The 57,671-nt window shown below is 67.8% G+C and carries 52 protein-coding genes (2 of these 52 cut by a window edge); 28 read left to right on the top strand and 24 right to left on the bottom strand.

Going from position 1 to position 57,671, the window contains the following annotated elements; all coding sequences use genetic code 11:
- Positions 1-38: the beginning of a hypothetical protein gene (locus tag NK1_RS13705; RefSeq protein WP_036507263.1), read on the bottom strand. The gene continues 160 nt to the left of window position 1, outside the view; only the first 38 of its 198 coding nucleotides appear in the window; it begins with the start codon at positions 36-38; its stop codon lies off the left edge, out of view.
- Positions 39-504: 466 nt separating this feature from the next.
- Here NK1_RS13705 and NK1_RS13700 point away from each other — a divergent pair, with 466 nt between their 5' ends.
- The 7 genes from NK1_RS13700 (at position 505) to NK1_RS13670 (ending at position 5,803) form a co-directional block, all read left to right on the top strand.
- Positions 505-708, top strand: coding sequence for a hypothetical protein (locus NK1_RS13700; protein ID WP_036507264.1), 204 nt, complete (start codon positions 505-507; stop codon positions 706-708).
- Positions 705-956: a hypothetical protein gene (locus NK1_RS13695; protein WP_063008894.1), complete on the top strand. Its 252-nt coding sequence runs from the start codon at positions 705-707 to the stop codon at positions 954-956. The genes NK1_RS13700 and NK1_RS13695 overlap by 4 nt, the downstream gene beginning before the upstream one ends.
- 161 nt (positions 957-1,117) lie before the next feature.
- Positions 1,118-1,978: a DUF4190 domain-containing protein gene (locus NK1_RS13690; protein WP_063008893.1), complete on the top strand. Its 861-nt coding sequence runs from the start codon at positions 1,118-1,120 to the stop codon at positions 1,976-1,978.
- A gap of 55 nt (positions 1,979-2,033) precedes the next feature.
- The gene (gene fabG, locus NK1_RS13685) at positions 2,034-2,786 is read left to right on the top strand and encodes a 3-oxoacyl-ACP reductase FabG (RefSeq protein WP_063008892.1); all 753 of its coding nucleotides are present in this window, start codon (positions 2,034-2,036) and stop codon (positions 2,784-2,786) included.
- 44 nt (positions 2,787-2,830) lie between these two features.
- Positions 2,831-3,697, top strand: coding sequence for a carbohydrate ABC transporter permease (locus tag NK1_RS13680; RefSeq protein WP_063008891.1), 867 nt, complete (start codon positions 2,831-2,833; stop codon positions 3,695-3,697).
- Positions 3,687-4,526, top strand: coding sequence for a carbohydrate ABC transporter permease (locus tag NK1_RS13675; RefSeq protein ID WP_063008890.1), 840 nt, complete (start codon positions 3,687-3,689; stop codon positions 4,524-4,526). Before NK1_RS13680 ends, NK1_RS13675 begins: the two co-directional genes overlap by 11 nt.
- The gene (locus NK1_RS13670; protein ID WP_063008889.1) at positions 4,523-5,803 is read left to right on the top strand and encodes an ABC transporter substrate-binding protein; all 1,281 of its coding nucleotides are present in this window, start codon (positions 4,523-4,525) and stop codon (positions 5,801-5,803) included. The genes NK1_RS13675 and NK1_RS13670 overlap by 4 nt, the downstream gene beginning before the upstream one ends.
- Before the next feature lie 5 nt (positions 5,804-5,808).
- Here NK1_RS13670 and NK1_RS13665 read toward each other — a convergent pair whose 3' ends face one another.
- The 3 genes from NK1_RS13665 to NK1_RS13655 form a co-directional block, all read right to left on the bottom strand.
- Complete coding sequence (locus NK1_RS13665; protein ID WP_245660478.1) at positions 5,809-6,810, bottom strand: DNA-3-methyladenine glycosylase family protein; 1,002 nt, start codon at positions 6,808-6,810, stop codon at positions 5,809-5,811.
- Positions 6,811-7,235: 425 nt separating this feature from the next.
- On the bottom strand, positions 7,236-10,007 hold the full coding sequence (locus NK1_RS13660) for an FAD-binding and (Fe-S)-binding domain-containing protein (RefSeq protein ID WP_063008944.1): 2,772 nt from the start codon (positions 10,005-10,007) through the stop codon (positions 7,236-7,238).
- Between the two features lie 94 nt (positions 10,008-10,101).
- On the bottom strand, positions 10,102-11,019 hold the full coding sequence (locus NK1_RS13655) for an NADP-dependent oxidoreductase (RefSeq protein ID WP_245660477.1): 918 nt from the start codon (positions 11,017-11,019) through the stop codon (positions 10,102-10,104).
- A gap of 170 nt (positions 11,020-11,189) precedes the next feature.
- Between NK1_RS13655 and NK1_RS13650 the strand changes: the two genes are divergently transcribed.
- Complete coding sequence (locus tag NK1_RS13650; protein ID WP_063008943.1) at positions 11,190-13,070, top strand: ABC transporter ATP-binding protein; 1,881 nt, start codon at positions 11,190-11,192, stop codon at positions 13,068-13,070.
- 49 nt (positions 13,071-13,119) lie between these two features.
- Here NK1_RS13650 and NK1_RS13645 read toward each other — a convergent pair whose 3' ends face one another.
- The 6 genes from NK1_RS13645 to NK1_RS13620 form a co-directional block, all read right to left on the bottom strand.
- Positions 13,120-14,379 carry a Cmx/CmrA family chloramphenicol efflux MFS transporter gene (locus NK1_RS13645; RefSeq protein ID WP_063008887.1) on the bottom strand — a complete coding sequence of 420 codons (1,260 nt, stop codon included), beginning with the start codon at positions 14,377-14,379 and terminating at the stop codon, positions 13,120-13,122.
- A 100-nt stretch (positions 14,380-14,479) separates the two neighbouring features.
- The gene (locus tag NK1_RS13640) at positions 14,480-15,052 is read right to left on the bottom strand and encodes a TetR/AcrR family transcriptional regulator (RefSeq protein ID WP_063008886.1); all 573 of its coding nucleotides are present in this window, start codon (positions 15,050-15,052) and stop codon (positions 14,480-14,482) included.
- Positions 15,053-15,139: 87 nt separating this feature from the next.
- A complete protein-coding gene (locus NK1_RS13635) occupies positions 15,140-16,135 on the bottom strand; it encodes an oxidoreductase (RefSeq protein ID WP_063008942.1) in 996 nt (331 codons plus the stop codon).
- A 76-nt stretch (positions 16,136-16,211) separates the two neighbouring features.
- Positions 16,212-18,254, bottom strand: a complete 2,043-nt coding sequence (locus NK1_RS13630; protein ID WP_245660476.1) for a hypothetical protein — start codon at positions 18,252-18,254, stop codon at positions 16,212-16,214.
- Positions 18,255-18,382: 128 nt separating this feature from the next.
- Positions 18,383-19,168: an enoyl-CoA hydratase/isomerase family protein gene (locus tag NK1_RS13625; RefSeq protein ID WP_063008885.1), complete on the bottom strand. Its 786-nt coding sequence runs from the start codon at positions 19,166-19,168 to the stop codon at positions 18,383-18,385.
- Positions 19,169-19,300: 132 nt separating this feature from the next.
- Positions 19,301-20,458: a DNA polymerase IV gene (locus NK1_RS13620; protein WP_063008884.1), complete on the bottom strand. Its 1,158-nt coding sequence runs from the start codon at positions 20,456-20,458 to the stop codon at positions 19,301-19,303.
- A gap of 90 nt (positions 20,459-20,548) precedes the next feature.
- Here NK1_RS13620 and NK1_RS13615 point away from each other — a divergent pair, with 90 nt between their 5' ends.
- The 3 genes from NK1_RS13615 (at position 20,549) to NK1_RS13605 (ending at position 22,469) form a co-directional block, all read left to right on the top strand.
- On the top strand, positions 20,549-21,103 hold the full coding sequence (locus NK1_RS13615; protein WP_063008883.1) for a TetR/AcrR family transcriptional regulator: 555 nt from the start codon (positions 20,549-20,551) through the stop codon (positions 21,101-21,103).
- Positions 21,104-21,294: 191 nt separating this feature from the next.
- A complete protein-coding gene (locus NK1_RS13610; protein ID WP_063008940.1) occupies positions 21,295-21,705 on the top strand; it encodes a PaaI family thioesterase in 411 nt (136 codons plus the stop codon).
- 146 nt (positions 21,706-21,851) lie between these two features.
- Positions 21,852-22,469, top strand: coding sequence for a DUF1707 SHOCT-like domain-containing protein (locus tag NK1_RS13605; protein WP_063008882.1), 618 nt, complete (start codon positions 21,852-21,854; stop codon positions 22,467-22,469).
- Positions 22,470-22,563: 94 nt separating this feature from the next.
- Here the strand turns inward: NK1_RS13605 and lon are convergent, their stop codons facing one another.
- Positions 22,564-24,948: an endopeptidase La gene (gene lon / locus NK1_RS13600; protein ID WP_063008939.1), complete on the bottom strand. Its 2,385-nt coding sequence runs from the start codon at positions 24,946-24,948 to the stop codon at positions 22,564-22,566.
- Positions 24,949-25,223: 275 nt separating this feature from the next.
- Between lon and NK1_RS13595 the strand changes: the two genes are divergently transcribed.
- From NK1_RS13595 to NK1_RS13585, 3 genes are all read left to right on the top strand, one after another.
- A complete protein-coding gene (locus NK1_RS13595; RefSeq protein WP_167354259.1) occupies positions 25,224-26,513 on the top strand; it encodes a hypothetical protein in 1,290 nt (429 codons plus the stop codon).
- Positions 26,510-27,418, top strand: a complete 909-nt coding sequence (locus tag NK1_RS13590) for a hypothetical protein (protein ID WP_063008880.1) — start codon at positions 26,510-26,512, stop codon at positions 27,416-27,418. The genes NK1_RS13595 and NK1_RS13590 overlap by 4 nt, the downstream gene beginning before the upstream one ends.
- A 75-nt stretch (positions 27,419-27,493) precedes the next feature.
- Positions 27,494-28,228, top strand: coding sequence for a TetR/AcrR family transcriptional regulator (locus NK1_RS13585; RefSeq protein WP_063008879.1), 735 nt, complete (start codon positions 27,494-27,496; stop codon positions 28,226-28,228).
- A 24-nt stretch (positions 28,229-28,252) separates the two neighbouring features.
- Here NK1_RS13585 and NK1_RS13580 read toward each other — a convergent pair whose 3' ends face one another.
- Positions 28,253-29,302, bottom strand: coding sequence for an AurF N-oxygenase family protein (locus NK1_RS13580; RefSeq protein ID WP_063008878.1), 1,050 nt, complete (start codon positions 29,300-29,302; stop codon positions 28,253-28,255).
- Between the two features lie 316 nt (positions 29,303-29,618).
- Between NK1_RS13580 and NK1_RS13575 the strand changes: the two genes are divergently transcribed.
- The 6 genes from NK1_RS13575 (at position 29,619) to NK1_RS13550 (ending at position 35,502) form a co-directional block, all read left to right on the top strand.
- Entirely contained in the window at positions 29,619-30,623 is a 1,005-nt protein-coding gene (locus NK1_RS13575; RefSeq protein WP_063008877.1) for a zinc-binding dehydrogenase, read from the top strand.
- Between the two features lie 125 nt (positions 30,624-30,748).
- Entirely contained in the window at positions 30,749-32,104 is a 1,356-nt protein-coding gene (locus tag NK1_RS13570) for a DUF445 domain-containing protein (protein ID WP_063008876.1), read from the top strand.
- Positions 32,105-32,160: 56 nt separating this feature from the next.
- Positions 32,161-32,952, top strand: coding sequence for a TIGR03084 family metal-binding protein (locus tag NK1_RS13565; RefSeq protein WP_063008875.1), 792 nt, complete (start codon positions 32,161-32,163; stop codon positions 32,950-32,952).
- A 388-nt stretch (positions 32,953-33,340) separates the two neighbouring features.
- Positions 33,341-34,111, top strand: coding sequence for a hypothetical protein (locus tag NK1_RS13560; protein ID WP_063008874.1), 771 nt, complete (start codon positions 33,341-33,343; stop codon positions 34,109-34,111).
- Positions 34,112-34,352: 241 nt separating this feature from the next.
- A complete protein-coding gene (locus NK1_RS13555; protein ID WP_063008873.1) occupies positions 34,353-34,868 on the top strand; it encodes an SRPBCC family protein in 516 nt (171 codons plus the stop codon).
- Between the two features lie 10 nt (positions 34,869-34,878).
- Entirely contained in the window at positions 34,879-35,502 is a 624-nt protein-coding gene (locus NK1_RS13550) for a ribonuclease H family protein (protein WP_063008872.1), read from the top strand.
- Positions 35,503-35,584: 82 nt separating this feature from the next.
- Here the strand turns inward: NK1_RS13550 and NK1_RS13545 are convergent, their stop codons facing one another.
- From NK1_RS13545 to NK1_RS13505, 9 genes are all read right to left on the bottom strand, one after another.
- Positions 35,585-36,475 carry a hypothetical protein gene (locus tag NK1_RS13545; RefSeq protein WP_063008871.1) on the bottom strand — a complete coding sequence of 297 codons (891 nt, stop codon included), beginning with the start codon at positions 36,473-36,475 and terminating at the stop codon, positions 35,585-35,587.
- Between the two features lie 61 nt (positions 36,476-36,536).
- On the bottom strand, positions 36,537-37,706 hold the full coding sequence (locus NK1_RS13540) for an MlaD family protein (protein ID WP_063008870.1): 1,170 nt from the start codon (positions 37,704-37,706) through the stop codon (positions 36,537-36,539).
- Positions 37,703-38,797 (bottom strand): MCE family protein, encoded by a 1,095-nt coding sequence (locus NK1_RS13535; protein WP_063008869.1) that lies wholly within the window; start codon positions 38,795-38,797, stop codon positions 37,703-37,705. The genes NK1_RS13540 and NK1_RS13535 overlap by 4 nt, the downstream gene beginning before the upstream one ends.
- Entirely contained in the window at positions 38,794-39,906 is a 1,113-nt protein-coding gene (locus tag NK1_RS13530) for an MCE family protein (RefSeq protein ID WP_245660475.1), read from the bottom strand. Before NK1_RS13530 ends, NK1_RS13535 begins: the two co-directional genes overlap by 4 nt.
- Entirely contained in the window at positions 39,903-40,910 is a 1,008-nt protein-coding gene (locus NK1_RS13525) for an MCE family protein (protein ID WP_063008868.1), read from the bottom strand. The genes NK1_RS13530 and NK1_RS13525 overlap by 4 nt, the downstream gene beginning before the upstream one ends.
- Positions 40,907-41,938, bottom strand: coding sequence for an MCE family protein (locus tag NK1_RS13520; protein WP_063008867.1), 1,032 nt, complete (start codon positions 41,936-41,938; stop codon positions 40,907-40,909). The genes NK1_RS13525 and NK1_RS13520 overlap by 4 nt, the downstream gene beginning before the upstream one ends.
- Positions 41,938-43,440: an MlaD family protein gene (locus NK1_RS13515; RefSeq protein WP_063008866.1), complete on the bottom strand. Its 1,503-nt coding sequence runs from the start codon at positions 43,438-43,440 to the stop codon at positions 41,938-41,940. Before NK1_RS13515 ends, NK1_RS13520 begins: the two co-directional genes overlap by 1 nt.
- 82 nt (positions 43,441-43,522) lie before the next feature.
- Complete coding sequence (locus tag NK1_RS13510) at positions 43,523-44,386, bottom strand: ABC transporter permease (protein WP_030514081.1); 864 nt, start codon at positions 44,384-44,386, stop codon at positions 43,523-43,525.
- 4 nt (positions 44,387-44,390) lie between these two features.
- Positions 44,391-45,209 carry an MlaE family ABC transporter permease gene (locus NK1_RS13505; protein WP_030514080.1) on the bottom strand — a complete coding sequence of 273 codons (819 nt, stop codon included), beginning with the start codon at positions 45,207-45,209 and terminating at the stop codon, positions 44,391-44,393.
- Between the two features lie 541 nt (positions 45,210-45,750).
- Between NK1_RS13505 and NK1_RS13500 the strand changes: the two genes are divergently transcribed.
- From NK1_RS13500 to NK1_RS13465, 8 genes are all read left to right on the top strand, one after another.
- Positions 45,751-46,422 (top strand): chymotrypsin family serine protease, encoded by a 672-nt coding sequence (locus NK1_RS13500; RefSeq protein WP_063008865.1) that lies wholly within the window; start codon positions 45,751-45,753, stop codon positions 46,420-46,422.
- Between the two features lie 162 nt (positions 46,423-46,584).
- Entirely contained in the window at positions 46,585-47,106 is a 522-nt protein-coding gene (locus NK1_RS13495; protein ID WP_063008864.1) for a DUF6764 family protein, read from the top strand.
- A 163-nt stretch (positions 47,107-47,269) separates the two neighbouring features.
- A complete protein-coding gene (locus NK1_RS13490) occupies positions 47,270-48,436 on the top strand; it encodes a serine hydrolase domain-containing protein (RefSeq protein ID WP_063008937.1) in 1,167 nt (388 codons plus the stop codon).
- 51 nt (positions 48,437-48,487) lie between these two features.
- Positions 48,488-49,891, top strand: coding sequence for a cytochrome P450 (locus NK1_RS13485; RefSeq protein WP_084460888.1), 1,404 nt, complete (start codon positions 48,488-48,490; stop codon positions 49,889-49,891).
- Between the two features lie 351 nt (positions 49,892-50,242).
- The gene (locus tag NK1_RS13480; protein ID WP_063008935.1) at positions 50,243-51,142 is read left to right on the top strand and encodes a L,D-transpeptidase; all 900 of its coding nucleotides are present in this window, start codon (positions 50,243-50,245) and stop codon (positions 51,140-51,142) included.
- Between the two features lie 223 nt (positions 51,143-51,365).
- Positions 51,366-52,283, top strand: a complete 918-nt coding sequence (locus NK1_RS13475; protein WP_036507390.1) for a carbohydrate ABC transporter permease — start codon at positions 51,366-51,368, stop codon at positions 52,281-52,283.
- On the top strand, positions 52,280-53,152 hold the full coding sequence (locus NK1_RS13470) for a carbohydrate ABC transporter permease (RefSeq protein ID WP_063008863.1): 873 nt from the start codon (positions 52,280-52,282) through the stop codon (positions 53,150-53,152). The genes NK1_RS13475 and NK1_RS13470 overlap by 4 nt, the downstream gene beginning before the upstream one ends.
- A gap of 19 nt (positions 53,153-53,171) precedes the next feature.
- On the top strand, positions 53,172-54,491 hold the full coding sequence (locus NK1_RS13465; protein WP_063008862.1) for an ABC transporter substrate-binding protein: 1,320 nt from the start codon (positions 53,172-53,174) through the stop codon (positions 54,489-54,491).
- On the opposite strand, the gene NK1_RS13460 is transcribed toward NK1_RS13465, so the two are convergent.
- The 3 genes in view from NK1_RS13460 to NK1_RS13450 are tightly spaced (at most 10 nt apart) and all read right to left on the bottom strand, a layout consistent with a single transcriptional unit that may run on beyond the window.
- On the bottom strand, positions 54,492-56,522 hold the full coding sequence (locus NK1_RS13460) for a M13 family metallopeptidase (RefSeq protein WP_084460864.1): 2,031 nt from the start codon (positions 56,520-56,522) through the stop codon (positions 54,492-54,494).
- The gene (locus NK1_RS13455) at positions 56,523-56,912 is read right to left on the bottom strand and encodes a DUF397 domain-containing protein (protein WP_063008861.1); all 390 of its coding nucleotides are present in this window, start codon (positions 56,910-56,912) and stop codon (positions 56,523-56,525) included.
- A 10-nt stretch (positions 56,913-56,922) separates the two neighbouring features.
- Positions 56,923-57,671: the 3' portion of a DUF5753 domain-containing protein gene (locus NK1_RS13450; RefSeq protein ID WP_063008860.1), read on the bottom strand. It continues 100 nt past the right edge of the window; only the last 749 of its 849 coding nucleotides appear in the window; its start codon lies off the right edge, out of view — the gene reads right to left on this strand; it ends in the stop codon at positions 56,923-56,925.

Raw genomic sequence — 57,671 nt, 5'->3', positions numbered from 1 at the left:
CGGTACCGAGGTGGGGTATTTCTCAGCCCGCGATCCATGTAGTTTTGATTACCCGATCACGTCCGGGGTAAACATACATTCGTTGCGGAACGGGTGCGGTTTCGTGATCTGCGGGCAAATATTCGGGGCGCGGATCGGGGTTACGACGCGGCGGCATGCCCGACGTGTTCGCAGGTAGCGAGGCATGAGCGGATACGAAAAGTCCTGTTCTCCCAATATGTTTCGGTGCTGACGATTCGCTGGGAATCGGACGGGATCGGCGATTCCGCCCCGCGCAGCGCCGATCTGATGGATGCTGGGAGTGTGCTCGCAGCGGGGCCCCGGAGTCGGCTCGCCGGGCACAGTCGGGTATCGCATGCAGGAACGAGGAGTCATGGCTGTTCATGTCATCGGGTCGTCGTTGATGACCAGCGAACTTTCGTCCGCTTCGACCGGCCGCGCCGCGACCGGACCACAGGATCCACCAGCTCCACCGCGCCGCCGGTTCGCGGCGGGGGTGTCCGAATGCAACTGACGAATCTGCACATGCCGGTCGCCGGGCTGCTGCGCTGCGGCGCCGATCCGGGCATCATGACCGTCGAACAAGCCCATGCCGCAATGCAACTGCACCTCGACTGCACCGTCGATACGTGCGTGGTCAGGCGGCGGGCGCGGGCGGTGCTGGTCGAACAGGGCCGCTGCGTCCTCGACGATCGGGCCATCCCGTGACCGCGTTCGCCGGGGGCGGCGCCCGGCATGCCGCCCACCGGCCCGCACGGCACCGGGTCGGCGGCGGATACCGCGCGGCCGGCCGGTTACCGGAGACCCGGCCGCTGCCCGTCGGTGGCGCCCACCGCCCACGCCATGCCCGCCGCAGCGGACCGGATCTGTACGACCGCATCGTTCTCGCGATTGCCGGTTGGCTGCTGGCGATCCGGATCGCCTTCGTCGGCGAGCATGTGATCGACGAGGTCTAGTGGCGCGCGCCGGACGCTCGGGGATGACGTCCGGCGCCTCCGGCCGCGCCGCCGCCCGGCCCTGAAGAGACGGGGGTTGCGGGTCGCGCCGATCCACCTATTCTTCTCGGTAACGGGCGGGGTCCGCGTGTCCAGGTTCCTGCACGACCGAGAGGAACCACATGGCCCGCAACCAGTACGCGGACGAACGCTGGCCCGAGGTCCCCGAGGAGGAGTACTGGGCCGACGAGCCGGTCCCCGCGGACGACCGCTGGGATCCGCCACCGCCGCGACGGGCCGCCAATCCCCGAGTCGCCGAACCGTCCGACGACCGGTGGGAAACCACACCGAACCGGCGCCGGCCGGCGGCCGAAGCCGAGGACGATCGCTGGGACAGCGCACCCAATCGCCGCCGCACCGGCCGGCTGCGGGTCGAGGTGCCGCCGATCGTCAATCCGTACGCGATCGTGGCACTCGTGGCCGCGCTGCTCGGATTGTTCCCGGTGGCAATAGTATTCGGGCTGATCGCCTTCAGCCATCCGCGCGGGCGGGTGATGGCGATGTCGGCCCTGTTGCTCGGCCTGGCCGAGGTATTGGTTCTGGCTGCGGCGCTGGTGCTTTCGGGCGTCACCCTGCCGCACACCACGCTGGGCACGGTTCCCGCCGCACTCAGCACCGACACCGTCACCTCGAATACCGCCGCCTCCCGGACCGTCGCACCGACGACCGTGGTGACACCGCCGCCCACCCCACCGGCCACCACGGCCGCACCCGCCGGGCCCGTCTCGGCGGCCAAGGGAGAGGTGTGCACGCAGGCCCAGGCCGGTTTGATCGGGTCCGCGACCGACGGCACCACCCTGCTGTGCCTGCACGGCAGCAGCGGCTATCGCTGGACCGGGCCGTACTCGGTGTCGACGGCGGTATACGAGGGCGGCGCGAAATGCGACATCGGTCTGGACAAGACGGCCCGCACCCCGGACGGGCACGCGCTGGTCTGCGAAGGACAGGGACGCAGCAGTATCTGGTCGCTGTGGGTGGAATAGCGGCGCGTACCGTTCTCTCACAGCGAATGTTCCGAGAGGTACAGGAGGACCGCCAATGGCTGAACGCGTTGCCGTCGTCACCGGCGCGGCACGAGGCATCGGGGCCGCGATCGCGACCCGGCTGGCTCAGGACGGACTGAAGGTGGGCGTACTCGACCTGGACGCGGCGCACTGCGCCGATACGGTCCAGGCGATCACCGACGCCGGCGGCCGGGCCGTCGCGCTGGGCGCCGACGTCTCGAACGAGGATTCGGTCGCCGCCGCGATGACGCAACTGGCCGACGAGCTCGGACCGCCGACCGTCCTGGTCAACAACGCCGGCATCCTGCGTGACAACCTGCTGTTCAAGATGAGCGTCGACGACTGGGACGCGGTGATGAACGTCCACCTGCGCGGCGCCTTCCTCATGAGCCGGGCGGTGCAGAAGTACATGGTCGACGCCAAGTGGGGTCGCATCGTGAACATGTCGAGCAGTTCGGCGCAGGGCAACCGCGGCCAGGTCAACTACTCCGCGGCCAAGGCCGGTCTGCAGGGCTTCACCAAGACCCTCGCGCTGGAACTCGGCAAGTTCGGTGTCACGGCCAATGCCATCGCGCCCGGCTTCATCGTCACCGACATGACCGCCGCGACCGCCGAGCGGGTGGGCGTGCCGTTCGAGGACTTCCAGAAGGCGGCCGCCGCCCAGATTCCGGTGCAGCGCGTGGGCCGGCCCGAGGATATCGCGCACACCGCGTCGTTCCTGGTCAGCGAGGGCGCCGGCTTCGTCTCCGGACAGGTCGTCTACGTCGCCGGCGGTCCGCTGGACTGAGCTCGCCCGTGGCCGGTACGGCGTGCCCGGTAGCGTCACCTGCTGTGAACCGACGAGCGGTTCGTCGTGCCGTGACGAGTTGGGTGCTGCTGGCGCCGAGCCTGTTCGGGATCGGAGTCTTTCTGATCCTGCCGATCGTGCTGGTCGGCTGGCTCAGCCTGCACAGCTGGAATCTGCTCGGGCCCATGGAATTCGTGGGCCTGCGCAACTGGCGCTCGGTGCTGTCCGATGCCGCATTCGGCCGTTCGCTCCTGGTGACGGGTGCGCTCACCCTGCTCGTGGTGCCGCTGCAGACCGTCCTCGGATTCGCGGTGGCCGCGCTGCTGGTGCGCCGGCGTGCCGGTGGCGCGTTCCGGGTGCTGTTCGCACTGCCCTGGATGTGCGCGCCGGTGGCGGTCGGCGTGATCTGGCGCTGGTTGTTCGCGCCCACCGACGGTGCGCTCAACGCCCTGCTGGGCCGGCGCGTCGAATGGCTGGCCGATCCGGCGCTGGCGCTGCCTTCGGTTGCGGCGGTGAGCATCTGGTCGAACGTGGGCTATGTGGCCCTGTTCTTCGTCGCGGGTCTGCGGGCGATACCGCCGGAGATCCACGAGGCGGGGGCGCTGGACGGGGCCACCGGCTGGCGGCGGATTCGCTGGCTGACGCTGCCGCTGCTGCGCCCCACCCTGTTCTTCGTGCTGGTCACCGGGACTCTCACCGCGTTCCAGACCTTCGACACCGTCTACGCGCTGACCAAGGGCGGTCCGGGCGATCGCACGAATGTGGTCGCGATGCAGATCTTCTCGGAAGCGTTCGCCGCGGCGCGGCCCGGGCGGGCGGCGGTCATGGCGATCGTGGTGTGCGTGATCATGCTGGCGATCACGGGGCTCCAGCACCGCTACTTCCGTACCAGGACCAGCTATGAATTCTGATGTCCGGCACCGGCGTTCGGCAGCGGTACGATCGGTCGCCGCCTACCTTCTGCTGCTCGCGGGCGCGCTGTGCACGGTGGCGCCGCTGGTGCTGGGTGCGTTCACGGCCGTGAAGACGCCGGGACAGTTCGCCACGGAATCGCCGCTCGCACTCCCGGATCCGACGACGTGGGACAACTTCCGCGCCGCGTTCGAGCAGGGATTCGGCCGCGCGGTGCTGGTGACGGCGTTGATGACCGCGTTCATCACCATCGGGCAGCTGGTCACCTCGATCGCCGCCGCATACGCGTTCGGCTGCACCGAGTTTCGCGGGCGCGATCTGCTGTTCTGGATCTATCTGGCGACCATGATGGTGCCGCCGATCGTCACGTTGATTCCGCTGTATCTGATGTTCGCGCACCTGGGATGGCTGAACACCTTCTGGGCGCTGGTGTTGCCGTTCGTCTTCGGCTCGCCGTACGCGATCTTCCTGCTGCGCCAGTACTTCCGGGGCATACCGCGCGAGTTGATCGGGGCGGCGCGGCTGGACGGCGCGAACACCCTCGATGTGATCGTGCACGTCGTGGTGCCGATGAGCCGTCCCGTTCTGGCGACACTCGCGGTGATCACCGTGGTGACCCAGTGGAACAGCTTCCTGTGGCCGCTGGTCGCCGGCTCGGGCCGCTGGCAGGTGCTGACGGTGGCGACCGCCGATCTGCAGACCCGCTACAACGAGCAGTGGACGCTGGTGATGGCGGCGACGACTTTGGCGATCGTGCCGCTGCTGGTGCTGTTCGTGGTGTTCCAGCGGCAAGTGCTGCGTTCCGTCGCATGGACGGGACTGAAATGAGAGCCGTGAAGACCTCGACGCTGCACGTGCTCGCCGTCGCGCTCGGGGTGGTCCTGCTGGTGACCGCGGCGCTGTGGCTGGGCCACGACGACGAGGGCGGCGCGGCTCGCACGGTGATCCGGTTGCGGATCTGGGATGCGAGTTTCGTACCGGCCTATCGCGCCGCACTCGACGAATTCCAGCGCGCCGAGCCGGATGTCGAGGTCCGGATCACAGTGGTGCCGTGGGCGTCCTATCAGCAGAAATTGCGGCTCGACGTGGCGGGCGGCACGGTGGACGACCTGTTCTGGACGAATCTGTACACCGATTACGCCGATGCCGGGCGGCTGGCCGATATCGGCGCGATGCTGGGCCCCGAGGCGGTGCGACAGTGGGATCCGGGCGCGGTGGAGCAGTACACGCGCCACGGAAAGCTCTGGGCGGTCCCGCAATTCGTGGACGGCGGTACGGCGGTCTACTACAACCGCGACCTGCTGACCGCGGCCGGAATCGACCCCGCGGAGCTCGCACGCGCGACCTGGAATCCACACGGACCGGATTCCTTCGAACCGCTGTTGCGCCGGATCACCGCTGCCGCGCCGTGGGCTTACAACGCCACCAACGACTTCCAGTCGCTGTCGCTGCCGTATCTCGGATCGGCGGGCGGGCGATTCCAGGACGGGGATCGGTACGTCTTCGACAGTCCACAGGGTGTGGATGCCTTCGGATATCTCGTCGGACTGGTTCGGGCAGGGCTCACCCCGCCGGCGGCCGATACCCGCAGCGGCAGTGATTTCGCGAAGAACGCCTTCCTGCAGGGCAAGCTGGCGTTGTTCCAATCCGGGAGTTTCACTCTGGCGCAGATCGCGCAGCAGGCGCGCTTCGGCTGGGGGATCGCGATGATTCCGGCCGGGCCCGCGGGGCGGGTGAGCACCGACAATGCGATCGGCATCGCCGCGGGCGCCCACAGCGCCCATCCCGATGCGGTGCGGCGCGTGCTGACCTGGCTCGGCAGCGCCGCCGGCAACCGCTATCTCGCGGCCGGTGGGCAGACCATTCCGGCGGTGACGGCGGATCAGCATCTGTACCGGGACTATTGGGCGGCGCGAGGGATCGACGTGTCCCCGTTCTTCGACGTGCTCGAGGGGCCGCGGATCGCGTCGGGCGGCGGGCCGGGATTCGCGGCCGCGCTGCAGGCAATCGACCCGATCTTCGACGAGATGTTCCTCGGCCGCATCCCGGTGCCCGAGGCATTGCATCGCGCCCAGACCGCCGCGCAGGCGACGGCGCAGCGCTGATCCGCTCAGATCCGGCTGTGGTCGACCAGCGGGGTACGCGGGCCGAACGCCGGCTTGCGCGCCTGACCGGATATCTCGAGCAGCCGGATCGCCCGATAGCGGTGCGGGCGTAGCGGTTCGAGATACTCGACCATGCCCTCGTCGTCGAGCGGGCGGCCCAGCAGACTCCAGCCGACGATCGCGGCCAGATGGAAATCACCGACCGACAGCGCGTCGGCGTCACCGAGGGCCCGTTGCGCGATCTCCGCGGCCGTCCACACCCCGATCCCCGGCACCGCGCGCAGCCGCTCGGCGGCCTGCTCCGGCGCCATCGTCGCGGCGGCTTCCAGCTTCTCCGCCATCCGCGCGGCGGTGACGATCGTGCGCGAACGCTGCGGATCGACATTGGCGCGGTGATAGACCCAGGACGGGATATAGCGCCAGGTCTGCGCCGACGGCGGCACCCGCATCGGCGCGGGCGTCGGCCCGGGCGCCGGTTCGCCGTACTGCCACACCAGCTTTCGATACGACCCGCGAGCGGTGACGGTGTGCACCCGCTGCTCGAGCACGGCCGGCACCAGGGCTTCGAAGACCAATCCGGTGCGAAGCATGTGCAGGCCGGGATGACGCCGGTGCGCCTCGGCAATGCGGGGATGTTCGGGCGCGAAGTCGCCGAGCTCCTCGTCGGCACACAGCATGCGGGGCAGCTGGTCGAGGAATTCCGCCGCGCCCGGGCCCCAGGCTCGCGCCGCGACCACATCGGTGTCGGCCTGGACGAGGCGGTAGGTCACCGGTCCGCTCGCCATGCGCGAGGCTCGCCAGTGGGCGCCGTCGGGTGTGACGCGATGGCACGGGTCCCCCTGTCCCCGGCGCAGGGGGGCGAGGGTTTCCGCGAGGGCTATCGGCCGGGAGGTGGTGAGGGTGCGGGAGTGGCCGCGTTCGGTGGCACCGAGATTCGCCGGCGAGGCGTTCGTGTGCGGGGAGCGGTGCCGGGGAGCGGTCACCCCGGATCGGGGGTCCTCGATCATCGGCCTGCCGCGTCCTCGCACCGACCCATTGTGCGCCGCCCGCGGGGACCGCCGAGCGGGGACCCGCCGGAAAAGCCGGGTGGCGCCGGTCGGAACGATATCTCGAGGAAACTCTCAGGTGAGAACATGGCGGAGGTCACGGATTCGCGCCACCATGTAACGATACGATCACGCACGCCGATTTCGCTGAGGAATGATGTCAACAGCAATCATTCGGCAATGTCACAACGGAGGTGTCCATGCTTACCAACATCCTGAATTGGCTGCTCAGCGCGTGGGGTGGAGTATCCGCCGGTAGCTCGGGCTACCAGGTTCCTCCGGGCACCCTGCCGTTCGGCAGCTGATCGACGTCACCGCCCTCGCCCGCCGCGTCGATGCGGCGGGCGTGCGCGGTTCGTCTCCGCCGCGACCTCCGGACATCTGAATCATCGATCGTTCAGATATTGCGCGAGATGACGGCCCGGCCGGCCGGCCAACTGTTCGGCTTGGGTTCGACAGGAGAATCCGTCGGCCAGCAGCGGGGTCACCGCGTCGGCCGCACGGAGCGCCGGAAGTAATCCGCCCTCCGCGACCGCGACCGAAATCTCGTAATGCCCGGATTGCATTCCGAAGTTTCCAGCAAGTCCGCAGCATCCGCTGATTTCGGTGATCTTGGCACCCGTCCGCCGCAATAACCGCCGGTCGGCGTCGAAACCGGTGACGGCGTGCTGATGACAGTGCGGCTGCACCACCACGGTGTCGCCCGAGCGGTCCGGCGGCTGCCAATCCGGTTGCTCCGTCAGGAATTCCGCCAACGTGCGCACCGCGCGGGCGGTGGGGACCGAGCGCGGATCGTCCGGGAGCAACTGCGGCAGATCCGATCGCAGCGCGGCCGTGCACGACGGCTCCAGGCCGATCACGAGGCCGCCGGCCCGAACGTGCTCCTCCACCGCGTCGAGCCCCGCCCGCAACCGCTTGCGTGCCCCGTCGAGCTGCCCCGTGCTGATCCAGGTGAGGCCACAGCACACCCGGCGATCCGGAATGCGGACGCGATATCCGGCCGACTCCACGAGTTCGACGGCCGCCCAGCCGATATCCGGGGCGAAGGCATCGGTGAAGCTGTCGATCCACAGCATCGCCACCGGACCGTCCGGATGCCGGTCCCGTCCGTGGTGTGCCCACTGCGCGCGGAACGAGCGCGGCGCCAGTCTCGGCGCCGGACGCCGCGGATCCATACCGGCCAGGCGCATACCCGTTCGCCGTAGCCATCGAATACCGGTGAGCGCGTTCACCGTTCGCGGTATCTTCGTGCCCACCGCCAGCCACCGCGGCAACCGGCCGAGCACATAGTGGTCGATCGGCCGCGGCCGCCCCTTGTACGCGCGGTGCAGCGTCTCGGATTTGTAGGTCGCCATATCGACACCGGCCGGACAGTCGGACGAGCAGGCCCGGCAGGACAGGCACAGATCCAGCGACTGCGCGACCGCCTCGTCACGCCAGTCCAGGGCGCCGCGCACGACCTCCTGCAGGACCCGCGCGCGGCCCCGGGTGCTGTCCTTCTCATCGGCGGTGGCGAGGTAGGACGGGCACATGAAACCACCGGTCGAGCGGGTGTCGGCGCGACATTTTCCGACGCCGACGCAGCGGTGCACGGCCGCGCCGATATCACCGTCGGCGGGAAATGGGAAACCGCCCGCCGCCGGAACCGGCCGCAGCCCGGGCAGACGCAGGTGGGTGTCGACCGGTTCGGGCCGGACCAGAACCGCCGGGTTCAGCATCGCGTCCGGATCGAAAAGTGCTTTGAATTCGGCGAATACGCGCAGGGCGTCCGGCGAGTACATACGCGACAGCAGTTCCGAGCGGGCACGGCCGTCTCCGTGTTCACCGGAGGCCGAACCGCCGTAACGGACGACGAGATCGGTGGCGTCGAACAGGAAGTCGCGAAACCGTTGCGGCGCACGGGCGATCGGAAGGTCGAGCCGGACGTGGATGCAACCGTCGCCGATATGGCCGTAGAGCAGGCCGTCGACGCGGTGATCACGCATCAGCCGATCGAAATCACGGAGGTAGTCACCGAGCCGTTCGGGCGGAACGGCGGCGTCCTCCCAGCCCGGCCAGGCCGGTTCGCCCTCGGGTGTGCGCCCGGCGAGGCCGGCGCCGTCGGCGCGAATCCGCCACAGCCGGTCGGCCGTCCCAGCGTCGGTGACGATCCGGGTGTCGAGAGCGGCACAGGCGGCGGTCACCGCGGCCGCGCTCTCGTACGCCGAATCCTCGTTATCCCCGGCGAATTCGACGAACAACCAGGCTCCGCCGACGGGGAGTTCCGGTACCGCCCGCCCGTGCGCGCGCACGACATCGACCAGCCGCGCGTCCAGGCCCTCGACCGCGATCGGACGGCCCGCCATCACCGCCTTCACATCGTCGGCGGCGGCGGGCATATCGGGATAACCGAGAACCGCGACCACGGTCGCGTTCGGCAGCGGGACCAGATCCACGGTCGCGTCGAGAACCAGGCCGCATGTGCCCTCGGACCCGACGAACGCCTTGGCGATCGACGCACCGCGTTCCGGGGTCAGATACTGCAGGCCGTATCCCGAGGCCTGCCGATCGAAGCGGCCCACCTCGGTGCGCAGGGTCGCCAGATTGCGGCGCGTGAACTCCGCCAGTCCGGGCACCACCGAGAGATCGGCGGCCAATGCGCGCTCGGCGCCGGTGCCATCGAGGATGCGCAGCTCACGCACGGTATCGGAGGTGCGGCCCCAGGACACCGCGCGCGGGCCGCAGGCATTGTTGCCGATCATGCCGCCGAGGGTGCAGCGGTTCTGCGTCGACGGGTCCGGCCCCAGTCGCAGGCCGTGGCGTCCGGCGACCTGCTGCAGGCCGGACAGCACGACACCCGGCTGCACCCGGGCACGACGGCTGTCGGCGTCGATGGACAGCACGGCGTTCATGTACCGGCTGAAGTCGAGCACCAGTCCGGGCCCGATCGCATTGCCCGCCACGGATGTTCCGCCACCGCGCGCGGTGATCGGCTTACCTTCCTCGCGGGCGAATCGCACGGCCGCGGCCACATCCTCGTCCCCGCGCGGGTAGACCACCGCCGCCGGGAGGACGCGATAGTTCGAGGCGTCCGAGGAGTACTCCGCGCGGCGGCGGGCGTCGTCGTCGACCTCGCCGTCGATCCGGTCGCGCAGGGCCCGCACCCAGGAGTCGGTCATATCGCCAGCGTAGAACGCGCGCACCCGTCCGCTCACCGCCCGGGATCGCCACGCACGGCGAGACCCGTACGACCGCCGCGTGCCGCCGAGCCCGTTACGGGAGCAGGACTATCTTGCCGAGTCCGTGACCGGTTTCGCTGTCGCGCTGAGCGGCGGCGGCCTCGGACAGCGGGTAGGTACGCGCAGCCCCGGGGAGGCGGAATTCGCCCGCGGCGACCGCCTGGGCGACGCGTGCCACGATGTCGAGGGCGGGGCCGCCGGTTCGAGCGAAGAAGGTGATGCCCTTGTCGGCGGCGGCGCCATCGGCGATGGTGATGATCCGATCGGTACCGCCACGCAATTCGATTGCGGCGTCGAGGAATCCGTGACCGGCGCAGTCGTAGACGGCGTCGACCCCGTGCGGCGCCAGCTCGCGCACGCGCTCGGCGACGCCGGGACCGTAGGTGGTCGGGATCGCCCCCAGCGTGCGCACGATCTCCTGGTTGGCGGCCGAGGCGGTGCCGACGACCGTAGCGCCGCGAGCCCGGGCCAGCTGCACCACGAACGCGCCGACCGCGCCGGAGGCGCCGTTCACCAGCAACGTCTCGCCCGACTTCACGGCCAGTTCGTCCAGGCCGGTACCCGCCGTATTGGCGGCGACCGGGATGGCGGCGGCCTCGGCGAACGACAGCTCGGCCGGTTTGGCGACGATCTGGTTGGCCAGCGCGTACTCCGCGTAGCCACCGCCCTGAGCCCAGCCCAGCACCTCGTCACCGGGCCGGAACCGGGCCTCGGGTCCGGCGGCGTCGACCACGCCGGCGATCTCGAATCCGGCACGGCGGGGGAATCCGGGCGGACCGGGCATCAGACCGGCGCGCATCTTCCAATCGGCCGGATTGACCCCGGCCGCCCGGATCGCCACCCGCACCCGATCTCCGGCGGGGTCCGGAATCGGCACCTCCACCTGCGCCAACACCTCCGGCCCGCCCACTCGCTCGTACTGGATCGCTCGCATGCTGTGGTTCGACGACATGACCTCGACCTTAGGAGGCCGGCGACCGGCAGCCGGGCGCAGCGCCGCAGCGCACGTCACCCGGCGCGTTTCGCTCGTGGCGAACCGGGACTACTTGCTCTCAACCTTTGTTGAGGTCTTAATGTCGGTGGCCCGGGGTTGAATGAACCCGGCAGCGGAAGGAGATGCGGATGAGCATCGAATCGGTCGCGTGGAGTCAGCTGTACCGGCAGGCGCACGCACCCCAGCAGCGGCGCGGTCTGCGCCGGGAGACGGCCGCGCGCATTCTGCGATTCGCGCGCCCGCATCGGGCTCAGCTCATCGGCTTCCTGATCTTCAGCATCGCGTCCGCGTTGCTCACGGTGGCCAATCCGGTGCTGGCGGGGCGCGTGGTCAACGACATCGTCGGCCATGCCGCACCGCGCTCGGTCCTCACCCTCGCGGCGGTGATCGCGCTGGTCGCCGTGCTCGACGCGGGCCTGGGCATCGTGATCCGGTGGTTGTCCGCACGGATCGGGGAGGGGCTCATTCTCGACCTGCGCACCGCGGTATTCGATCACGTGCAGAAGATGCCCATCGCGTTCTTCACCCGTACCCGCACGGGAGCGCTGGTCAGCCGGCTCAACAACGACGTGATCGGTGCGCAGCGCGCCTTCAGCACGACCTTGTCCGGCGTGGTCACCAATATCGTGACGCTGCTGTTGACCGTGGCGGTGATGGTGCGGCTGTCCTGGCAGATCACACTGCTGGCCCTGATCCTGCTGCCGCTGTTCATGTTTCCCGCCCGCAAGATGGGCACCCGGATCGCGAGCATTCAGCGTGAGGCCGCCCAGCTCAACGCCTCGATGAGCACGCAGATGACCGAGCGGTTCTCGGCACCCGGCGCCACCCTGGTGAAACTGTTCGGACGCCCGGATCAGGAATCCACCGAATTCGCGGTGCGCGCCGGGCGGGTGCGCGATATCGGCGTGCGGACCGCGATGCTGCAGACGGTGTTCGTCACCGCGTTGACGCTGGTGTCCGCGCTGGCCGTGGCATTGGTCTACGGCCTCGGCGGCTGGTACGCACTGCGCGGACAGCTCGACGCCGGCGCCGTGGTCGCGCTGTCGCTGCTGCTGACCCGGCTGTACACCCCGCTGACGGCACTGGCCAGTGCGCGGGTGGACATCATGTCGGCGCTGGTGAGCTTCGAGCGGGTCTTCGAAATTCTCGATCTGAAGCCGCTGATCCAGGATGCGCCGGATGCGGTGGCGGTTCCGGCGGGCCCGGTCTCCGTGGAATTCGACCGGGTGCGTTTCGCCTACCCGTCGGCCGACAAAGTCTCCCTCGCTTCCCTGGAGGATGTGTCGACGCTCGACCATCGCGGCGGCAGCGAGGTGCTGCACGAGATTTCGCTGCGCGCCGAGCCGGGGCGGATGATCGCCCTGGTCGGATCCTCCGGTGCGGGCAAATCGACCATCGCCCAACTGGTTTCGCGGCTCTACGATGTGGACGGCGGCGCGGTCCGGCTGGGCGGCGTCGACGTACGGGACCTGAGCACCCGGTCGATCCAGGACACGGTCGGACTCGTCACCCAGGACGGCCACCTGTTCCACGACAGCATCCGCGCCAATCTGCTGCTGGCCCGGCCCGAGGCGAGCGAGGCGGAGCTGTGGGACGCGCTGGAGCGGGCCCGGTTGCGCACGGTGATCGACGGGCTGCCCGACGGTCTGGACACCGTGGTCGGCGAACGCGGATATCGGTTGTCCGGCGGTGAACGGCAGCGATTGACCATCGCCCGGCTGCTGCTCAAACAGCCGCGGGTCGTCATACTCGACGAGGCCACCGCATCGTTGGACTCCACCTCCGAGGCCGCCGTGCAGGAGGCCCTCACCGAGGCACTGGAGGGACGGACCGCCTTGGTCATCGCGCACCGGCTCTCGACCATCCGGAACGCGGACGAGATCCTGGTGATCGAGGATGGAAGCATCGTCGAGCGGGGCAGTCATGCGCAGTTGCTCGCCGAAGAGGGCCGGTACGCGGAGCTCTACCGCACCCAATTCGCCGACGATACGGAAGTCGCTGCGGCATAAGGTGTTCGGCGCGGAGATGCGGTTCGCACCTCCGCGCCGGAAACCTTTCCTACAATCCCGCCGGGACGACAGCCGCACTGTCGTCGGCAGCCGCGGATCTCCGGGATGTGCCGGCAGTCGACGGTCCCGCGATTTCCGCCGTATCGGAGCGATCCGCCGTACCCGAACGCGGCTTACCCGCGGTCCGGCTCAGCCCGACCAGGCCCAACGCGAGCACGCCCAGTCCCGCGCCGATCCAGCCCACCACCGAGTAGTCCGCGCCCGCGCCGATGGCCAGTCCGCCCAGCCAGGGGCCGAGGGTGATGCCGATGTTGAACGACATCACATTGCCCGCCGCGCCGAGCGTTCCGGCGGCCGGGGCGAGGGCGAAGACCCGGCTGTTCAATACCGGGTTGGTCCCGAAACCGAAGGCGCCCAACAGGAACGACACCACGACGACCGCCGCCCCATAGTGCGCGGTCAGCGCGAGTACCACCGAGGCGAGCACCAGACCCGAGATTCCGACGGTGAGGCTGCGCAGCGGATGTGCGTCCGCGGTGCGTCCGCCGATCGCGATGCCGGCGAACGAGCCGAGGCCGTAGACGCCCAGCACCACCGGCACCCAATTCTCGCCGATCCCGGTCGTCTCGGTGAGCAGGGCGCCGAGGTAGCCGAAGGTGACCAGCAGCGCGGCGGTGGCCGTCACGGTGGTGCCGTACAGCAGTGCGACCGGACGGGTGGCCAAGGCGCGCAATTCCTTTCGCACCGGCGGCGCCTGCTCGCCGCGCTGTTCGGGCACCGCGATCGCCACCGCGACCATCACCAGCGCGCATCCGGCCGCCACCACCCAGAACGCCGCCCGCCAGCCCAGATGCTGACCGATGAAGGTGCCGGCGGGGAGGCCGAGAATGGTCGCGATGGTCAGGCCGCCCGCGACGACGCTCATCGCCCGCCCGCGCGCTGTCGGCGGTACCAATCCGACCGCGGTCGCCGCGGCTGCCGACCAGAATCCCGCGTAGACGAAGGCGCCGACGACACGGGTGCCGACGAGAACGCCGTAGTCGGAGGTCAGCGCCGCGACGACGTGGGAGGCGACGAAGACGGCGAGGAAGGCGAGCAGGGCGGTGCGCCGCGACCAGCGCGCCGTGACGACGGCCAGAATCGGCGCGCCCACCAGCATGCCGACGGCGAAGGCCGAAATCAGCAGTCCGGCTTGCGGAACGGTGACGCCGAGATCGGAGGCCATTCCCGTGAGCAGGCCGGACAACATCATCTCCGAGGTGCCCTGCGCGAATATCGCCAGGCCCAATATGTATACCGCCGAAGGCATGTCGGTTCCCTCTCATTTTGGATCATTCAGTTCAAAACAAAGGCATACGTAGCCGCGACTCACCGCCGGGAAGAGGTGACGGACCGTCCCGGCCGATCGATCAGAGGCAGCGCAGCGCGACCTTTGCGATACCGGCCAATGTGTTTCGGGAGGCGCCGCCGCGCGCCGCGACCCGCATACCGCCGATGGTGGCGACGACGAATTGGGCCAGATCGGACGGATCGGCTCGCTCGTCGACCTCACCCGACGCCTGCCCGGCGCGAATTACGCCGACCAGCGCGGACATCCGACGATCCAGATCGGCACGCAGCATGGCGGCGACCTCGGGATCGCGGGGACCCCTCTCGACCGTCGTGTTCACGACCAGACATCCCAGCGGATCGCCCTCGGGCGCATCCACCACACGCCGCAGCAGCGCCTCGATCTTGTCGCGCACCGAACCGGGACCGTCGAGCAGTTCGAACGTATCCGCGTTCTTGAACTCCATGTACCGCCGCAGCGCCCGCTCGAACAGGTCGTGCTTGCTGGTGAAGGTGTTGTAGATACTCGAGCGGCCCAGACCCGTGGCGGCACAGAGGTCCTGGGTGGACGTGCCCTCGTAACCAGCGCTCCAGAAAGCGCGCATGGCCGCGTCCACCGCCCCCGGTTCGTCGAACTGCTTGGGTCGTGCCATGCGGTCAGGCTAACACATTTTGGATAGATCAGTTCAAAACCGTAAGGGAGCGAATGGCGGGCGTTCGATCCGGCGCCCGCCGCTCGATCAGAATTCGCCGGCTACCGCCAGAACGGTGCGGCCGGAGTGGTGCCCGCCGCGGATGGCGTGCAGCACCGCCTCGGCCTCGGTGATCGGCGCGATGTTCTCGAGCGTCGACAGATGCCGGGGCTTCAGGTCCTTGCCGAGCCGGGCCCACAGCGCGCGCCGCTGGTCGATCGGGAAGTTCACCGAATCGATGCCGAGCAGGCCGACTCCACGCAGGATGAAAGGCATGACGGTGGTGGGCAGTTCGGTCCCGCCGGTCAGACCGCTGACTGCCACCGACCCGCCGTAGCGGACGGTGCTGAGGATGTGGGCGAGCGATTTACCACCGACGCTGTCCACCGCGCCGGCCCACTGCGCCTTACCCAGCGGGCGAGGCTTCGCGTCCGGATCCTCGGGCAGGCGGCCGATCACCGCGGCCGCACCGAGGGTGGACAGCAGCTCGCCCGCATCGGTCTTTCCGGTGGAGGCGGTGACCTCGTAGCCGAGGCCGGACAGGATGTCCACCGCGACACTGCCGACGCCGCCGGTCGCACCGGTCACCAGCACCGGCCCGTCGCCCGGGGCCAGTCCGCGGTCGAGCAGCGCCTGCACGCTCATGGCCGCGGTGAATCCGGCCGTGCCGAGGGCCGCTGCCTCGCGCGGGCTCAGGCCCTCCAGCTTGACCACCCATTCGGCGGGTACGCGCGCGTATTCGGCGAAGCCGCCGTTGTGCGCGACGCCGATCTCGTAACCGTGCGCGATCACGAGATCGCCCACCGTGAAGGCGGCGTCCTCGGAGGCCACGACCTCGCCGGTCAGGTCGATACCGGGAATGATCGGGTACTTGCGCACCACGCCGCCGCGCGGAGTGATGGCCAGCCCGTCCTTGAAGTTCGCACTCGAATAGTGCACCTTGATCGTCACCGTGCCCGGCCCGAGGAAGTCCTCGCCCACCTCCTCGCGGGCCAGTACCACGCCGTCGTCGGTCTCGTGCGCAACCATCGCCTGGAACTGCATGCGTCCGAGCATAGGAGGGCGGACGCCTCGCGGCTACGACCGACTTGCCGCCGCACCCCGTTCGGCCCGTCGGCGATCACTGTCCGAATGCGGCGACCCCTACCGGACCGACGCCGACACACACATCCAAACCTGGTGTGCGAGAACCGATTCGCAACACCTCACCACTGCCGACCACATGGACGAACACCGTGTGGACACCCGCACGCACCGGCGCCACCACCGCCTCGCCGTGTTCCATCGCCACGGTGAGGCGTCCGTCCCGATCCGCGAAATAGTTGATCTGCGCGGTCCACCCGTGCTCGAGCATGGGCCCGTCCAGCCACAGCGCCACCGGGTCGGAGCCGTCGATGCGGTATCCGCAGCCGGGTTCGGGACCGGCGAGGATGCGGCGATTCCACCAGACCGAGGCATCGACGAATTCACCGTCGTCGTTGATCATCCGCAGGTGCGGTGTGGAAGTGCCGAAAGCACCGTCCGGGGCGATCGGGCCCAGCACCTGGGCGGCGAGATTCTGCGGATAGGTCATCGGCGTCAGCACACCCCACGGCACCTCCTGCTCCAGCAGCGGTGCGCCGTCATGATCCGCGAAGGCCGCACGGGCATTCGTGAGATACGTGCGCGTGGGGGAGATTTCCCACGAGCGCGCGAACGAGACGGTCGTGTAGACGCTGCTCACTACGAAGGCCGCTGTCAGCACGATCGCGACTGCTCGCGAAGCCCGCACCGGAGCAGGTGATCTCGGTCCGATCGCGTCCGTGTGCCGGCTCGTCGTTCGCGGCCGCGCAGCCAGCAGCAGAGCGGTTGCCGCTGCCAGCACCACCGCCACGTCGGCCAGATAGCGCAGCGACTGCATGAGTTCGGCGGCGGTATTGGGGCCACCGCGGATCAGGACGATCGGAAGCGCAACGGCCAGAACGTATCCCGCGACCAGGATCCACACCGGTAGCACGCGGCGGCGCAGTCGCAGTGTCACCAGGACCATCACGGCGAGGATCAGCCAGGCGGGCACCACGGTCCATCCCGGCGGCGTGGCCCACGGTGTCGACGGCAGCCAGCGCGCCCACACCCACGGCCCGCCGACCAGGGTCGGGACGATCCCCAGGGAGGTGGCGCTGTGCAGAAGTCGCCGCGCCCCGGCCAGGCTGGTGTCGACCGCGATGTGGTCGGCGACGGTGAGATAGGCCGCGCCCCAGCCCGCCAGGATCAACGCCGAACCGGCCCACAGCGCCGCGCCCGCGCGCGCCACGTCGCGAATCGATGCCCACCCGCTCGGGCCGCCGACGATGTAGCGCTCCAGCACCGCGACAGCGAACGCGACGAACGGCACCACCACCGCTTTTTCGAAGAACAACAGCCCTACGAGCAGCACCAGCACACCGGAGACCGCATAGCAGCCTCGGCCGGTGCGCACCAGCAGCACCGCATCCGCGATCACCCATGCCAGCGCGAACTGCAGCGGCAGGGCGTTCAGCGATGCCGACCACCAGGCGAATGCCGGAAGGGTCAGCGGACAGAACAGATAACCGATCAAGGGAATCAGCACGGCCCAGCGGATCGCACCGGCTCGCCGTGGAACGAGTACCAGCAGCATGCGCAACACCGCGACCGAGGCCGCGAGCTGCAGCAGCAGCATGGTCACCACCGGCCCTGCCCATTGCAGCGGCGCGATCCGGGTCACCACCCACGCGGTGGCGAAGGCCAGCGGCATGAAGTGGCCGTCGTGGTCGTAGAGCAGCAGGTCGGCGGACCAGAGCGGATAGCGGTCGGCGCGGCCCACCAGGATGAGATCGTCCCAGTAGAAATAGCCGCGCCCGGCCACCCAGCCGCGCAGCCCGATCTGCGCGAGGATCAGCAGTACCGCCACCAGCAGTACGGGACGACGGGTCACCGCGCGCAGACCGGCGAAACCCGCAGTACGGCCCGGTCCCGAGAATCCGCCGGATCGGCCGCGCGGCACCGCGCGGGTCGATCCGAGGCGGTCTGCGGCCGAGGAGCCGCGCGGGGCGAGCTCCGTCGTGCTGTCGATCCGAGTGGCGGACGACGCGATCTCCGCGACGGCGCCGGTAGGAGCGCTGTCGTGACCGATCCTGTCCTCGCGCCCGCGACCTCCGCGCACCTCGCCTCGCCGACCAGACGACCACATCGGGACCGGCGCCCACCCACGTGCGAAGCCGGGCGCCGAGAACATGGCACCCCACCCTAGTGGCCCGCGGCCGGGCTCGCTCGTGGCGACGGCTCAGTCCCTCACTCGAAGACCGGGGCGCGCTTGCCGAGGAATGCCGCGATGCCCTCGGTGCCGTCGGGCGAATCGGCGCAGGCGGAGATGAACGCCGCCTCGCGCGCGGTCTGCTCCTCGAGCGTGTGCGAGGAGCTCACCAGCAGGAGTTTCTTGACGCTGGCATTCGAATGCCGGGGCCCCGCCGCGAATTCCGCGACCAGTTCGTCCACGGCGGCGGCGAGTTCGGCGTCCGGCACCACGCGATGCACGAGATTCCAGTCCAGCGCCTCGGCCGCCGTCAGGGTGCGGTTGGTGAGCATCAGTTCCTGCGTGCGGCGCAGGCCGATCAGGCGGGGCAGATAGTAGGAGGCGCCGCCGTCGGGACTCAGCCCGGCGCGGGTATAGGCCATGGTGAACGCCGCCGATTCGCCCGCGAGTACCAGATCACCGGCCATCGCCAGGCTGAATCCGGCACCCGCGGCGACCCCGTTGACCGCCACGACCAGCAGGGCATCCATCCGGGCGAACGACGAGAGCGCCTCGTGCAGATCGTCGGCCAGGCCCTTCACGTAGTGGCCGGCGCCACCTTCCTGGGCAGCCATGGCCTTGAGGTCGCCGCCGGCGGAGAAGAACCTGCCCGCACCGGTCAGCACGACCACCTTCAGCGCGGGATCGTCCACACACTGTCCCGCGATATCGGCCAGTTCCCGGCCGAGGACGTGGTCGATACCGTTCGCGGCCTTGGGCCGGTTCAGGGTGATCCGGGCGATGGGGCCGGTGCGCTCGAAAGTGATCGTCTCGTACTCGCTCATGGGCTGCCTTTCGGTCGAGTCTGCGGGCCCAGCATGACAAACGGCCGCACCGCGTGCGACGCCGCCACTACCGAGACATATCCGGCAGCCGGGCACGGAAACGCCGGGGCTCGGGCCGTTGCGCGACTGCGGCTATCGCGGGACGAGTTCGAGTCGCACCCCGAGCAGCCGGACCGGCCGATCGAGTTCGAACCGGTCGATGATCTCGAGTGCGACCGCGGTGATCGTCTCGGCGTCGATCGTCGGTTCGGGCAGCTTCTTCTGTTTGGTGCGGGTGTAGAAGGTATTCGTACGCACCGTGACGCCCACCCGGGTGCCGATCCGACCGGCCGCGGCCATCTCCTCCGCGACCTCGCGAGCCAGCCGCGCCACCTGGGCGCGAATCTCCTCTCGATCGGTCAGATCGTGCGGGAATGTCTCGGACTTGCTGCGCCCCACCGGAATTCGCGGCTCGGTCACCACATCGGTATCGCCGGCGCCGTGGCCGAGCACCCAGAGATACGGGCCGGTGGCCGGGCCGAATTCGGCGGCCAGGACATTCCGGTCGGCGGCCGCGAGCTGGGCGACGGTGTCGATGCCCAGAGCCGACATCCGCTGCGCGATGCGAGTGCCGATACCCCACAGCGCGCTGGTCGGGCGGTGCGCCATGAGCTCGTTCCAGTTCTCGGCGGTGAGCCGGAAGATTCCCGCACCGGGCTCGGACCGCGGCGCCACCGCTGCCTCGCGTTCCGAATGCTCCTGTTCCGCAACCTCGTTCGCACTCGCGCCCCCGGCCCCGGCGTCCGTGCTGTTCGTGGCCTTCGCGTCCGTACCTTTGCCGACGCTCTTCGCGAATCCGGTCGCCAGTTTCGCGCGCAATTTGTTGTCGCCGATACCTATCGAACACGTGAGGTTCAATTTCGCTATCGCACTGCGGATCTCGCGTGCGAGCGATTCGGGATCGTCGGTGTCTGCGGCGAGGAAGGCCTCGTCCCAGCCCAGCACCTCGACCCGCACCGGGAACCGCCGCAGCACCTCCATGACCTCGTCGGACGCCTCCTCGTAGGTGGTCATGTCGAGAGGCAGGAACACCCCGTCCGGACATTTGCGGACGGCGGTGCGCAGCGGCATTCCCGCCCGCACGCCGAAGGCCCGCGCCGGATACGACGCGCAGGTGACCACCTTGCGCGGTTCGTTCGGATCACCGTTGCCGCCGACGATCACCGGCTGCCCGCGCAGCTCGGGATGGCGGCGGAACTCCACCGCCGCCTGGAATTGGTCGAGGTCGACATGCAACAGCCACCTGGCCACGAGACCGTTCTTACCGCACGGCACCGACAGCCGGAGGGACTTCGCAGGTAGCGCCTTGCGCCGATGCCGAAACAGAACTAAATTCTGGTTATGAAGATTCGAGATCGGTTGCTGCTGGCGGCCGAGCGGCAGTTCGCCGAGCAGGGGACGCTCGACGCGACGCTGAGCCGGATCAGGGCCGACGCGGGAGCGAGCGTCGGCGCGCTGTACCACCACTTCCCGGACAAGGCCGATCTGTACCGGCAGGTCTGGGCCAATGCGCTGGCCGACTACCAGCGTCATTTCTGGGCGAGCATCGCCGACAGCACCGATGCCGAGAGCGGAGTCACCGCCGGCGTCACCGAGCATCTGCGCTGGGTCACCGAAAACCGGTACCGCGCGACAATTCTCATGTCGCCGCGGCCGCCCGGAGTGCGCGACAGCGACAGCAACCGGGAATTCCTCACCTCCGTCGCGCGCTGGTGGCGCACCCATGCCCGCTACGGCACGGTCCGCGACCTGGAATTCGACCTGCTGTACGCGCTGTGGCTGGGTCCGGCGCAGGAGTACTCGCGGCAGTGGGTGAGCGGCAGCCTCCGCACCGCGCCGACCGATGTCGCCGCGGAATTGGCCGTGGCGGCGTGGAAGTCGTTGCGTAACAACTGAAAACTTCGACAGCAGAGGATATGACCATGCAATCTGCGGCACAGGCAGACAGCCCCACCGACGGTGCGCACGGCGGGAACGGGGGCGAGGCGATCATGACGACCGGAGCCGCGACCGATGCGGGCCGAGGCGGCCCCCGTGGAGACGCCGGCCCCTCGACGGAAAGGCTCACGTTCGAGCAGGCTCGCGCGGTGCTGGCGGCGCAACCCTTCGCCCGGCACGTCGGCACCGAGATCACCGAATTCGAGGGAGGGACGGCCACTTTGGTGATCGACGTGGGTCCCGAGCACGCTCAGCAGTTCGGTTTCGTACACGGCGGGGTGATGGCCTATCTGGCCGACAACGCGCTCACCTTCGCCGCCGGTTCCGCGCTGGGCCCGAATGTCCTGACCGGCGGCTTCACCGTCACCTACCTGCGGCCCGCGCGGGGTAGGCGGCTTCGCGCGCACGCGACGGTCACCGACGCCACCCGCCGTCAAGCCGTCACCCGCTGCGAGATCTATTGCGACAGCGATGGTTCCAGCACCATATGTGCCGTCGCGCAGGGCACGGTGCGCGTGGTCGAGCGCACCCTGCCCATGAATGGATCGCATGGACTGTAGGCGGAGACTGCTGCGGGCGCAGCGGCGAACGCCATGGTCGGCGTGCCCGCACACCGGCGTGCCAAGCACATGTCGGCAGCGCTGACGATATCGGGCGCGTCCGGTCGCACGTAGGATTTCGGCATCACCACCACGAGGATGTGCCGATGACCGAATCTCCGGACCACCGCCCGGACATCGCCCAACGCCGCTCGGAGCCCGCGGTACGGATCACCGATCATGAACGGGCGCAGGCGGAGCGGCTGCTGCAGCTGGCGCTGCGGGACGGTTCGCTCGATCTCGCCGAGCTGGACCGGCGCTTGGCCGCTGCCTACGCCGCGACCACCCACGACGAGCTCGCCGCCGTGACCGCCGATCTGCCGGTGGCCGCGGCACGCGAACCGCTGGTCCTGACCACGGTCAGCGGGTCGCTGCGCAAGGACGGTCGGTGGATCGTGCCGGCCGAGATCACCGCCACCGCGGCCTCCGGATCGGTGCGATTGGATTTCACCGAGGCGATCTGCCCGCACGCGGTGGTGCAGCTGCATATCGGAATCGCTTCGGGCAGTGTCCGATTGACGGTTCCACGCGGCTGGCAGGTGGATGTCGACCGGGTGGCGTTCGTCAGCGGCAGCGCGAAGAATCGGGTGAACGAACCCCCGCTCCCCGGATGTCCGACCCTGCGCGTGGACGGTTCGATCACGTCCGGATCCCTCCGCGCCGAGTACCCGAAACCACCCCGCCGCTCCTTCTGGGCTTGGTTGCTGCGCCGCCCTCGCCGGTGACCGAGCACGGCGAGCGGCACACCGAAACACGGCGAGGGGCCGTTCACCCCGAAAGGTGAACGGCCCCTCGACTCGTAACAGCCGGTCGTCCGGATCAGGCGCTCGCGGCGAAGGCCTGGTAGGCCGGTTCGGTGACCGGTTCGATGGCGTAGGCCAGGATGTCGGCCACGTCGGCGACGGGGCGGACGTCCAGGGCGGCCAGCACCTCGGCGGGGACCTCGTCCAGGTCCGGCTCGTTGCGGGCCGGGATGAACACGGTCTTCAGGCCGGCACGCTGGGCGGCGAGCAGCTTCTGCTTCACACCGCCGATCGGCAGCACCCGTCCGTTCAGCGTGACCTCACCGGTCATGCCGACATCGCCGCGCACCTGGCGGCCCAGGGCCAGCGACACCAGAGCGGTGACCATGGTGACACCCGCGGACGGACCGTCCTTGGGCACCGCACCGGCCGGGAAGTGGATGTGGATGTTGCGATCCAGCACCCCCGCAGCGCTCCGGCGAGCCGAAGGCGGCAGCGGAGCGTAACCACGTAGGCCCTCGGGAGCTGCGGCATCGGATGGAGCCTCGATGCCGATCTCTTCCAGGTGCGATCGCACATAGGTCAGTGCGATCTGCGCGGATTCCTTCATGACGTCACCCAGCTGACCGGTCAGGGTCAGCGAGCGCTCGCCCTCGGCGGCATTGGCCTCGATGTAGAGGACGTCGCCACCCGCGCCGGTGACCGCCAAGCCGGTCGCCACGCCGGGGACCGAGGTGCGTTCCACCGAATCCGGGGTGAAGCGCGGACGGCCCAGGTAATCCTTCAGATCGCCGAGACCGATCACCAGCTGCTCGGAAGCCGCTGTGGCGCCATCCGTTTCACCACCGAGCTCGTCCTGCGACAGCCGAGTCGCCGCTTTGCGCAACGCCTTCGCGAGCAGTCGCTCCAACTGGCGCACACCGGCTTCCCGGGTGTAGTTGGCCGCGATCTCCCGCAGGGCCTCGTCGGTGAACGACACCTCCTCGGCGGTCAGCGCATTCCGTTCCAGCTGCCGCGGCACCAGGAAGTCGCGGGCGATGGCCACCTTGTCGTCCTCGGTGTACCCGTCGACGGTGATCAGTTCCATGCGGTCCAGCAGCGGGCCGGGAATGGTCTCCATGACGTTCGCGGTCGCGATGAACAGCACATCGGACAGATCCAGGTCCAGATCCAGGTAGTGGTCGCGGAAGGTGTGGTTCTGCGCCGGATCCAGCACCTCGAGCAGCGCGGCCGCCGGATCACCCCGGAAGTCGGAGCCGACCTTGTCGATCTCGTCCAGCAGGACGACGGGATTCATCGAACCCGCCTCCTTGATGGCACGCACGATCCGGCCCGGCAGAGCGCCGACGTAGGTTCGCCGGTGACCGCGGATCTCGGCCTCGTCGCGCACACCGCCCAGGGCGACACGCACGAACTTGCGGCCCAGGGCCCGCGCCACGCTCTCACCGAGCGAGGTCTTACCGACACCGGGAGGTCCGGCCAGCACCATCACGGCACCGGAGCCACGACCGCCGACGACCTCCAGGCCACGTGCGGCCCGGCGGGCGCGCACGGCCAGGTATTCGACCATGCGGTCCTTGACCTCTTCCAGACCGTGGTGGTCGGCGTCGAGCACCGCACGAGCCGCCGAAACATCGGTGCTGTCGGTGGTTTTCACCGCCCACGGCAGATCCAGGACGGTATCCAGCCAGGTGCGGATCCAGCCCGATTCCGGACTTTGATCGCTGCTGCGCTCGAGCCGGTCGACCTCGCGCAGCGCGGCCTCGCGGACGTTGCCGGGCAGTTCGGCGGTCTCCACCCGGGTGCGGTAGTCGTCCGCGCCGTCGGGCTCACCGTCGCCCAGTTCCTTGCGAATCGCGTTGAGCTGCTGGCGCAGCAGGAATTCCCGCTGCGACTTCTCGACGCCCTCGCGCACATCCTCACTGATCTTCTCGGTGACCTCGACCTCGGCGATGTGGTCCTTGGTCCACCCGATCAGCCGGGTCAGCCGCTCGGCGACATCGGGAGTGTCGAGCAGTTCACGCTTCTGCTCATCGGTCAGATACGGCGCGTAGCCGGCGGTATCGGCCAGGGCCGAGGGGTCGGTCAGCCGGTTGACCACATCGATGACCTGCCAGGCCTCACGGCGCTGCAGGACCGAGACGACCAGCTGCTTGTATTCGGCGGCCAGTTCCTTCGTGTGCGCATCGGGTGCGGGGGTGTCGACCGGTTCGGCCTCCACCCACAGCGCGGCGCCCGGACCGGTGACTCCGTGCCCGATCCTCGCCCGCTGCTCGGCCTTCAGCACCGCGGCGGCGGCGCCACCGCGCATCCGGCCGACCTGTTCGATGGTCGCGATCACCCCGTAGGCGGCGTAGCCCTCGTCCAGACGCGGTGCGAGCAGCACGGAGTCCGATTTCGCGGCCCGTGCGGCGTCGATGGCGGCCTGTGCGGATTCGTCGAGCTCGATGGGGACGACCATGCCCGGCAACACGACCGGATCGGTCAGAAACAGCACCGGCAGACGCTGTGGAGTACTCACAGATTCAGCCCCTTCCAAAGCATGCCCCGGATCCTGTGTTTCTTCGCCTCCAGGGTTGAGCGTTACCTACTCAACTACACGGTGTGCCGAGTTGTTCCGACCCCTTGTTCACCGGCAGCGAACGAGGTATGACCGGCGCCGACGCGATTGGTAAGAGAGTGATGCGAGAACTGTCTCACTGTGTTAAACAGATCACCTACGGCAAGGAGGCGGTTGTGGAGCGTCCGTATCGGCTCGTGATCTGGGGGCCCGGCGATATGGGTGGGCGGGCGCTGCGCACCGCGCTCGAATCGCCGAACTTCGAGGTCGTCGGGGTCAAGGTCTTCAGTCCGCACAAACACGGCCGGGATATCGGCGAACTGGCGGGCCTGGCACCGGTGGGCGTAGCCGCGACGACGTCGAAGGACGAGATCCTGGCCTTGGACGCCGATTGCGTGGTCCATACGCCGACCACGCCGGCGCTGATCCAGGGCGCCGACGCGGATGTCGTCGATCTGCTGGAATCCGGCAAGAACGTGGTCTCCGCGGCGAGTTATCACAATCCGTCGATGCCGACGTGGCTGTCCGCCTCGCGAAGTCCGCTGTCGGTCCTGCGCACGGTGGCGGATATGAAGGTCACCGGTGATGCGTTCGGCGCCCGGCTGCGGCCCGCGGTGAAGGCCTTGCGGACCGGGATGCGCGCGGTGGATTCGGCGCCCGCGCGGCCGCTGCGCCCGATCCTCGAACGGCTCGCCGGACCGATCGTCGATCGCGCACTGCCCCGGCGGGCGCTGGGCAGCCGGTTGCAGGCGGCGTGCGAGGCCGGCGGAGTGTCGTTGCACGGCACGGGTTTACATCCGGGCCTGATGGTCGAGCAGTTGCTGCTGCGGCTGGCCGGACTGCTGGACGAGATCACCGAGGTGCGATTCCTCGAAGTCGGTGACCTCTCGGCCGCGCCCGACGGGATGTGGGGCGGTCTGGAAAGTCTCGGCTTCGGGATGCCGCTGAGCGCGGTGGACACCGACCACGCGATCGGGTTGATGCAGCACTTCTACTTCGACGGTGTGCTCGGCAATGTGGCGCATGCGCTGTTCGGCGCGGGTCCGGACGAGGTGCGCGTCGAACGCCATATCTATCCCGTGCCCGCGCGGGTACGAGTGCGAGCCGGCGGCACCGTGATCGAACCCGGCAGCGTCGGCGCGATCCACATGACCTATCGCGGATACCTCGGCGACCGCCTGTTCATGACGAATGCCGAATGCTGGCATGTCGGCGCCGGCAATGCGCATCTGGGGCCGGACCATCCGCGCAGCCTGTCCGGCGGCCATGTGATCACCCTCGACGGCAGTCCGGCCCGGATCGAGATGCGCAACGAGATGGACGACGAGGCCTACAGCGCCGACTGGTCCGCGGTCACCGACATCTCGGTGCGCGCGATGTTGAGCGTCATCCCCGAATTATGTTCCGCGCCACCGGGAGTGGTGATGCCCGACCTGGATTCGCGCTATCGGCTGGAGACCGCATGAGCACCCCGATCATTCCCGTCGCCGTGCTGGGCACCGGGCCGGTCTCCGACCTGCTCGCCGCCCGCATCGATGCGCGGCCCGATCTGCGCTTGGCCGGGCGGATCAGGGCGGCACAGCCCGCACCGACCGAAACCGAGTGTGTGGTCCACGTGCCGACCCTGGACGAAATCGGCGGGAACATTACCGACGATGTGCTGCGACTACTGGCGGACGGCCTCGATGTCGTCTCGGCTCTTCCGGTCGCAGGGCTCGCCGAGATTCGGGACGCCGCCCGCGGCGGAAACTCGACATTCCATGCGACGGGCGGCTTCCCGGCCCAGCTCGCTGCCCGGATCACCCGCTCGCTGGCCGAGGTCACCCGCGATATCCGCCGCGTCGAACTCGAGGAGGAGCTCGCCCTTCCCGAGTGCGGCGTCCATCCCTGGAACAGCCTGGAGGACATCGGCATCGGCACGGCCACCGCCGCGCGGGCAGAGGCGGCAGCGGCGGCCGTCGGCGAATATTACGAAGCCGGCCTGCGAGTACTCGAGCAAGCGATCTTCGGTGCCACGTTCGAATCGGACGCCACGCTGTCGATCGACGTCGTCACCACCGACAGCGGCATCGTCGACACGGTGATCATCGAACGCGAACTCGGCCCGCGACTGAGCTACCGGTCGACCTGGACCGCCCGCACGAAAGACACAGCGCCCCTGCGCTATCGCCTGACCACGGTGACCGATACCGCCCGCGGCACGGCGACGGTCGACTTCCACGACACCGCCGGAATCCATCCCGCGGACCACCTGACCGCGGTGGCGGTTCTCGACGCGATCCGCCCGATCCACGCCGGCGCACCCGGCATCGCCCACCGCGATCTGTCGATCACCCATCTGAAACCCGACCCCCGGCTGACGGTGCACTGATCACCCCTCACCGCGCCCGGCCTGGACTCGAGCGAAGCCCATTCGCGCGGGAACCGGTGATTTAAACTCGACCGCGTGGCGATTCCCTCCCCGTCCGAACCGGCCCCGATCGGGGGCCGGCAGGCGCGGTGGCAAACGCACAACGACCGTCGGCGGGGGCGGATCGTCGAGGCGCTGATCGAACTGCTGGAGGAGTCCGGCGGCGGCGAGATCTCGATGCAACAGATCGCGAAGCGGTCCGGATTGGCGAAATCCGTGGTGTATCGCCAATTTTCGGGGCGCGACGAACTGGATCGGCGGGCCCGGAGTGTGATCGCCGAGCAGTTCATCGATACCGTCGACGCGGCGCTGGACATCTGGGACGGATCGATTCATCGGATCCTGCATCGCACGGTCGCCGCGGTCGCGGACTGGCTCACCGAGCATGCGCGGCTGTACGACTTCGCGCGCAGCGGGCCGGCGATGGGCGACCCCGACGATGTGGACGCGCTCAGCAGCATCAAGGCCACCATCGCGGCGCGGACCCGGCTGCTCGTGTCGAGCCTGGCGGGGGTGATCGGTGTGGTCGACGAGGCCACGGCCGACACGATGACCTTCGCCATCGTGTCGATGACCGAGGCGACCGTCGGCCGCTGGGCCCGCGATCCGGACCCACTGCTGAGCCGTGAACAGCTGATCTCCGAGGTCGCCGGCTACGCCTGGAGCGTGCTCGACGGCGCGGCCCGCGCCCACGGGTTGACCCTGGACCCCGAACTGCCGCTGATCGAACTCATCAACGCACTGGCCGAGGGAGTCAACGACATCCCGTGATCCGGCGCGCCGAGTTTCGGCCGGTCAGGCCGCCAACCAGCCGACGAGAGAACCGACCACGGGTAGCCGCTCCGCCACGGCGGTCGCCGTATTCCGCCGGTCGGGCTCACCGCGATACCGCGACGTATCGCCGTCGACGTGCAGCAATGTCCACAACTTGCGCGTCACCGGATTCATCAAGCCCAGTTCGTCGGCGAGTTTGCGCATATCGCCGAAGTAGCCGGACAGGATCCGGCGCGAGTTCGGGGACCGCCAGAAGGCGTCCTCGATCACCTCGCGCGGAATGTCGAATTCCTTCGCGAACGAGCGCGGGGGCGCCATGATCTCACCGGCCAGCCAGCGCATCGTGATCGGAAACGCCAACGCGCACATCGTCTTACCGAACGGACCCATCCGCTCGATATGCGCCTTCAGGAACTCACCGGCGAAGGAGATGTGCCGGGCCTCCTCGGCGATGTGGATCTGCATGGTACGCAGCACCGCCGGGGGCATCGACTCGCCCTCCCGGATGATCGCCTTCTGATAGTGGTCGATCGGCTCCTCACCACCGAGGATGCCGATGAACAGGATGGCGTGCGCGTAGCCGCCGGCCACGCCGATGAAGGGCGACAACGCGCGGAACAGCGGCCGCATCCCGGGGACGTCCACGCCGATCCGGTTGATCAGTTCCTGGAACATCTGGATGTGGTTGCACTCTTCGGTCATCTCGTGCAGGCAGTAGCGAAACTCCGGAGATCCGTTGGGGAGCTTCATGATGTACTGCATCATGCCGCGGATGAGGATGCTCTCGAAGGCGGCACCGACCTTGATCACGTTGGCCGTGCGCCACTTTCCGATCTCGATCCTGCGCTCCAGCGGCAACGACCGGTACCAGTCGGTTCCGCCGAGCGGGTCGAGCTCCGGCGACAGCACCCATCTCGGATCGTCGGGATCGATCGCCAATTCCGGTGAATCCCAATCGATATCGAGATAGGGATCGAAATTGCGATGGACCGATCCCTCGGACAGGATCGCCAGCATCTCCCGGTAGTCCGGGCCGAATAGGTCGGTACGAATGGATTTCGACAGCGTCATCGATGTCTCCTCTGCTCCGCGGGACACCCGCACCCGGTCGGCCCGGCGAGCGGGCTTCGCAGTGTGGCTCATCGGGCCTCCTAGCTCCCGGCCCCCGAGGCTCGGCCCCGGCGGCGGTCGACACCCAGCAGGTGTGATCCTTCGAGGATATATGGGACTCGTAGTCCCACACAATCCCCGGAGCCCGGCGATTCGGACGGCGACCGCGACCGCCCCCTCCCGCAACTCCGGCCGAAACCGCGATGTCGATGCGATACTCGACCGGGTTCGCCGGGCCCGCGGGTCCGCCCGCCCGATCCACGAGGAGTAGCCCGACATGCTGGCCGCACGCCTTCACCTGGGACCGCAACGCCGACTGGAACTCGACGATGTGCCGACTCCGGAACCGGGTCCCGACCACGTCCTGATCAAGGTCGAAGCGGCGGGTGTCTGCCTGTCCGATGTCCATCTGATCGACGGGACGCTGACCCCGGTGATGCTCGCCGGTGACGTGGTGACGCTCGGCCACGAGGTCGCGGGCACTGTCCACACTCTCGGACCGGGTGTGACCAGCGCGAAGGTGGGGGACCGGGTGCTGCTGCAGGCGGGTGAACTGCGCGGCGGCGCGGTGTTCACCCGTGGTGTCGACTACGACGGCGGGTGGGCGGAGTACACCCTGGCCCGGGTCGACACCCTGGTTCCCATACCCGACGATCTGCCCTTCGAGCAGGCCTGCTTCATCCCGGACGCCGTCTCCACGCCGTGGGCCGCGATCACGGCGACCGCCCAGGTGCGGCCCGCCGAGCCGGTCGGCGTCTGGGGCGTGGGCGGTCTCGGCGCGCACGGCGTGCAACTGCTGCGCATGGTCGGCGCGGCGCCCATCGTCGCGGTGGATCCGCTGCCCGCGGCGCGGGAACGGGCGCTCGGTTTCGGCGCGGATCTGGCATTCGATCCGGCCGATCCCGAACTGCGGCCGCGGATCTTCGCCGCGACCGGCGGCGCCGGTTTGGCGGCCGCCTTCGATTTCGCGGGAGTGGCGGCGGTGCGCGAACAGGCCGTCACCTGCCTGGGGCCGGGTGGGCGGCTGGTGCTGGTCGGCCTGACCGACAAGCCGATCACGATCACCGGTGGTATCGGCTTCAGCTTCTTCCAGCAGGAATTGCGCGGACATTACGGATCGCAGCCCGAACATGTGACCGAACTGGTGGCGCTGCGGCGGCTGCATCGTCTCGATCTCACCCGCTCGGTCAGCGCGGTGCTGCCGCTCTCGGAAGCCCCGGCCGCGGTGCGGGCGCTGGAAACCAAAGAGGGCAATCCGATTCGACTCGTCCTGCACCCCTGAACGGGGTGCGTTTGCCCCGCCGACCAGGGCAAGTGCCGCCCCGCCGCATTGACACCGTCTGGCCCCGGTGAGAATGTGGGGGCCCAGTCAACTCGCAAGTCCGCACGGCGCAAGGGGGATCCACGATGGCGGTAGTCGCCGGCGGTGTGTTCATCGACTGGGAACAACTGACCGGACAGTCCAAATTCGTCGTGGACCTGATCACCTTCCCGATCTTCAGCGCGGTGGCCGGCTGGCTCACCAACTGGACCGGCGTGCTGATGTTGTTCTGGCCGTTGCAATTTCGCGGCGTCCGGATTCCGGGCCTGAAGGTGCTGTATCCCTATTTCCCGCGCCGGGTGCAGGTGCTGCCGACGTTCTCCGGCGACGGTGAGCGACTCGGCTTCCAGGGCTTCATTCCCGCCCGTGCGGAGAAGATGGCCAGCATCTGCGTGGATATGGCGATCATGCGAATCGGCAGCCCGCGCGATTTCATCCACGAACTGGACCTGGAAGGGATCGCCGACTATATCGCCGACCGCGCGCACGAACAGTTGCAGCAGATCGTCGACGATGTGATGTACCGGGAGAATCCGGAACTGTGGCGGGCCGTGCCGCGTCCGGCGAAACAGATTCTCTATCAGCGCATCGACCGTGAACTGCCAAAACTGTGCCGGCGCGGTTTCGAGCAGCTCGGCGACAATGTCGACCAGCTCATCGATATCAAGAGTTTCGTCATCCGCTATCTGCAGGCCAATCCGGAGATCCTCAAGGATCTGACCACCACCATCGCCGCGCCGGAGCTGCGGTTCATGGTGCGGATCGGGTTGCTCGGCGCCCCGTTCGGTGTCCTGCTGGCGCTGTACATGCATGTCCATCACGACATTCCGGTGATCGGGTGGATCCCGGGATGGCTGGTGGTCCTGGCCGCGGCCGCAACCATCGGCGTGCTGGTGAACATGATCGCCATCAAGATGGTGTTCGAACCCGGTGATCCGCAGCCGCGCTACAAATACCTCTGGCGGCAGGCGCTGCTGGCCAAGCGGCAACCGCAGGCCGCCGACGACCTCGCGCAGATCCTGGCCTATCAGGTGCTGACCCTGCCGAATCTGGCGGCGGAACTGCTGGACGGTCCCAACGGGGACAAGACCCGCCAGTTGGTGGAACATCTGATCGCCGACGAGATCCGCACCCAGCTGGGACCCACGCGCTCGGTGGTGCGCGCGGCCTTCGGAGCGCGGCAGTTCGACAACCTGCAGGTCGGCGCGGCCGGGGCCGCGGTGAGCCTGGCTCCGAGCCTGGTGCAGGACGAGGCCTTCGCCCTGGACCAGGCCAAGAAGATCGACGAATTCGCGGCGCGGAAGCTCAAACAACTCACGCCGGGCGAGTTCATGGAGATGTTCTACGCCTCGGTCGAACAGGACGCCTGGCTGTTGTATCTGCACGGCGCGGCGCTGGGCCTGGTGGTAGGCGCGGTGCATCTGCTGATCTTCGGTTGGTGAGAAAATACAAGCGCGCGTGCTTGCATTTTTTTCGGGGCATTGCCATGCTTTCGGTCATGGCTGACCTGGAGGCGCTGCTCGACGACTTCGAGGCCGAATGCGCGGACCTGGACCGTCTCGTCGCGCCGCTGGATCCGGGCGGCTGGACGCGGGAGACGCCCGCCCCGGGCTGGACCATCACCCATCAGATCGCCCACCTGACCTGGACCGACGAGGTATCGACGATCGCGGCCACCGATGCCGCGGCGTTCGCCGACTTGCTGCGCGAGGCGACCGCCAGGATCGCCACGTTCGTCGACGACGGCGCCGCCGAGGTGGCGCGCACACCGCCGCCCGAACTGCTAGATCGGTGGCGTCGCGGCCGGGCCGGTTTGGCGCGGGCGCTGCGCGCGGTTCCCCCCGGCACGAAGTTGCCCTGGTTCGGGCCGCCGATGAGCCCGATGTCGATGGTGAGCGCACGGTTGATGGAGACCTGGGCACACGGTCAGGATGTCGCCGATGCGCTGGGCGCGGTGCGGACGCCGACGGCGCGACTGCGCAATATCGCCCATATCGGCGTGCGGACCCGCGATTTCGCCTACGCCGTGCACGGTCGGCAGGCACCCGCGGAACCGTTCCGAGTAGAGCTCACCGCACCGGACGGATCGGTCTGGAGCTGGGGCCCGGAGGATGCCGCGCAGCGCGTGAGCGGCTCGGCGTCGGACTTCTGCCTGCTGGTGACGCAGCGCCGGCATCGTGACGATCTCCCGCTGGTGACCACCGGAAGCGACGCCGCGGAATGGCTGACGATCGCGCAGGCCTTCGCCGGGCCTCCCGGATCGGGGCGCGAAGTGGGCCAGTTCGCCTGAAGGACTGGGCCTGAAGACCGATGTGCGCCTGAAGACTTCGGATAGAGCGGGCGAGCGCCGACTCGAAGTGCGACGTGCTTGTGGCCGACCGGACGCCGTTGGCCGGAGGACTTCGAGATCGCGGCTCGAAGTTGACGCTCGCCAGCTTGGTGGGGTTACCCGGCGTCGTTCCGGCGCAAACCTGCGCGGGCAGCGGCGGTAGGCGGCGCGCCGGCGCCGTCCGGACGGTGTGAACAGCGGTTTTCACACCGCTTCGCTCGCTGTTGTGATCTTGACCGCAGGGCCTCGGAATCTCCCGTCCGCAAGCAGTAACCTGGACGTGCGTACGACTTTCAACGGTGCGGGTCGGCAACGAGGGGAACCAGGGGAGAGGGAAGGACGCACCGGTATGGCTCAGTCCGCGCAGTCCCGGTCCACCGGCCAAATTCTGCAACACACCGCCGTCGTATTCGCCGGAATGGCGAGTATCGGCCTGACCGTCGCCGCCGGAACCTACATCGTCAACCAGATCGGCGGTCCCGGCCTGCCGGGCGTCATCGGTTCCGGCGAACGTGGCGACACCATCGTCCCGGCGCCCGACACAGACCGATCCGAGACGTCACCGAGCAGCGCTCCCGCCGCCACCGGGTCGTGGCGCCCGGCCGCCGAATCCCGTCGCCTGCCGGCCCTCGCGGCCGACGGCGCGGCAGCGCCGATGCGCATCGTGCCCGGACCGGCGGACCGCTCACCGAGCATCGACACCGCACCCGCGAGTTCCCGTCCGGGCGGCGTCGGGGGTCGCCTGAACCTCACGGGCGAAACCTACGTCGGGGCGAATCTGTCCAGGACACAACAGCATTCGTTCGCCGTCACCCTCGACACGAATGTGCCGGCCGCCTTGGGCGCGAACGGCTCCCCGGACCATCGGCAGGGCGCCGGGGAGGATGCGGTGACCCAATTCCGTACCGACGTCGATGTGCACAGTGGCGAGTTCAGCGTCGCGATGAGCGATCCCCTGCTGGGCCGCCACGACGTCCAGGTCCAGCGGCACGCGCGCCCGGCTCCGGTGCCCGCGCCCGGCCCGGAGCGGATTCCCGCGGACCACACCGGCGATCCGGCCGCCACCGATTCGACGCAGGCGGCAGCGCTTCCGGCAGCGCCGGATTCCACGGTGACATAGCGTCACGGTGGCATAGCGTTTCGACATCCTTCCGGCCGGGTACCGTCAAGGTGCCTGGCCGGTTGTCGTCTGTGCCCGCTCCCGGCGAGCACACTCGAAACGTACTGGTCGTTTGCCGCATTTCTCCTCGTCAGCGGATATCCGCCACTCTGCGCGCGGGCCGCACGTTATTCCCCGGTAACCGTTTAATAAAGAGGAATTCTGTAGTACTTTTGTGGCAAGCGTGGAACAGGGAGGGCCTATGGGCCACATCAGGTACGCGAGCGACGTCGGGGCTCCGGTGGAGGTCGCATTCACGTACACCGACAACCATCTGTTCGTCCCGGATTGGATGTTCGGTATCGCAGCCTTCGAACCGGTCGGCGAGGCCGGCCACGGACCGGGTGCGGTCTACGCGGCGACGTTCCGGCTGGGGCTGTGGCATCCCACGGTCGACTGTGAGATCACCGAATACCGCCGCAACGCGGTCATCGGGTACACCCTGCGCAGGCGCCGGCCGGGGAAGGTGGCGCCTGCGCAGGACCCGGAAGCGGCCCCCGCGCTCGCCACGCTGACCCTGCGATTCGATCCGCTCGGGTACGGCCGGTCGGTGCTGACCTCGGAGGCGGACTACACCCCGGCGCACGGCTGGCCGGCCCGCCCGGCCGCCAAGGCCATCGACGCGCTGGCCAGGGCGGCGGTCCGTCGTAGCGAGGCGCAATTGCGCAGGGAGATCGAGGAATTCCACGGCACGGATCTTGTCGGCCGGATTGCGTAGGGTACCGGTCATGATCATCGTGAGCACCGACGGATCCTGCCTGCGCAATCCTGGCGGCGCCATCGGCTGGGCGTGGGTCAATCATCAGGGCACTTCGGCCAGCGCGGGCGCGGCCTCCGGCACCAACCAGGTGGCCGAGCTACGCGCGGTTCTGGAGGCGATTCGCGCGCATCCGGGCTCCGAACCGCTGTTCATCGAAAGCGATTCGCTGTACGCGATCAAATGCGCGTCGGAATGGCTACCGAGCTGGCGCCTCAACGGCTGGCGCACCGCCACCGGCAGCGCGGTGAAGAATGTGGAACTCGTCCAGTGGATCGATCACGCGATCGCCACCCGGCCGGGTCCGGTGCGTTTCCGCTGGGTGCGCGGGCACGTCGGCAACTACTACAACGAACAGGCCGACAAACTCGCCGGGGAGGCCGCCCGCGCCGCCGCGGGCCGGGCCGATGCGACTCCGAACGGCATCGTCGATCTCCCACCGTTGCCTTCCGCGGTTCGCCCCGCCGCGGCGCCCGCCGAGACGATGTCCGACACCGCCGCGACGACGCCGCTGACGGTCGTCGTCACCGACAAGCCGGCGCCGAAACGCGGACGCGCGACAGCCGAAACCGCGGACGCCCTCACCCTTTTCTGACCGGGCACGCGTCAGACCAACCGAATGGCTTCCGGCGGTGGTGGGTCGGCCCACCGCCGGAGGCGCCCGGTTGTCGACCGGATCAGTTACCCGGCTGCGGAGCCGGTGCGGGCTGCGCACCACCGTTGGCCTGCGGGCTGGTACCCGGAGCCGCCTGCGGCGCACCCGGGGCCGGACCGGAGGGGCCCATACCCTTGGTGACCGGCGAGTCGAACTTCGCGACCAGCCACTTGCCGTCGTGCTTCTCCATCTGGGCCACACCCGGAATGGTCAGCTTGTCCGGCTGCGGAACGGCCTGGTTGGTCTGCTCCTGCGTGATCACCAGCACCACGTTGGCCTGGCTGTCGTTGCCGGACTCCCACGCGCAGTGGATCTCGTCCAGCTTCGACTTGGCCTGCACGCTGACCATGGCCTGCTTCAGTGTGTCCGAGGCGCCGCTGAAGAACTTGCCCCACTCACCCGTCGAGAGATCGTTGACGCTCTTGAAGTAGGCGTCGAGATCCTTCGAGTCGTAGCTGGCCACGGCCTTGCCGAAATCGCACGCCGCCTTGGTCGAATCATCGCGCGCGGCGAGCTGATCCTCGCGGTTGTCGGCCTTCAGATAGAAGACCACCACCGCGGTGACCGCGGCCACCAGCAGCACGCCCGCGGCGAAGGCCGACACGATCGGCACCCACGGAGTGCTCTTCCCGGAGGAGGGCGCACCGGCCGGGGCGGGGGCCGCCGACTTGACGGTCGACGCATCGGCCGCGGCCGGGCCCGCGGTCTCGAGCTTCACCGTCTTGTCCGCATCGGTCGGCTTCGCGGTATCGGTCGGCTTCGCGGTATCGGCACCCTTGTCGGCGGCAACCGACGAGTCCGATTCGAACTTGACCGTTGCGTCCGCGGCGGTGCTGTCTTGCGCCGCGTCGACCTTCTCGGTCGACTCGGCATCGTTGTTCGCCTTGTCCTTGGCGGTGTCGTCATCGGACATGAATCGATCTGTCACCTTCCCGGCATGTGGAAACCACGCCGTATGTTTCGGGCCACTCTACTTACCGCACCGGCTTCGGGGTCCGAGCGTTCGGATCGGCACCCGACGGCATCTGCGCTCCGTTGTTCGGAACGTCGGGCCGCGGCGCGTTCGCCGAACCACGAATCTGCTGGTCCGGAGGTGCGTTGGTGCAATAGTTGTACTTCGGGAACGAACCGTCGGTCACGACACTGGGTGCGACCGGCGCGTGCGAGTACTGGCAGAACGGGCGCGGCCAGATATCGAGGATCGTATAGAACTCTCCGTCGTGGGCCGGCACCCCCATGGCCGAACTACCGACGACCAGCGACGGGAACAGCGCCCGCAGTGCCGGCAGCCGCAGTTGCGCCGCCTTGGTGACGGCCACGAAGTTGGTCGCCAGGCTGGTGATCGGATCGGTGGTCTCGTCCAGTGTCGCGCCCAGCGACTTCATCTGCGCCGGGGCCTGGTCCAGCACCTTGCGGAGCTCGTCGTTGGCGTTGTTGAACTGGATGAACAACGTCGACGAGTTCTGGGTCAGGGTGCTCAGATCGGGCTGCGCGTTCGACGTGGTGGCCGCGATGGTCCGCAGGCTGGTGAGCAGATTGGTGGTCTGCGGCAGCAGATTGTCCAGACCGGCCGTCACCAGGCTCAGCGCATCGACCATGTCGCGCAGCTGATCCGGTCCGCCGCTGAGCGCGGTGTCGAATTCGGTGAGGATCGTGCTGAACCGGTCCGGGTCGATCTGATCGAAGAACCCGCTGGCGTTCTCCAGCACCGCCGACACCGGGGTCGGGGTCTGCACCTTCTGCGGATCGAACGGGATCACCGAACCGTCGGCGAGGTACGGGCCCTTGTCGGTTTCGGGTTGGAAGTCGATGTACTGCTCACCGGCGGCCGAGAGGGCGTGCACGACGACATGGGTGGCCTTCGGGATCTTGTACCGGGTGTCGATCTGGGCCTCGGCCGCGATCGAGGCGCCCCGATCCGCCAGCTTGATCGAATTCACCTTGCCGACGCGGAATCCGCGCAGGGTGACGTCGTTGCCCGGTTGCAGACCGCCGGAGCGGTCGAGTGCGACGGTGACCGTGTAGGTGCTGCGCAGCGGGTTGATGCGCATGACGTACACAGCCAGATACGTCGCACCCACGACGAACGCGATCACCAGTCCGATCGTGGACAGCAGCAGTTTGTGTCGCAGCAGCCAGCTCATCGGTGGCCCCCTGTCACTCGGCCGTAGACGATCTGCAGCACCTGGATCAAACTGCCCGCCATGTCCTGCAGATCGCGCAGATCCCAGAACTTGCTGTGCGGCGGATCGGTCAGCAGGCCGACGTCGAGCTGGGTCAGCGTCGCGGCGACGGCGAGGGTGTTGCCCTTGAACGAGGCGTCGACCTTCGGCCGGATCTCGTGCAGGGCGTCCAGCGCCGGGCCGAGGTCGTTACCGGCACGCGAGAGCGCGTCCATCAGCTTGTGCACATTCTCCAGCAGGCTCGCCAGCTGATCGTGGCTGGTCTCGGCGTAGTCGCCGAGCGCCGCGCTGGTGGTGGAGATCTTGCCGAGCAGATCGCCGATCTGCTTGTTGTTCTCCGCGATGGCGCCGATCATCTGCGGCAGCGAATCCGCCACCCGACCCAACTGGTCGTGGTTGGCCTCGATGGTGTTGGTCAGCGCGTCGAAGCCGTTGAGCGTGCTGTCGATGCGATCGCTGTTGGCGTGCAGCGTGGTGACCACACTCGTCATCTGCTTGATCAGGCTCGCGAGCTGCTCGGGCCGGCCGCCGACCACGGAATCCAGTTCCGAGGTCAGCTTGGTCAGCGCGGCCACGCCGCCGCCGTTGAACAGCATCGAGACCGAGAGCAGCAGTTCCTCGACGGTGGCGCCGGCCGAGGTGTGGTCGATGCCGATGGTGTCGCCGTCCTTCAGCATCGGCGTGGTCTCGTCGGACTTCGACTTCGACAGCGCCACGAAGACGTCGCCCAGCGGAGTGGCCTGGCGCAGTTCGGCGGTGGCATCGCGCGGCAGCGTGATGTCCTTGCGCACGTCCATGTCGACGATGGCCTGGTAGTTCTTGGTCGAGATGTGGGTGACCACACCGACATCGGAACCACCGATCTTGACCTTGGCCTGATCGGGCAGGTTGAGCGCGTTGGCGAAAATCGCGTGCAGGGTATAGGTCTCACCGGACTGCCCCGGTTTGGGCAGCGGCAGACTCTCCACGGTCAGACCGCAGCCGGAGGCCGCCACGGCCGCCGAGACGCCGAGGGCCAGCCAGGTGCGCCGCAGGCGCGTCGATGCCGTCATTTCGTCAGTCCCAACAGTGCGGCGGACAACCCGAGGTCGGGTCCGAAATCCTCGATCTTGCCGGTCCGGCAGCCGTCGGCCTTCATCTGGATGCGTTCACAGAACAGGCTGACGACCTCACCGGACAGTGCGGTGCCGAGCACCGCGTGCAGGCGGACGAAGCCGCGGTTGCGGTCCATCGAACGGTCCAGGTTCTGCAGCAGCAGCGGCGCCACGTCGACGGTCTCGATCACACCGGCCGCGTTCTGCCGCAGCTGGTCGGTGACCTTGGTGAGCCCGGTGAGGCTCTCCGACAGCTGGCTCTGATACTGGCTGAAGACGCCGCTGGTGTTGGCGAGGAAGTCGTTGAGCTGGTCCAGCGTGGCCTGCAGACCGGGCGCCTGCTCGGCCAGCAGCGCCGACATCTGGGTGACCTTGTTGCTGAAGTCGCGCACCGACTGGTCGTTGTCGGCCAGCATCGCGGTCAGCTCGTTGAGCTTGATGATGATGGTCGAGATGGCGTCCTTGTTGTCGACGCCGACCTTCAACGCCCCCGACAGCGCGTTGAGCGTGTCGCGGATCCGCTCGCCCTGGCCGTTGACCATGTCGTAGAGCAGCGTGCCCGACAGCGGACCCTGGGTCTGGCCGGGCGCCGGCTTCAGCGCGGCGGTGAACTGGTCGATGGTCTTGATCATCGTGTCCAGTTCGACCGGGGTGCGGGTCTGCTGCACGGTGAGGTGCGTGTTGTCCGGCAGCTTGGGCCCGCCGGTATAGCGCGGAGTCAGCTCGATGTGCCGGTTGGTCACGATCGAGGGCGAGACGATCGCCGCCGTCACATTCTTCGGGATGTCCACATCGTGGTTCACGGTCATGTGCACCTCGACGTACTCACCCTTGGGGATGATCTTGTCGACCTTGCCGACCTCGAGTCCCAGCACGGTGATCGGATTGCCCTCGAACACGCCGGCGATATTGCGGAAGTCGGCGGTGATGTGGGTCGAACCGCCCACCGCGTTCTGCACCGAACCGCAGCTGCCGGCCACCAGTACGGCCGCACCGATCGCGACCGTCCTCGCGGCGCGAGCCCGCCATGTATTCAGGGCGCGGTCCCGCCTTGTTTTCCGCATCATCCCTGGCACCCCTCGATCACTCGCGCGAAGCACAACCAGTTGTCCGGGAACAGCCACGGCACACCGACCTCACCGTAGGGGCCGTTGCCGAACACGTTGTTGAACTGCCGCAGCGACGCGGGCATGATCGTCAACAGTTTGTCCAGGTTGTCCTTGTTCTTCTGCAGACCCTGGGCCATCGTGTTCAGCTGTTCGATGGTCGGGCCGAGCTGGTTGTTGTTCTCCGCGCCGATCTGCTGCAGCTGCTTGGTCAGGGTCGCGGTGTTGTTCAGCAGTTGCTTCAGCAGCTCCTGACGTTCCATCACCCGGCTGGCGATGGCCTCGCCCTGCGTGATCACCAGCAGCACGCTGTTGCGGTTGTCGCCGAGGATCCGGGTGACCTTGTCCAGATCCTTGAGCAGACCGTCGACCTGGTCGCGCCGATCGTTGATGGTCTTGGCGAGCGCGCCGACGCTGTCGAGCGCCTGCGCGGTCAGCTGCGGGGAACCGTCGATCTGGTCACCGAGCACCTTCAGCGATTCGGCCAGCTTCTGGGTGTCGAGCGCCTCGAACTTCGGGGTGCCGATCTGCACCACATCGGCCAGGTCGTAGGGAACCTTGGTGTTGGACTTGTGAATCCGGTTGCCCGGCAAGCCTTTACCGTTGCCCGGGTCGAGATCGACAAAGCGCGCGCCCAGCAGCGTGGCCATCTTGATGGAGGCGCGGGCATCGGGGCCGAGCTTCACGTCGTTGTTCACGTGCAGGGTGATCAGCACGTGGTCACCCTCGAGCTTCGCCCCGGCGACCGTACCCACCGGCACACCGGCGACGTTCACCTTGTCACCGGTCTGGACGCCGGCGGTCTGCACGAACTCCGCCTGTACGTCCTTGGTGCCGACGCCCAGCTTCTTGTAACCGCTCGAGACCACCAGCAGCACCACGATGAGGACGGCGCCGATGACGCCGAGCCAGAAGAAGCGGTTGCCCTGGAAGCGATTCTTGATTCGCGTACCGAATGTCGTCATGGGCGGCACACCGCCGAGTGGTTGGGTCCACCGATCTGGCTGACCAGACCTCGCGGCAACAGCACCCCGTACAGCGAGACGTCCAGCGTGCACAGGTAGGCGTTGGCATAGGCGCCGTCGGAGCTGAACTTGCCCACATCGGCCAGGATGCCCGGCAGGTCGATCGCGGCCTGATCCAGTTTGGCGCCGTTGTTGATCAGCATGGTCAGCGCGTCGGTGGACGAGTTCTGCGCGGCCGTGATCTTCGGCTGCACCTGATCGACCATGTTCACCAGGGAGCTGGTGGCATTCGCGATCTGGAGGGTCGAAGCCTGCAGGGACTGCCCCTGCTCGTAGAGCCCGCCGATCAGCGCACGGGTCTGGGTCACCAGAGTCTCCAATTCGTCACCTCGTTTCGCCAGTCCCGACATCACGCCCGACAGTTTGGTGATCACGTCGGCCAGGATGACATCGCGTCGCTGGAAGTCACCGGCCAGTGCGGCGGCCTGGGTGATGAACGAGCTCAGCGAGACACCGTCGCCCTGCAACGCCTGGATGAAGGTGTTGGTCAGGTCGTTGACCTGCTGGGGCTGCAGGGTTTCGAACAGCGGCTGAAAACCGTTGAGCAGACCCGAGATATCGAACGAGGGTTCGGTGCGCTCGACCGGGATGGTCGCGTTGTTGCGCAGCGCCCCATTGTCGCCCTTGTTGCCCGGCGCCAGCGCCACATAGCGCTGGCCGATCAGATTCTGGTAGCGGACAAGGGCTTTGGTGTTGCCGTACACGGTCTGATCGGTCTGCACGATGAACGACACCTTGGCCTGGTGCTGCCCCTCGACCTCGATCTTGGTGACCTTGCCGACGCGCACGCCGGCCATCCGGACGTCGTCGCCCTCACGCAGGCCCAGCACATCGGTGAAGATCGCCGAGTAACTGTGGGTGGAACCGTTCACGGTGCGCGCCAGCGTATTCCAGATGACCACGGTCACCAGGACCGAGACGATGGCGAAGATACCGAACCCGATCAGCGGTTTGCGAATTCCTCTCATCAGCTGGCACCGCTTTCGGAAACTTGCAAGGTTCCACCCCTCAGGATCGAGCTCAGCAGCAGATATTCGGCAGTCGTCGGATCCCGGCCGAGCAGCGCGCTCATCGCGTCGCGTCCGGTGTAATAGGCGATCGGCCCCGCGGTGGGCTTCTGCCCGTCCGCGGCCGGAGCAGCGGCCGGAGCCGGCTGCGGCGCGGGGGCCGCCGGCGCACCCGGCAGGCCGGGCAGCTGCGGGAACAGACCTTCCAGCGGAGTTCCGGCGAACGGGTTGCCCGGCTTGGGCGCCTGCTGCGGCGCGGCCGTCTGCGCGGTGTCACCGGTGGTGACGCCCGGGATGGCGGGCAGGCCCGGCATCGGCGGCAGCTTCGGCAGTCCCTGCGACGCGTCCAGCGTGCGCGGCTTCAGGGCCGGCGTCGGCGGGCCGATATCGGCGACCACCGGGGCGGTGCCACAGCTCGGCGCCGCCATGTCGCCGTAGCGCGGGCAGTCGGACCGGTCGTACGGCTTGTACGGCGTGAAGGTCAGCCCCGCGTTCCAGATCATCTGCTGCTGCGGACCCCAGTGGAAGGTCGAGCTCAGCTTGCGAACCGATGCGTTCAGGTTCGCGATGGCCTGCGGGATCGCGTCGGGGTCCTCGGTGAGCGCACCGAACATGTCGCCGGTGCCCGAGGTCAGCTGCTTGCCGACGTCGGGGTTGCGGGCGAACAGGTTGTTGACCTTGTCGATGGTCGCCGAGGTGCCGGTGATGAGGCCGGCCAGTTCGCTGCGCTTGTCGGCGATGGTCTGCGCGGTCTTGACCGATTCCGACAGCGTCGTCATCAGATCCGGCGCGGACTGGTTGAGCGCGTGGAACGAGGCGGAGAAGTTGTTCAGCGTGCCCTCCGGATCCGGCACCGCGGCCCGGACCTGGGTGAACCAGTTGTTCAGCCGCTCGACGGTGGAACCCGGGACCCGGCCGCTGCCGTCCAGCGCATACGACAGGGTGCTCAGCACGCGGCCCAGCTGCATGGGGTCGATCTTGTTCAGGATCGTGCGGACCGTGGTGAGCGTGTCCTGCAGCGCGATGGTGCCCTGGCTGTGGTCCTCGGGGATCTGCGAACCGGCCTTCAGCGAGGCGTTGTCGGGACCGTTGTAGACCAGTTCGACCGAGGTGACGGCGAACAGGTTGCTGGGGACGACGCGGGCGGTGACATTGGCCGGGATATCGGAGATGTAGTCCGGCTTCATATTGATGTGCACCTGCTGCAGCTCGCCCTTGGCGGCCACCGACACTTCCTCGACCGCGCCCACCAGCACGCCGCGGAACTTCACGTCGGCCTGCGCGGGCAGTCCGTCACCGGTGGTGGTCAGGTTGGCGGTGACCTCCACCTTGGGGTTCAGGATGTAGCCCTTGTAGCGGGCCATCAGCAGGGTCAGCGCCGCGGCGATGACGACGATTCCGCAGACGCCCGCGATGAGCAGCTGCCGCATCGTCGGTCCGCGGCCACTCGGATCGATGATCATATTCAGGCCCCTGTGTCCATGCGGGACACCCGCACCCGGTCGGCCCGGTGAACGGGCTTCGCATTGTGATTCACCAGTCCTCCTATCCCGAGATCCTGATGCCCGGGTTCACGCCCCAGATCGCCAGCGTCATGAACAGGTCGGCGAAGACGACCGCGATGATGCAGAGCTTGATCGCCCGGCCCGCGGCCACACCGACACCCTCCGGACCGCCCGAGGCGAAGAAGCCGTAGTAGCACTGGATGAAGGTCGTGATCGCCACGAAGAGAATGGCTTTCAGCAACGACCACAGCACGTCGTGCGGTACCAGGAATTGATAGAAGTAGTGCTGGAAGGTGCCCGAAGCCGTGCCGCCGATGAACCCGACCGTGATGGAGCACGACAGGTAGGCGACCGGCAGCGCCAGGCAGTAGAGGGGCACGATCGCGATCATCGCGGCGATCATCCGGGTGCTGACCAGATAGGGCAGCGGCCGGATCGCCTGCGACTCCAGCGCGTCGATCTCCTCGGCGATGCGCATCGAACCCAGCTGGGCGGTGAAGCGGCAGCCTGCCTGTGCGGCGAAGGCGAGGGTGGCGAGCATGGGCCCGAGTTCACGGGTGGTCGCGAAGGCGGAGATCGCACCGGTCAGCGGGCTCAAACCGAGCAGGTTCAGCGAGGTGTAGCCCTGGATGGCGACGGTCATACCGCCGAAGGCACTGAGGATCAGGACCACGCCGATGGTGCCACCACCGACGATCAGACTGCCGTTACCCCAGGTGACGTCCGAGAGCAGCCGCCACACTTCCTTCGGATAGTGCTTGAGCGCCAACGGCATCGAGCCGATCGAGCGCAGGAAGAAGAAGACTTGGTGACCGACCCGCGCGAGCCAGTCTCGCGGGGCACCGGCGGAACTGCGGATCCGCTGCAGAGGCCGCAGTAGCGGCGGAACATAAGTTGACGACACCGGCTCAAACCATCTGTGGGGGGAACAGGGCGTTGTAGATCTGCGTGATGATCAGATTCGTGCCGAACAGCATCAGCGCGGACAACACCACGGCGGTGTTGACCGAGTTCGCGACACCGCCCGGGCCGCCGCGGGTGTTCAAACCCGAATCACACGCGATGATCGCGGCCAGCAGGCCGAAGATCAGGGATTTGATCAACGCCACCAGCAAATCGCTGGTCACCGCGAACGACGCGAACGTGCCGATATAGGAGCCGGGGGTGCCGTTCTGGGCGAAGATGTTGAAGATGTAGCCGGTCAGGAAGCCGACGAAGATCACGAAGCCGCACAGCAGCACCGACACCAGCATGGCGGCGCCGAGCCGGGGAGCCACGAGCCGGCGCATCGGGTCGACGCCCATGACCTTCATGGCGTCGATTTCCTCGCGGATGGTGCGGGAGCCGAGGTCGGCGCAGATCGCCGAGCCGACGGCGCCGGCGATCATCAGCGAGGTGACCAGCGGCGCGCCCTGCTGAATGATGCCCAGCCCGTTGGCCGCGCCGATGAACGAGGTGGCGCCGACCTGCTGCGCGACCGAACCCACCTGAATCGAGACGATGACACCGATCGGAATTGCGACCAGCAAGGTGGGCGCGGCGGCGACGCTGGCCATGAATGCGCACTGCCGGACGAATTCACCGAACGGGAAGCGCCGGCGGAAGATGGCGACGAACAGTTCCGCGACCGCGGAGAAGCCCATCGTGATCTGTCGGCCGAAGGTCTCGAGGGACCGCTTGGGGTGATCCTGCCAGTACGCCTTCGTCCAGTCCGCCGCGGCACTCATTCTCGATGGTGAACTAATTGCCCCCGACCCGTCCGGACCGTTGGTGACTTGCACTGGCTACCCCTCTCGACGCCGGTTACCCGCCCCGACGACTGTTTCGCTTGAGGCACCTTACTACGGAGTTAGGAAAAACACAGCACAAAGTGTGGCTGTGGTCATAGACCCAGATCACGTTGGTTCCGGGCCTGTGATCGGGCCCACCCGACTGGTATCGATCACAATGAACACGACCATTTCCTAGAACAGGTTCTAGTTTTCTGATCGAATGTCCAACTCGCGATCCGATACCCCTTTTATCGGATTGAAATTCTCGTTATTAAGATTTGCCCAGAATACTGACGAAAGCCTATAGCGAGTGCCCGCGAAACAGCGGTCGTCGTGAGCAGGTGTCGCATCTCGTCGGCCTCGTACGTGTCGTCGCGCGGCCACGGCATCGATCCAGCAAACTGCATGGGCATACCGGGCGCACTCGGACCCGAGAACTGCAAGGATGTAGTACGACAAGGCTGATATCGTGCGGACTTCCGACGTCTGGAGGGAAATGTTCAACACACTCGTCAGGGCGGCTCATGCCGCCTTCGCCGTTGCTCTGGGCGCGGCGCTGCTCGGGACGGGCGCGGGGGTCGCGCAAGCCGGTCCCGGATCGCCGGTGATCGGCGGCGGCTCCGGAATCATCATCGACAACCAGTTCGAGTGCACCATCACGACCATCGGCCACGACGCCGGTGGCCGCCTGGTGGGCCTGACCGCCGGTCACTGCGGCGAGGCCGGCTCGGAGGTGTGGTCCGAACAGGACCGCGGCGCCGGCGTGATCGGACACTTCGTCTATTCCAATCACGACCTGGACTATGCGGTCATCCAATTCGATCCGGGCCATGTCACTCCGGTCAATCGGATCGGCAACGTGACGATCACCAACGTCGGGGCACCGGCCCAGTTCCCCGCCATCGTCTGCAAGGAAGGCCGGACCACCGGTAATACCTGCGGCCTGGCCTTCGGCGACGTCTTCCAGACCGACGAGACGTGGGCCGAGATGTGTGTCGTCGAGGGTGACTCCGGCGCCCCCGTCGTGATCGGCTCCACCCTGGTCGGCATGGTGAACGCCTACCTGGCGGTGGCCTGCTTCGGGCCCGAGGTGGGCACCAACATGTCGGCGATCGTCAACGACATGAATGGGCGTGGTGGCCCGGGGGCGGGCTACGCGCCGATCTGATCGGCGGCACGACAATCCTTGTAACGGGCGGCGATTCGGGTATCACATCCGAGTCGCCGCCCGTTTTCCGTGCCCGGGGCGGGGCCGGGCGCGCGGCGCGGATCGGGTCGGCCGCCGCGGGTCCGGTTATGGTGAGGGTTGCCGGCCCGAAAGGAGCACTCCGTGAAGGTGACGAGCGCGATCACAGGTTGGGCCGTCGCGGCCGGGGCCGTAGTGTGCTGGGCCACCGGCACCGCATCGGCAACCACCGTGCACTGCGATGCCGACCGCAACCGCGATATCACGATCATCGCCGGTACCACGGCATGCCGTGCGACGGGCGACGATTCCGGACAGGCCCGGTCGGCGGGAATCGACGGCGTCGGTTATGCCAAGGCAACCGCCGGTGCGATCGCCCTCGGCCTGGGCGCCGGCGGCGGGATCGGGGCCAGCGAGGGTGCGGCCGGACTGCCGGTCGCGGTCGGGATGGGGCCCGACGCCTTCGCCTTCACCTCCCTCGCTCCGGAGCAAGTTCCCGGCCGGATCGGGCTCTCCTTCGCGATGAACGGTTCACAGGCGCAGGTGGTCTCGGGCGAGCGCAGCACCGTCTGCCTCGGCTCGGCGGCGCTGGCCTGGGATTCGCGCACCGGCGCGATCTGTCTCGCGACACCGTTCGGGTTGTGGCAGGTCCCGGCAGCGCACTGAGCACGGCTGCGGAGCTCACCTACCCTGGCAAGTAGGCGTAACGACGCCGCGACGATGCGGCGGCAGGAGGTCGGCACAGGTGGATTCGGCACGTTCGCGGCAGGCAGCCGAGGTGGAAGCGGCGCAGGTGGCGGGGTCCGCCGATACCGACGACGCACCGCAGATGGTCATCGACCCACGATTCGTGCCGGTCGTGCACCATTTCTTCCGGCTGTTCCCACGACCCAACCGGGGCGGCGGCGCATTCGCGGTCTTCCTGCACGGGCGGCCCGTCGTGGATGTGTGGGCGGGCTGGGCGGCGCCGGATAAGCGCTGGCAGTCCGACACGGTGGCCTTGAGTTTCTCCACCGGTAAGGGTGTGGTCACCACGGTGCTGCATCGAATCGCCGAACGCGGACTGGTCGACTACGACGCTCCGGTGGCCGAATACTGGCCGGAATTCGCCGCGAACGGCAAACAGGACATCACCGTCCGTGAGGTGCTCTCCCATCGCGCGGGACTGCACAAGGTGCGCGGCCTGGCGACCGATCCCGACGGCATTCTCGACTACGACGCGATGATCGCGGCGCTGGCTGCCGCAGAACCGGATCCGCGGCGGTTGCAGGGGTCGGGATATCACGCGGTGACCTTCGGCTGGCTGGTCGCCGAAATCGTGCAGCGGGCGACCGGCGAGCCGTTCACCGAGGTGTTGCGGCACGAGATCGCCGAACCGCTGCAGACCGAGGAGTTCTGGTACCGGGTGCCCGAATCCGAGCGATACCGCATCGCCCGCACCTTCCCGCGGTTGCGTATTCCCGGGCTGCGCTGGGATACCGCCTCGAAGGTGATCGCCCGCAGCCGCACGGTCGGTGCGATCGCCGAGGCCGGGATGCCGGCCGGCTTCGATGTCCTGGTCGGCGATCCGCGCGTGCACGACGCGGTGATGCCCGGCTTCAACGGGGTGTTCTCCGCTCGTGCCCTGGCCCGGATGTACGGCGCCCTGGCGAACGAGGGCCGGGTGCTGCTGCCGGATCGGACCTGGAGCGAACCGCTGCTGCGCCCGGAAACCATCGAGAACATCAATCATGTGCAGCGCAGCGAACATCGCGACTACGTCATCGGCGTACCCGTGCCGTTCACGCTGGGATACCACCGGCCGCCGATCGCCTCGCGGCGCCCACTGCGCCGGGCGTTCGGCCATTACGGCGTCGGTGGTTCCGGTGCGTTCGCCGATCCGGAATCGGGCATGTCGGTCGCCTTCGTCACCAATCGCCTGGGCAATTCGCTGAACACGATCGGCGACGGCCGGCTGGCCCGATTGGCCGCGGAGGCCCGCGCGGCACTCGGCTGACGGCGCGCGGACCGCGTCGAACCCGGACCGTGGCTGCGTCGTGTGCTGGGTATGCGCGCAGCAACGGCAGGCCGGCATCGCACTCCGCAGATTTCCGGCGAACGGCCCGCACCCCGGCCACCGCGGTGGGTCGCGGCGCACGCGCTGGCGGCCGGAATCGATTTCGATCGGTACTTCCGGCTGCGCCGCGCGCGCGACGGTGATCCGTTTCTGGTCCGCTTCCCGGGATTCGGCGCGGTATTGTTCACGGGGACGCCGGCCGGCACGAAGGAATTTCTCCGCTCGCCGATCGGAATTCTGCATCCGCCGCAACCGAATCCCATTGAACCGCTTATCGGTTCGGCCTCATTGATACTCGCTCGTGATCAGCGTCATCGCAGTGATCGCACGGTGCTGACGCCCGCATTTCATCGCGCCCGAATTGCGCAGTACGGCACGGTAATTCGAGACAGCACCCGAGACGAACTCGCCGGCGCCGGCGCCGGTCCCGCATGGCTGCCGGGAACGGTGATCGATGCGCGGGTGGCGGCGCGGGCGCTGACGCTACGGGTGATCCTCACGCTGATCTTCGGCGCCGACGAGCCGCGCCGGCGCGCCACCTACACCGCCGCGGTCGGCGACTTCCTCACCGCCTTCACCGGACCGCTGATGCTCGTTCCCGCGTTGCGGCGCAGCGCATTCGGCCTGTCCCCGTGGGACAGATTCACGCGGGCGCGCACCCGGCTGGACGCGCTGCTCGACGCCGATATCACCGCACGGAGGGTCTCCGGCACGCCCGGTGACGGTGCGCTCGGCGTGCTGTCGACCGCTCGCTACGAGGACGGCAGCGGGGTGAGCGATGCCGATCTGCGCGAACAACTGCGCACGCTGCTGGTGGCCGGTCACGAGACCACGGCCACGAGTCTGGTGTGGGCGCTGTTCCGATTGCACCGCGACCCCGGCGCACTGGCCCGGCTGCGCGCCGAGGTGAGTGCCGCGGGGCCCGACGCCGAGCCCGAGGAGCTGGCCGGGCTGCCGTATCTGAATGCGGTGTGCCAGGAGACTTTGCGACTGCATCCGCCGGTGCCGATCGTGCTGCGGCGGCTCACCGGACCGCACACGGTATGCGGGGTGGAGTTGGCCGAGGGGGACACGATGGGTGTCGCGATCCCGCTCGTGCACTCCGATCCCGGCACCTGGGACGAGCCCGAGCGGTTCCGGCCGGAGCGGTTCCTCGACCGCCGCTACGGACCGTTCGAATACCTGCCCTACGGCGGCGGCCATCGCCGCTGTCTCGGCGCCACCCTGGCCGACTACGAGTTGCGAATCGCGCTCGCCACCATCGTGAGTCGGGTCGAGTTGTCGCTGCTCCCACGCTATCGTCGTGGCCGAATTCCGCGCTCGGTACCGCACAACATCGCGACCGGTCCGCATCGCGGGATTCGCTTCACGGTGGAGGGAATCCGCCACCTATGAAGTGATTTGCCTCACAATGAGGTTTGCTGGGTATCGATCCGGCTCTTGTCCACCCGCCCGGACCTCGAACCCGACTCGCCGATGCGAACGGGACTTTCACCCTGTCACCACTACGCCACTTTCCCGTGGTGACGGATCACACAGGTGCGGTGCGGACTTCATAACTGGCGGAACGCAATTGGCCGATGCCCGCGAGAGATGTAGTAATGGATGCGGGCCGGGGCCTGATAGACCGTTCGCGCACCCGCGCGCGAATATTCCTGTGCGCCGTGGCGCGCGATCTAGGTGGGAGAGGACGAAACGGCTGTGCGCACCACAACCTGTCGGAAGCCCGTTCGGGACGAGACCAGCCTGTCCAAGCGGACCGGCCTGTTAGCCCTCGCGGCAACCTCCCTGGCGGTGACCGCCGCCGGTGCCATCGCCATGGCGCCCGCCTCGGCAGCGCCGCTGTGGCCCGGTGGGCCCGATGTCCCCGGCGCTCCGGCCGTCGTGCAGGCGCCGCAGCCCGAACCCGGTGCCGCGCCGGTGAAAAACCCGCCGCCGCTGCCGCAGGCGAATTTCGCCGCGCCGAGCATCAGCCCGGGCGACGGCGACGTGGTCGGCGTCGCGCAGCCCATCATCATCAACTTCAAGGATCCTGTCGGCGACCACGCCGCGGCGGAGAAGGCCATCCGGATCACCTCCAGCAATGCCACCCACGGCCACTTCTACTGGCGCGGTGACAAGCAGGTGCGGTGGCGGCCGGAGGAGTTCTGGCCCGCCAAATCCGACATCACCGTCGAGGCCGGCGGCACCAAGGTCGCCTACAAGGTGGGCGATGCGGTCGTCGCCACCGCCGACGACGCGACCCACATGATCACCGTCACCCGCAACGGCGAGGTCATCAAGACCATGCCGACCTCGATGGGCAAGAAGGATCACGAAACCCCCAACGGCACCTACTACGTCGGGGAGAAGAACCGGAAGATGATCATGGACTCCTCGACCTACGGGGTTCCGATCACCGATCCGCAGGGCTACAAGCTCGAGGTCGAGTACGCGACCCGGCTGTCCAACAGCGGCATCTTCGTCCACGCCGCCCCGTGGTCGCTCGCCCAGCAGGGTGTGTCCGACTCCAGCCACGGCTGCCTGAACGTCAGCACCGAGGACGCCCAGTGGTTCTTCGAGAACGCGCAGAAGGGTGATCCCGTGGTGGTGACGAACTCCACCGGAAACCTCAGCGCCGGTGACGGTATGGGCGACTGGAGCTAGGCTCCTCCGCCTCTCCGCGTATTTCGCGGGCCGTGATGCCATGTTCGGGTGGTGACGGCGTGCTCGGGGTTCGGCGGAAATGGCGGCCGTCGCGGCGTCGGACTTCTAGGATCTGCTCATGGCCGGGGTGTCCGAGAATGATCATCCGACGCCCGGTCGAGAGTTCAGGCGTTCGGTGCCCGGGGTTCTCCGGGCGTTCGCTGGGGGCGGGCAGACTGCGGCGGTGCGGAGCCGGCCGGAGCGAGTGTTGCCGCAGAACCGGGGACGGCGGCGGCCGTGGGGGGACTACGGGCTGTTCTTCGTGCTGGTCGTGCCGAACTTGGTGCTGCTCGGGCTGTTCGTCTATCGGCCGCTGATCGACAACATCCGGCTGTCGTTCACCGATTGGAATCTCGCCGAACCGTTCGCGCACTTCGTCGGAGTGCGTAACTACCGCGAGTGGTGGACGCGAGCGGACACCTGGCAGATCGTCGGCAATACCGTGATCTTCACCGTCTTCGCGGTCGGCGGCAGTATGGTGCTGGGTCTCGCGCTGGCGCTACTGCTCGATCGGAAACTGTTCGGCCGCAACGTGGTTCGCTCGGTGATCTTCGCCCCGTTCGTGATCTCCGGCGCGGCGATCGGGGTGGCGTTCCAGTTCATCTTCGATCCGGGCTTCGGCCTGGTGCAGGATCTGCTGCACCGCATCGGCATCACGAATGTGCCGGATTTCTACCAGGAACCGCACTGGGCGCTGTTCATGGTGACGGTGACCTACATCTGGAAGAACCTGGGCTACACCTTCGTCATCTACCTGGCCGCGCTGCAGGGTGTCCAGCGTGACCTGTTGGAGGCTGCCGCGATCGACGGCGCCGGACGGTGGACCACCTTCACCCGCGTCCTGCTGCCGCAGCTGCGGCCCACCACATTTTTCCTGTCGATCACGGTCATGCTGAATTCGCTGCAGGTGTTCGACATCATCAACGTGATGACGCGCGGCGGGCCGCTGGGCACCGGTACGACGACCATGGTCTATCAGGTCTACCAGGAAAGCTTCCGCAATTTCCGCGCCGGATACGGCGCGACGGTCGCGACGATCATGTTCGTGGTGCTGCTGATCATCACGCTGGTCCAGGTGCGAGTGATGGATCGAGACGAATGACGAGCACGACGGTAGCGCCGGCCACCCGCGGTCGGCAGCGGAAACGCCTGCTGGCCACGGTTTTCGGCTACGCGGCGATGATGTGTGTGCTGATCGTCGTCGGGGTGCCGCTGTTCTGGATTCTGATCACCTCGTTCAAGGCGCGGCCCGATATCTACACCCAGCCGGCGGTATGGTGGCCGCGTAGCTGGCATCCGGAGAACTACCGCGAGGCCACGACCACGCTGCCGTTCTGGACCTTCCTCCGCAACTCGCTCATCGTCACCACCGTCGTCTCCGCGGTCAAATTCGCGCTGGGCGTATTCAGCGCCTACGGCCTCGTCTTCCTGCGCTTTCCGGGGAAGACGCTGATCTTCCTGGCGATCATCGCCGCGCTCATGGTGCCCAATCAGATCACCGTGATCTCCAACTACGCGCTGATCGCCCAGCTGGGTTGGCGCAATACGCTGCTGGGCATCATCGTGCCGCTGTGCGGGGTGGCATTCGGCACCTTCCTGATGCGTAATCACTTTCTGTCCCTGCCGGTTTCGGTGATCGAGGCGGCGCGCGTCGACGGTGCGAACTGGTGGCAGCTGCTGATCCGGGTGGTACTGCCGATGTCCGGCCCGACGATGGTGGCTTTCGCGGTGGTCACGCTCGTCAACGAATGGAACGAATATCTGTGGCCGTTCCTGATGGCCGACGACTCCGGTGTCGCGACCCTGCCCGTCGGATTGACGCTGCTGCAGAACACCGAAAATCCCAGCGTCACCAACTGGGGTCCGGTGATGGCCGGAACCCTGCTGACCATGCTGCCGATTCTGGTGGTGTTCGTACTGCTGCAGCGGCACATGATCAAGGGCCTCACCACCGGTGCCGTCAAAGGATGATTCGCTCGAGGAGAGTGCCGTGACCCGACCGCGCACACCGACCCGTCGCGGATTTCTCACCGCCACCGCGGCGGCCGCCGGGCTGACCCTGTCGGCGTGTGCGGGAATGGGTGGCAGCACCGGCGTCGGCGGTGATCCGAACACGATCATCTTCTGGTCGAATCATCCGGGCACCTCGAAGAATCAGGAAACCGAGCTGATCAACCGGTTCCACGCGCAGCATCCCGATCTGACGGTGAAGCTGGTGGACGCCGGGCGCAACTACGAAGAGGTGGCGCAGAAGTTCAATGCCGCGCTGACGGGCGGCGCCCTGCCGGATGTCGTTGTCCTCTCCGACGTCTGGTGGTTCAACTACGCGTTGAACAAGGCCATCGAACCGCTCGACGAGCACATCGCGGCCGCCGCCGTGCCGCTGGCGGACTACGTCGACAGCTTCGTCGACGACTACCGGTTCGCGGGAAAACTGTGGGCGCTGCCGTATGCGCGCTCGACGCAGATCTTCTGCTACAACCGCGGTCTGTGGGCCCGCGCCGGACTGCCCGACCGCGGCCCGCGGAGCTGGCGGGAATTCGACGAGTGGGGACCCGAACTGCAACGTGCCATCGGCGCGGGGAAGTGGGCCCACGGCTGGGGCGATGCCAAGAACTATCTGGCCTGGACATTTCAAGGACCGAACTGGACCTTCGGCGGCGCCTACTCGGATCGGTGGACACTGAAGTTCTCCGATCCCCGCACGGTCGAGGCCGGAAACTTCCTGCGCGACATGATCAATCGCAAACGCTACGCCGCCATCCGCCCGCAGCTGGCCGTGGATTTCGGCACCGGGGTGGTGGGCTCGGCCATCACCTCCACCGGCGATATCAAGGGCATCGTCGCCAATGCGGCGGGCAAACTCGACTTCGCCACGGCCTTCCTGCCGCATCCGAACGGCCCGGGATGCACCACCGGCGGTGCGGGACTGGCGATTCCGTCGCGCATCTCCGATCAGCGCAAGGCCAACGCACTACGCTTCGTCGAGTTCATCACGAATCCGGTGAACACCGCCTATTTTTCGCAGGCGACGGGTTACATCCCGGTGCGCAAGTCGGCGGTCCGCGATCCGTCGGAACAGCAATTCCTCGCCGCCAACCGCAATTTCGCGACCGCCGTCGACCAGCTGCCGCTGACCCGTTCGCAGGATTACGCCCGGGTGTTCCTGCCCGGTGCCGATCAGATCATCGGCACCGGGCTGGAACAGATCGGATTGCAGAACCGGGACGTGACGTCGGCCTTCGCCGATATCACCGATCGGCTGCAGACCATCTACGACCGGCAGATCGAACCGAAACTGCCGCGGTAGCTACCAGATCCGCACGCGCTCGGTCGGTTCCAGGTACAACGCGTCACCCGGTTCGACACCGAACGCCTCGTGGAATCCGTCCAGATTGCGAACCACACCGTTGCACCGGAACTCCGGCGGAGAATGCGGGTCGACGGCCAGCCGGCGGATCGCCTCCTCGTCGCGGGCCTTCGTGCGCCACACCTGCGCCCAGCCGAAGAACACTCGCTGCAGCCCGGTCAGTCCGTCGATCACCGGCGGCTCCGCGCCGTCGAGTGAGATCTTGTACGCCTCCAACGCGATCGAGAGCCCACCCAGGTCACCGATGTTCTCGCCGATGGTGAATTCGCCGTTGACGGTGTGGCCGGGCAGCGCCTTCGGTTCGAACTGGTTGTACTGGTCGATCAACGCCTTCGTGCGCTTACCGAATTCGGACCGATCCGTCTCGGTCCACCAGTCGACCATATTGCCGTCGCCGTCGTATTTGCTGCCCTGATCGTCGAAGCCGTGGCCGATCTCGTGCCCGATCACCGCACCGATGCCGCCGTAGTTGGCGGCGTCGTCGGCGTTCATGTCGAAGAACGGCGGTTGCAGAATCGCCGCCGGGAACACGATCTCGTTCATGCCCGGGTTGTAGTAGGCGTTCACCGTCTGCGGCGTCATGAACCACTCGCCGCGGTCGACCGGGCCGCCGAGCTTGTTCATATCACGGTCGTGGTCGGCGGCGTAGCCACTGCGGTAGTTACCGACCGGATCGGCGGGATCGACACGGACCGCGGAATAGTCGCGCCAGGTGTCGGGATAGCCGATCTTGGGGGTGAACCGCTCCAGTTTGGCGAGCGCGGCCTCACGAGTCTCCGGGCTCATCCACTCCAGTTCGCTGATGTTGCGGCGGTAGGCCTCGATCAGATTCGCCACCAGCTCCTGCATCCGCTGTTTGGCCTCGGGCGGGAAGTGTTCGGCGACATAGATTTTCGCGACCGCTTCGCCGAGCAGATCCTGCACCAGCGAGACGCCGCGCTTCCAGCGCTCGCGATTCTCCTGAGCGCCGGTGAGGGTGCGACCGTAGAAGTGGAAACTCTCCTCGACGATCGCGGCGGTCAGATACGGCGCACGTGCCCGCAGCACCCGCCAGCTCGCCCACGCCTGCCAGTCCTCGAGCGGCTCCGCGGCCCACAGCTGCGCGAAGGTACGCGCGTAATCGGGCTGGCGCACGATGACTTCGGCGAACAACTCGGTGCCGGAGGCCGAGACTCCCGCGGCCAGCTCCTCGGTCCACGCGGTCCAGTCGAATTCCGGATTCGCGGCGGCGAGATCGGCGAAAGTGGTGAGGTTGTAACTCAATTCGGCGTCGCGCCGGCGCACCACATCCCAATGTCCCGCGGCCAGTTTGCGTTCCAGATCGAAGACGCGCTGCGGGTCGTACTCGAGCGCGGCGAGCTGGAACATGCGCCGGATGTGCTCGACGTATTTGGTGCGGATCTCGGCGTAATCGTCGTTGCGGTAATACGATTCGTCCGGCAGGCCGAGCCCGGACTGGGTCAGGTTGACCAGATAACGCTGCGAATTCTTGTCGTCGGTATCGACGTAGGCGCCGACCGCCCCGCCCACGCCGGTGCGCTGCAGCCGGCCCAGCAGCACAGCCAGCTCGCCGCGATCCTTCACCTCGCGTACCGCGGCCAGTTCCCCGGCGATCGGGGTGAGCGCGGCGGCCTCGACCGCCTCCTCGTCCATGAAGCTGTTGTAGAGGTCGGCGATCTTGCGTGCCTCCTCCTCGTCCGGCACCGAGGCCACGGTTCCGGCCGCCAAGTCCTGGATGATCTTCTTGACGTCCAGTTCGGCCTGGTCGTAGAGGGTGCGGAACGCTCCGTCGACCGCGCGATCGGCGGGAATGTCGTAGGTGTCCAGCCATTTGCCGTTGACGTGCGCGAACAGGTCGTCCTGCACCCGCACAGCGTCGTCGCGATAGGTCAGATCGATGCCCGAGGGAGTCGTCACGTCGAAAGTCACGACCTCCAGTATGCCGACGACGGCGTCGCGCCGCCGCCGCATTCAGCCCGGTGCGGCGGTCGCCGCCGGGATGCGGTCGAATTCGCCGTCCCGGGCGCCGGCCAGGAACGCCCGCCACTCGCCGGGGGTGAACGACAGCTCGGTGGTGTCGTGGACCAGAACCGTGCCACCGTCCGAGGCGGGGCGAACGCGCAGGTCACCCTCGCTGTCACCGTGCAAGACCCGGCGCAGGAAGGCCATCCAGGCGGGCGCGTCGACGGTGATGATCGGCTCGAGCTCGGGCCTGTTCGCGGGATCGCGGCGGTACTTGCTGTCGCGGATCAGCACCGCATCACCGTCGAAACGCACTTCGACGCACTGGTTGCCGTTGTTGGTGCGCGTGGAAGTGAACCAGGACGTGACCTCCGGCCGATACCTCGCGGGAGTGGGCATGGGCGGGAGTTTACACGGCTGCGTATTTCTCGATCAGCGCCAATGATTCTGTGCGAGTGAGGGATTGATCGAGCGCTCGCACGAATGCGAACGCCAGATCGTGCACCTGGTCGGGACCGTCGACCGGCGCGCCGAAGACCGCGCTCTCGGCCCAGCCGAAGGTCGGCAGATACTCGGAGGCGAAGTCCAGCAGATGAAAACTCGCCCCGCCGAGGATCGCGCCGTCGGGAGCCGCGAACGGGATGACCCGGATGTCCACGTTCGGCCTGGTGCGCAACAGCCCGGCCAGATACTCCAACTGCGCACACAGCACGTCCTGGCCGCCGACCCGCTGCACGAGCGTGGCCTCACCGACCACTGCGGTGAGCGCGACGGGATCGTGTCCGTGCAGGCGTTTGCGACGCCGCATCCGCATCGCGACCAGCTGTTCGACCTGCGCCGGGCGGATCATCACATCGGCCGCGATCAGCGCCCGCGCATAGGCTTCGGTCTGCAGCAGGCCCGGGATCACGAGGCTGTCGTAACTGCGAATACTGTCCGCGCCGTATTCCATCCCGTAATAGCGCTGCAGTTCCGGGCCGATCAGAGCCGAGCGGCTCCACCAGCCGCGCTCTTTCCCGGCAGCCAGCAAGGCGAGCAGTTCGGCGCGTTCCCGCTCGCCGACCGCGAGCAGATCCAGCACCGGGCCGATCGTGTTGCCGGTCAGCACCCGGCGGCCCTTCTCGACGTGCGACCAATTGGCCGGGGTGAAGCCCACCG

Source organism: Nocardia kruczakiae NBRC 101016 (assembly GCF_001612965.1).
Taxonomy (GTDB): domain Bacteria; phylum Actinomycetota; class Actinomycetes; order Mycobacteriales; family Mycobacteriaceae; genus Nocardia; species Nocardia kruczakiae.
Note: the sequence above shows the minus strand (reverse complement) of the source record. Positions and strands in the feature narration are given on the sequence as shown.

Bases quoted from the DNA above. Each gene is read 5' to 3' on its own strand.
- NK1_RS13530 (WP_245660475.1), bottom strand. From the start codon at position 39,906: ATGATGCGGAAAACAAGGCGGGACCGCGCCCTGAATACATGGCGGGCT.
- NK1_RS13515 (WP_063008866.1), bottom strand. From the start codon at position 43,440: ATGATCATCGATCCGAGTGGCCGCGGACCGACGATGCGGCAGCTGCTC.
- NK1_RS13565 (WP_063008875.1), top strand. From the start codon at position 32,161: ATGGCTGACCTGGAGGCGCTGCTCGACGACTTCGAGGCCGAATGCGCG.
- NK1_RS13535 (WP_063008869.1), bottom strand. From the start codon at position 38,797: ATGACGGCATCGACGCGCCTGCGGCGCACCTGGCTGGCCCTCGGCGTC.
- NK1_RS13605 (WP_063008882.1), top strand. From the start codon at position 21,852: ATGACCGAATCTCCGGACCACCGCCCGGACATCGCCCAACGCCGCTCG.
- lon (WP_063008939.1), bottom strand. From the start codon at position 24,948: ATGGTCGTCCCCATCGAGCTCGACGAATCCGCACAGGCCGCCATCGAC.
- NK1_RS13540 (WP_063008870.1), bottom strand. From the start codon at position 37,706: ATGAGCTGGCTGCTGCGACACAAACTGCTGCTGTCCACGATCGGACTG.
- NK1_RS13555 (WP_063008873.1), top strand. From the start codon at position 34,353: ATGGGCCACATCAGGTACGCGAGCGACGTCGGGGCTCCGGTGGAGGTC.
- NK1_RS13560 (WP_063008874.1), top strand. From the start codon at position 33,341: ATGGCTCAGTCCGCGCAGTCCCGGTCCACCGGCCAAATTCTGCAACAC.
- NK1_RS13505 (WP_030514080.1), bottom strand. From the start codon at position 45,209: ATGAGTGCCGCGGCGGACTGGACGAAGGCGTACTGGCAGGATCACCCC.
- NK1_RS13500 (WP_063008865.1), top strand. From the start codon at position 45,751: ATGTTCAACACACTCGTCAGGGCGGCTCATGCCGCCTTCGCCGTTGCT.
- NK1_RS13625 (WP_063008885.1), bottom strand. From the start codon at position 19,168: ATGAGCGAGTACGAGACGATCACTTTCGAGCGCACCGGCCCCATCGCC.
- NK1_RS13485 (WP_084460888.1), top strand. From the start codon at position 48,488: ATGCGCGCAGCAACGGCAGGCCGGCATCGCACTCCGCAGATTTCCGGC.
- NK1_RS13700 (WP_036507264.1), top strand. From the start codon at position 505: ATGCAACTGACGAATCTGCACATGCCGGTCGCCGGGCTGCTGCGCTGC.
- NK1_RS13520 (WP_063008867.1), bottom strand. From the start codon at position 41,938: ATGAGAGGAATTCGCAAACCGCTGATCGGGTTCGGTATCTTCGCCATC.
- NK1_RS13590 (WP_063008880.1), top strand. From the start codon at position 26,510: ATGAGCACCCCGATCATTCCCGTCGCCGTGCTGGGCACCGGGCCGGTC.
- NK1_RS13570 (WP_063008876.1), top strand. From the start codon at position 30,749: ATGGCGGTAGTCGCCGGCGGTGTGTTCATCGACTGGGAACAACTGACC.
- fabG (WP_063008892.1), top strand. From the start codon at position 2,034: ATGGCTGAACGCGTTGCCGTCGTCACCGGCGCGGCACGAGGCATCGGG.
- NK1_RS13545 (WP_063008871.1), bottom strand. From the start codon at position 36,475: ATGTCCGATGACGACACCGCCAAGGACAAGGCGAACAACGATGCCGAG.
- NK1_RS13660 (WP_063008944.1), bottom strand. From the start codon at position 10,007: ATGACCGACTCCTGGGTGCGGGCCCTGCGCGACCGGATCGACGGCGAG.
- NK1_RS13665 (WP_245660478.1), bottom strand. From the start codon at position 6,810: ATGATCGAGGACCCCCGATCCGGGGTGACCGCTCCCCGGCACCGCTCC.
- NK1_RS13650 (WP_063008943.1), top strand. From the start codon at position 11,190: ATGAGCATCGAATCGGTCGCGTGGAGTCAGCTGTACCGGCAGGCGCAC.
- NK1_RS13645 (WP_063008887.1), bottom strand. From the start codon at position 14,379: ATGCCTTCGGCGGTATACATATTGGGCCTGGCGATATTCGCGCAGGGC.
- NK1_RS13690 (WP_063008893.1), top strand. From the start codon at position 1,118: ATGGCCCGCAACCAGTACGCGGACGAACGCTGGCCCGAGGTCCCCGAG.
- NK1_RS13525 (WP_063008868.1), bottom strand. From the start codon at position 40,910: ATGACGACATTCGGTACGCGAATCAAGAATCGCTTCCAGGGCAACCGC.
- NK1_RS13670 (WP_063008889.1), top strand. From the start codon at position 4,523: ATGAGAGCCGTGAAGACCTCGACGCTGCACGTGCTCGCCGTCGCGCTC.
- NK1_RS13615 (WP_063008883.1), top strand. From the start codon at position 20,549: ATGAAGATTCGAGATCGGTTGCTGCTGGCGGCCGAGCGGCAGTTCGCC.
- NK1_RS13580 (WP_063008878.1), bottom strand. From the start codon at position 29,302: ATGACGCTGTCGAAATCCATTCGTACCGACCTATTCGGCCCGGACTAC.
- NK1_RS13655 (WP_245660477.1), bottom strand. From the start codon at position 11,019: ATGTCGTCGAACCACAGCATGCGAGCGATCCAGTACGAGCGAGTGGGC.
- NK1_RS13635 (WP_063008942.1), bottom strand. From the start codon at position 16,135: ATGCAGTTCCAGGCGATGGTTGCGCACGAGACCGACGACGGCGTGGTA.
- NK1_RS13490 (WP_063008937.1), top strand. From the start codon at position 47,270: ATGGTCATCGACCCACGATTCGTGCCGGTCGTGCACCATTTCTTCCGG.
- NK1_RS13575 (WP_063008877.1), top strand. From the start codon at position 29,619: ATGCTGGCCGCACGCCTTCACCTGGGACCGCAACGCCGACTGGAACTC.
- NK1_RS13640 (WP_063008886.1), bottom strand. From the start codon at position 15,052: ATGGCACGACCCAAGCAGTTCGACGAACCGGGGGCGGTGGACGCGGCC.
- NK1_RS13470 (WP_063008863.1), top strand. From the start codon at position 52,280: ATGACGAGCACGACGGTAGCGCCGGCCACCCGCGGTCGGCAGCGGAAA.
- NK1_RS13675 (WP_063008890.1), top strand. From the start codon at position 3,687: ATGAATTCTGATGTCCGGCACCGGCGTTCGGCAGCGGTACGATCGGTC.
- NK1_RS13455 (WP_063008861.1), bottom strand. From the start codon at position 56,912: ATGCCCACTCCCGCGAGGTATCGGCCGGAGGTCACGTCCTGGTTCACT.
- NK1_RS13460 (WP_084460864.1), bottom strand. From the start codon at position 56,522: ATGCGGCGGCGGCGCGACGCCGTCGTCGGCATACTGGAGGTCGTGACT.
- NK1_RS13550 (WP_063008872.1), top strand. From the start codon at position 34,879: ATGATCATCGTGAGCACCGACGGATCCTGCCTGCGCAATCCTGGCGGC.